Source organism: Microbacterium sp. 22179, from assembly GCF_052045715.1.
In the GTDB taxonomy this organism is placed as follows: domain Bacteria; phylum Actinomycetota; class Actinomycetes; order Actinomycetales; family Microbacteriaceae; genus Microbacterium; species Microbacterium galbinum.
This window is the reverse complement of sequence record NZ_JBQEPJ010000009.1, coordinates 57,672-113,448: the sequence shown is the minus strand read 5'-3', so window position 1 is coordinate 113,448 and position 55,777 is coordinate 57,672. Positions and strand designations below refer to the sequence as shown.

Annotated in this window: 58 protein-coding genes and 3 tRNA genes (2 of these 61 only partly in view); 41 read left to right on the top strand and 20 right to left on the bottom strand. The window is 68.9% G+C overall.

The genetic code is table 11. The features are described from left to right. Positions 1-1,380, top strand: the end of a protein-coding gene (gene rpoB, locus ACTJKK_RS16320) for a DNA-directed RNA polymerase subunit beta (protein WP_247623214.1). Its footprint begins 2,121 nt before the window's first position; 1,380 of the gene's 3,501 nt are visible here — the last part of the coding sequence; its start codon lies off the left edge, out of view; the stop codon is at positions 1,378-1,380. Between the two features lie 81 nt (positions 1,381-1,461). After that, positions 1,462-5,337, top strand: a complete 3,876-nt coding sequence (rpoC, locus tag ACTJKK_RS16315) for a DNA-directed RNA polymerase subunit beta' (protein WP_247623213.1) — start codon at positions 1,462-1,464, stop codon at positions 5,335-5,337. Positions 5,338-5,416: 79 nt separating this feature from the next. Here the strand turns inward: rpoC and ACTJKK_RS16310 are convergent, their stop codons facing one another. Continuing rightward, on the bottom strand, positions 5,417-6,013 hold the full coding sequence (locus ACTJKK_RS16310) for a hypothetical protein (RefSeq protein WP_440748737.1): 597 nt from the start codon (positions 6,011-6,013) through the stop codon (positions 5,417-5,419). A gap of 75 nt (positions 6,014-6,088) precedes the next feature. On the opposite strand from ACTJKK_RS16310, the gene ACTJKK_RS16305 reads away from it, so the two are divergent. Both ACTJKK_RS16305 and ACTJKK_RS16300 read left to right on the top strand, forming a co-directional pair. Then, on the top strand, positions 6,089-7,015 hold the full coding sequence (locus ACTJKK_RS16305; protein ID WP_440748736.1) for a carbohydrate kinase family protein: 927 nt from the start codon (positions 6,089-6,091) through the stop codon (positions 7,013-7,015). A gap of 86 nt (positions 7,016-7,101) precedes the next feature. Further along, positions 7,102-7,186 (top strand) — tRNA-Tyr (locus ACTJKK_RS16300). 54 nt (positions 7,187-7,240) lie between these two features. Here ACTJKK_RS16300 and ACTJKK_RS16295 read toward each other — a convergent pair. After that, a complete protein-coding gene (locus tag ACTJKK_RS16295) occupies positions 7,241-7,999 on the bottom strand; it encodes an SDR family NAD(P)-dependent oxidoreductase (RefSeq protein ID WP_440748735.1) in 759 nt (252 codons plus the stop codon). 49 nt (positions 8,000-8,048) lie between these two features. Between ACTJKK_RS16295 and ACTJKK_RS16290 the strand changes: the two genes are divergently transcribed. The 7 genes from ACTJKK_RS16290 to ACTJKK_RS16260 all read left to right on the top strand — a co-directional run bounded on the left by ACTJKK_RS16290 (position 8,049) and on the right by ACTJKK_RS16260 (position 12,898). Further along, positions 8,049-8,540, top strand: coding sequence for an FBP domain-containing protein (locus ACTJKK_RS16290; RefSeq protein WP_440748734.1), 492 nt, complete (start codon positions 8,049-8,051; stop codon positions 8,538-8,540). Between the two features lie 45 nt (positions 8,541-8,585). Then, positions 8,586-9,383: an enoyl-CoA hydratase/isomerase family protein gene (locus ACTJKK_RS16285; protein ID WP_440748733.1), complete on the top strand. Its 798-nt coding sequence runs from the start codon at positions 8,586-8,588 to the stop codon at positions 9,381-9,383. Between the two features lie 119 nt (positions 9,384-9,502). Then, on the top strand, positions 9,503-10,531 hold the full coding sequence (locus ACTJKK_RS16280; protein ID WP_247634026.1) for a hypothetical protein: 1,029 nt from the start codon (positions 9,503-9,505) through the stop codon (positions 10,529-10,531). Next, the gene (locus ACTJKK_RS16275) at positions 10,528-11,331 is read left to right on the top strand and encodes an inositol monophosphatase family protein (protein WP_440748732.1); all 804 of its coding nucleotides are present in this window, start codon (positions 10,528-10,530) and stop codon (positions 11,329-11,331) included. The genes ACTJKK_RS16280 and ACTJKK_RS16275 overlap by 4 nt, the downstream gene beginning before the upstream one ends. A gap of 201 nt (positions 11,332-11,532) precedes the next feature. Then, positions 11,533-12,648 (top strand): M23 family metallopeptidase, encoded by a 1,116-nt coding sequence (locus tag ACTJKK_RS16270; RefSeq protein WP_440748731.1) that lies wholly within the window; start codon positions 11,533-11,535, stop codon positions 12,646-12,648. Positions 12,649-12,716: 68 nt separating this feature from the next. Then, a tRNA-Thr gene (locus ACTJKK_RS16265) sits at positions 12,717-12,788 on the top strand. Between the two features lie 36 nt (positions 12,789-12,824). Then, positions 12,825-12,898, top strand: a tRNA-Met gene (locus ACTJKK_RS16260). Between the two features lie 40 nt (positions 12,899-12,938). On the opposite strand, the gene ACTJKK_RS16255 is transcribed toward ACTJKK_RS16260, so the two are convergent. The 6 genes from ACTJKK_RS16255 to ACTJKK_RS16230 all read right to left on the bottom strand — a co-directional run bounded on the left by ACTJKK_RS16255 (position 12,939) and on the right by ACTJKK_RS16230 (position 17,246). After that, positions 12,939-14,033, bottom strand: coding sequence for an FUSC family protein (locus tag ACTJKK_RS16255; RefSeq protein WP_336640863.1), 1,095 nt, complete (start codon positions 14,031-14,033; stop codon positions 12,939-12,941). Beyond that, entirely contained in the window at positions 14,033-14,239 is a 207-nt protein-coding gene (locus ACTJKK_RS16250) for a CDGSH iron-sulfur domain-containing protein (protein WP_247632770.1), read from the bottom strand. Before ACTJKK_RS16250 ends, ACTJKK_RS16255 begins: the two co-directional genes overlap by 1 nt. Continuing rightward, on the bottom strand, positions 14,236-15,273 hold the full coding sequence (locus ACTJKK_RS16245; RefSeq protein ID WP_440748730.1) for an iron-containing redox enzyme family protein: 1,038 nt from the start codon (positions 15,271-15,273) through the stop codon (positions 14,236-14,238). The genes ACTJKK_RS16250 and ACTJKK_RS16245 overlap by 4 nt, the downstream gene beginning before the upstream one ends. Positions 15,274-15,327: 54 nt before the next feature. Beyond that, on the bottom strand, positions 15,328-15,765 hold the full coding sequence (locus ACTJKK_RS16240) for an SRPBCC family protein (RefSeq protein ID WP_247623201.1): 438 nt from the start codon (positions 15,763-15,765) through the stop codon (positions 15,328-15,330). Positions 15,766-15,826: 61 nt separating this feature from the next. Next, positions 15,827-16,297, bottom strand: a complete 471-nt coding sequence (locus tag ACTJKK_RS16235) for a heme-degrading domain-containing protein (protein WP_440748729.1) — start codon at positions 16,295-16,297, stop codon at positions 15,827-15,829. A 94-nt stretch (positions 16,298-16,391) separates the two neighbouring features. Beyond that, on the bottom strand, positions 16,392-17,246 hold the full coding sequence (locus ACTJKK_RS16230) for an SDR family oxidoreductase (RefSeq protein ID WP_440748728.1): 855 nt from the start codon (positions 17,244-17,246) through the stop codon (positions 16,392-16,394). A gap of 94 nt (positions 17,247-17,340) precedes the next feature. Between ACTJKK_RS16230 and ACTJKK_RS16225 the strand changes: the two genes are divergently transcribed. The 3 genes from ACTJKK_RS16225 (at position 17,341) to truA (ending at position 20,286) form a co-directional block, all read left to right on the top strand. Beyond that, the gene (locus ACTJKK_RS16225; RefSeq protein ID WP_247623198.1) at positions 17,341-17,706 is read left to right on the top strand and encodes a winged helix-turn-helix transcriptional regulator; all 366 of its coding nucleotides are present in this window, start codon (positions 17,341-17,343) and stop codon (positions 17,704-17,706) included. Positions 17,707-17,821: 115 nt separating this feature from the next. Continuing rightward, entirely contained in the window at positions 17,822-19,363 is a 1,542-nt protein-coding gene (locus ACTJKK_RS16220) for an APC family permease (protein WP_402787605.1), read from the top strand. Positions 19,364-19,443: 80 nt separating this feature from the next. Then, on the top strand, positions 19,444-20,286 hold the full coding sequence (gene truA / locus ACTJKK_RS16215) for a tRNA pseudouridine(38-40) synthase TruA (protein ID WP_440748727.1): 843 nt from the start codon (positions 19,444-19,446) through the stop codon (positions 20,284-20,286). A 14-nt stretch (positions 20,287-20,300) separates the two neighbouring features. On the opposite strand, the gene ACTJKK_RS16210 is transcribed toward truA, so the two are convergent. From ACTJKK_RS16210 to ACTJKK_RS16190, 5 genes are read right to left on the bottom strand one after another with little or no spacing between them, the layout of a single operon-like run. Further along, on the bottom strand, positions 20,301-20,828 hold the full coding sequence (locus ACTJKK_RS16210; protein ID WP_440748726.1) for a hypothetical protein: 528 nt from the start codon (positions 20,826-20,828) through the stop codon (positions 20,301-20,303). Beyond that, positions 20,825-21,433, bottom strand: coding sequence for a hypothetical protein (locus ACTJKK_RS16205; RefSeq protein ID WP_440748725.1), 609 nt, complete (start codon positions 21,431-21,433; stop codon positions 20,825-20,827). The genes ACTJKK_RS16210 and ACTJKK_RS16205 overlap by 4 nt, the downstream gene beginning before the upstream one ends. Next, positions 21,417-21,977 carry a hypothetical protein gene (locus ACTJKK_RS16200; protein ID WP_440748724.1) on the bottom strand — a complete coding sequence of 187 codons (561 nt, stop codon included), beginning with the start codon at positions 21,975-21,977 and terminating at the stop codon, positions 21,417-21,419. The genes ACTJKK_RS16205 and ACTJKK_RS16200 overlap by 17 nt, the downstream gene beginning before the upstream one ends. Positions 21,978-21,986: 9 nt before the next feature. Beyond that, the gene (locus ACTJKK_RS16195) at positions 21,987-23,177 is read right to left on the bottom strand and encodes a hypothetical protein (protein ID WP_440748723.1); all 1,191 of its coding nucleotides are present in this window, start codon (positions 23,175-23,177) and stop codon (positions 21,987-21,989) included. Beyond that, a complete protein-coding gene (locus tag ACTJKK_RS16190; RefSeq protein ID WP_336640852.1) occupies positions 23,174-23,479 on the bottom strand; it encodes a hypothetical protein in 306 nt (101 codons plus the stop codon). The genes ACTJKK_RS16195 and ACTJKK_RS16190 overlap by 4 nt, the downstream gene beginning before the upstream one ends. A 167-nt stretch (positions 23,480-23,646) precedes the next feature. Between ACTJKK_RS16190 and ACTJKK_RS16185 the strand changes: the two genes are divergently transcribed. The 5 genes from ACTJKK_RS16185 to glmM all read left to right on the top strand — a co-directional run bounded on the left by ACTJKK_RS16185 (position 23,647) and on the right by glmM (position 27,615). After that, positions 23,647-24,315 (top strand): endonuclease/exonuclease/phosphatase family protein, encoded by a 669-nt coding sequence (locus ACTJKK_RS16185; protein WP_440748722.1) that lies wholly within the window; start codon positions 23,647-23,649, stop codon positions 24,313-24,315. Positions 24,316-24,347: 32 nt separating this feature from the next. Continuing rightward, positions 24,348-25,100, top strand: coding sequence for an MBL fold metallo-hydrolase (locus ACTJKK_RS16180; RefSeq protein ID WP_404597522.1), 753 nt, complete (start codon positions 24,348-24,350; stop codon positions 25,098-25,100). A gap of 181 nt (positions 25,101-25,281) precedes the next feature. Beyond that, complete coding sequence (rplM, locus tag ACTJKK_RS16175; protein WP_102194388.1) at positions 25,282-25,728, top strand: 50S ribosomal protein L13; 447 nt, start codon at positions 25,282-25,284, stop codon at positions 25,726-25,728. 27 nt (positions 25,729-25,755) lie between these two features. Beyond that, the gene (rpsI, locus tag ACTJKK_RS16170; protein WP_247623194.1) at positions 25,756-26,241 is read left to right on the top strand and encodes a 30S ribosomal protein S9; all 486 of its coding nucleotides are present in this window, start codon (positions 25,756-25,758) and stop codon (positions 26,239-26,241) included. 15 nt (positions 26,242-26,256) lie between these two features. Beyond that, positions 26,257-27,615 (top strand): phosphoglucosamine mutase, encoded by a 1,359-nt coding sequence (gene glmM / locus ACTJKK_RS16165; protein ID WP_440748721.1) that lies wholly within the window; start codon positions 26,257-26,259, stop codon positions 27,613-27,615. A 71-nt stretch (positions 27,616-27,686) separates the two neighbouring features. Here glmM and ACTJKK_RS16160 read toward each other — a convergent pair whose 3' ends face one another. Then, complete coding sequence (locus ACTJKK_RS16160) at positions 27,687-28,625, bottom strand: Ppx/GppA phosphatase family protein (protein WP_440748720.1); 939 nt, start codon at positions 28,623-28,625, stop codon at positions 27,687-27,689. 36 nt (positions 28,626-28,661) lie between these two features. On the opposite strand from ACTJKK_RS16160, the gene coaA reads away from it, so the two are divergent. From coaA to ACTJKK_RS16105, 11 genes are all read left to right on the top strand, one after another. Then, positions 28,662-29,606, top strand: coding sequence for a type I pantothenate kinase (gene coaA / locus ACTJKK_RS16155; protein ID WP_247623191.1), 945 nt, complete (start codon positions 28,662-28,664; stop codon positions 29,604-29,606). A 61-nt stretch (positions 29,607-29,667) separates the two neighbouring features. Beyond that, complete coding sequence (gene glmS / locus ACTJKK_RS16150; RefSeq protein WP_247632761.1) at positions 29,668-31,515, top strand: glutamine--fructose-6-phosphate transaminase (isomerizing); 1,848 nt, start codon at positions 29,668-29,670, stop codon at positions 31,513-31,515. A gap of 52 nt (positions 31,516-31,567) precedes the next feature. Further along, the gene (locus ACTJKK_RS16145) at positions 31,568-31,927 is read left to right on the top strand and encodes a holo-ACP synthase (RefSeq protein ID WP_440748719.1); all 360 of its coding nucleotides are present in this window, start codon (positions 31,568-31,570) and stop codon (positions 31,925-31,927) included. Beyond that, a complete protein-coding gene (gene alr / locus ACTJKK_RS16140) occupies positions 31,924-33,030 on the top strand; it encodes an alanine racemase (protein WP_440748718.1) in 1,107 nt (368 codons plus the stop codon). Before ACTJKK_RS16145 ends, alr begins: the two co-directional genes overlap by 4 nt. Then, positions 33,027-33,512, top strand: coding sequence for a tRNA (adenosine(37)-N6)-threonylcarbamoyltransferase complex ATPase subunit type 1 TsaE (gene tsaE / locus ACTJKK_RS16135; protein ID WP_247955714.1), 486 nt, complete (start codon positions 33,027-33,029; stop codon positions 33,510-33,512). Before alr ends, tsaE begins: the two co-directional genes overlap by 4 nt. A 66-nt stretch (positions 33,513-33,578) precedes the next feature. Next, positions 33,579-34,202 carry a tRNA (adenosine(37)-N6)-threonylcarbamoyltransferase complex dimerization subunit type 1 TsaB gene (tsaB, locus tag ACTJKK_RS16130; protein WP_440748717.1) on the top strand — a complete coding sequence of 208 codons (624 nt, stop codon included), beginning with the start codon at positions 33,579-33,581 and terminating at the stop codon, positions 34,200-34,202. Beyond that, positions 34,199-34,690, top strand: a complete 492-nt coding sequence (gene rimI / locus ACTJKK_RS16125; RefSeq protein ID WP_440748716.1) for a ribosomal protein S18-alanine N-acetyltransferase — start codon at positions 34,199-34,201, stop codon at positions 34,688-34,690. The genes tsaB and rimI overlap by 4 nt, the downstream gene beginning before the upstream one ends. After that, the gene (tsaD, locus tag ACTJKK_RS16120; protein WP_440748715.1) at positions 34,687-35,754 is read left to right on the top strand and encodes a tRNA (adenosine(37)-N6)-threonylcarbamoyltransferase complex transferase subunit TsaD; all 1,068 of its coding nucleotides are present in this window, start codon (positions 34,687-34,689) and stop codon (positions 35,752-35,754) included. Before rimI ends, tsaD begins: the two co-directional genes overlap by 4 nt. Next, entirely contained in the window at positions 35,751-36,245 is a 495-nt protein-coding gene (locus ACTJKK_RS16115) for a hypothetical protein (RefSeq protein ID WP_247632754.1), read from the top strand. Before tsaD ends, ACTJKK_RS16115 begins: the two co-directional genes overlap by 4 nt. Positions 36,246-36,251: 6 nt before the next feature. After that, positions 36,252-37,295 (top strand): hypothetical protein, encoded by a 1,044-nt coding sequence (locus ACTJKK_RS16110; RefSeq protein ID WP_440748714.1) that lies wholly within the window; start codon positions 36,252-36,254, stop codon positions 37,293-37,295. Between the two features lie 164 nt (positions 37,296-37,459). Beyond that, positions 37,460-38,410, top strand: a complete 951-nt coding sequence (locus tag ACTJKK_RS16105) for a hypothetical protein (RefSeq protein WP_440748713.1) — start codon at positions 37,460-37,462, stop codon at positions 38,408-38,410. Here the strand turns inward: ACTJKK_RS16105 and ACTJKK_RS16100 are convergent. Further along, entirely contained in the window at positions 38,388-39,611 is a 1,224-nt protein-coding gene (locus ACTJKK_RS16100; RefSeq protein WP_440748712.1) for a THUMP-like domain-containing protein, read from the bottom strand. The genes ACTJKK_RS16105 and ACTJKK_RS16100 overlap by 23 nt on opposite strands. Before the next feature lie 139 nt (positions 39,612-39,750). Between ACTJKK_RS16100 and groES the strand changes: the two genes are divergently transcribed. Next, complete coding sequence (gene groES, locus ACTJKK_RS16095; protein WP_017203655.1) at positions 39,751-40,047, top strand: co-chaperone GroES; 297 nt, start codon at positions 39,751-39,753, stop codon at positions 40,045-40,047. A 54-nt stretch (positions 40,048-40,101) separates the two neighbouring features. On the opposite strand, the gene ACTJKK_RS16090 is transcribed toward groES, so the two are convergent. Next, a complete protein-coding gene (locus ACTJKK_RS16090) occupies positions 40,102-41,487 on the bottom strand; it encodes a polysaccharide pyruvyl transferase family protein (protein WP_440748711.1) in 1,386 nt (461 codons plus the stop codon). A gap of 372 nt (positions 41,488-41,859) precedes the next feature. On the opposite strand from ACTJKK_RS16090, the gene rarD reads away from it, so the two are divergent. Further along, on the top strand, positions 41,860-42,795 hold the full coding sequence (gene rarD, locus ACTJKK_RS16085; protein WP_440748710.1) for an EamA family transporter RarD: 936 nt from the start codon (positions 41,860-41,862) through the stop codon (positions 42,793-42,795). Positions 42,796-42,927: 132 nt separating this feature from the next. Next, positions 42,928-44,184 carry an ABC transporter substrate-binding protein gene (locus ACTJKK_RS16080; protein ID WP_247632748.1) on the top strand — a complete coding sequence of 419 codons (1,257 nt, stop codon included), beginning with the start codon at positions 42,928-42,930 and terminating at the stop codon, positions 44,182-44,184. 152 nt (positions 44,185-44,336) lie between these two features. Here the strand turns inward: ACTJKK_RS16080 and ACTJKK_RS16075 are convergent, their stop codons facing one another. Genes ACTJKK_RS16075 through ACTJKK_RS16060 form a run of 4 tightly spaced genes read right to left on the bottom strand, consistent with a single transcriptional unit; the run spans position 44,337 to position 48,322 of the window. Beyond that, entirely contained in the window at positions 44,337-45,074 is a 738-nt protein-coding gene (locus tag ACTJKK_RS16075; protein WP_247623176.1) for an ABC transporter ATP-binding protein, read from the bottom strand. After that, positions 45,071-46,087 (bottom strand): ABC transporter ATP-binding protein, encoded by a 1,017-nt coding sequence (locus ACTJKK_RS16070; RefSeq protein WP_440748709.1) that lies wholly within the window; start codon positions 46,085-46,087, stop codon positions 45,071-45,073. The genes ACTJKK_RS16075 and ACTJKK_RS16070 overlap by 4 nt, the downstream gene beginning before the upstream one ends. Beyond that, positions 46,077-47,054 carry a branched-chain amino acid ABC transporter permease gene (locus ACTJKK_RS16065; protein WP_247623175.1) on the bottom strand — a complete coding sequence of 326 codons (978 nt, stop codon included), beginning with the start codon at positions 47,052-47,054 and terminating at the stop codon, positions 46,077-46,079. Before ACTJKK_RS16065 ends, ACTJKK_RS16070 begins: the two co-directional genes overlap by 11 nt. A gap of 5 nt (positions 47,055-47,059) precedes the next feature. Continuing rightward, positions 47,060-48,322, bottom strand: a complete 1,263-nt coding sequence (locus tag ACTJKK_RS16060) for a branched-chain amino acid ABC transporter permease (RefSeq protein WP_440748742.1) — start codon at positions 48,320-48,322, stop codon at positions 47,060-47,062. 366 nt (positions 48,323-48,688) lie between these two features. Between ACTJKK_RS16060 and guaB the strand changes: the two genes are divergently transcribed. The 8 genes from guaB to ACTJKK_RS16020 form a co-directional block, all read left to right on the top strand. Then, positions 48,689-50,191 carry an IMP dehydrogenase gene (gene guaB, locus ACTJKK_RS16055; protein WP_440748708.1) on the top strand — a complete coding sequence of 501 codons (1,503 nt, stop codon included), beginning with the start codon at positions 48,689-48,691 and terminating at the stop codon, positions 50,189-50,191. A 200-nt stretch (positions 50,192-50,391) separates the two neighbouring features. Then, positions 50,392-51,435: a response regulator gene (locus ACTJKK_RS16050; protein WP_440748707.1), complete on the top strand. Its 1,044-nt coding sequence runs from the start codon at positions 50,392-50,394 to the stop codon at positions 51,433-51,435. 1 nt (position 51,436) lies between these two features. Next, positions 51,437-52,423 (top strand): ATP-grasp domain-containing protein, encoded by a 987-nt coding sequence (locus tag ACTJKK_RS16045; RefSeq protein WP_440748706.1) that lies wholly within the window; start codon positions 51,437-51,439, stop codon positions 52,421-52,423. Next, complete coding sequence (locus ACTJKK_RS16040; protein ID WP_440748705.1) at positions 52,420-53,133, top strand: PHP domain-containing protein; 714 nt, start codon at positions 52,420-52,422, stop codon at positions 53,131-53,133. The genes ACTJKK_RS16045 and ACTJKK_RS16040 overlap by 4 nt, the downstream gene beginning before the upstream one ends. After that, positions 53,130-54,620, top strand: a complete 1,491-nt coding sequence (locus tag ACTJKK_RS16035; protein ID WP_404597510.1) for a glycosyltransferase family 2 protein — start codon at positions 53,130-53,132, stop codon at positions 54,618-54,620. Before ACTJKK_RS16040 ends, ACTJKK_RS16035 begins: the two co-directional genes overlap by 4 nt. After that, entirely contained in the window at positions 54,617-54,760 is a 144-nt protein-coding gene (locus ACTJKK_RS16030; protein ID WP_247632743.1) for a hypothetical protein, read from the top strand. Before ACTJKK_RS16035 ends, ACTJKK_RS16030 begins: the two co-directional genes overlap by 4 nt. Further along, a complete protein-coding gene (locus ACTJKK_RS16025) occupies positions 54,757-55,104 on the top strand; it encodes a response regulator (RefSeq protein WP_440748704.1) in 348 nt (115 codons plus the stop codon). The genes ACTJKK_RS16030 and ACTJKK_RS16025 overlap by 4 nt, the downstream gene beginning before the upstream one ends. Continuing rightward, a protein-coding gene (locus ACTJKK_RS16020) for a sensor histidine kinase (RefSeq protein ID WP_440748703.1) crosses the window boundary here: on the top strand, positions 55,101-55,777 show its 5' end (the start). 1,123 nt of this gene lie beyond the right edge of the window; the window shows 677 of its 1,800 coding nt (coding positions 1-677); its start codon is at positions 55,101-55,103; the stop codon falls past the right edge of the window. Before ACTJKK_RS16025 ends, ACTJKK_RS16020 begins: the two co-directional genes overlap by 4 nt.

The following is a 55,777-nucleotide window of genomic DNA, read 5'->3' as shown; positions in this document are numbered from 1 at the left end:
AAGAACCTCCTCGTCGCGTTCATGACGTGGGAGGGCTACAACTTCGAGGACGCGATCATCCTGAGCCAGGACCTGGTGAAGGACGACACCCTCTCCTCGATCCACATCGAGGAGTACGAGGTCGACGCGCGCGACACCAAGCTCGGCAAGGAGGAGATCACCCGTGACCTCCCCAACGTCAGCCCGGAGCTGCTCAAGGACCTCGACGAGCGCGGCATCATCCGCATCGGTGCCGAGGTTCGCCCCGGCGACATCCTCGTCGGCAAGGTCACGCCGAAGGGCGAGACCGAGCTGTCGGCCGAGGAGCGTCTGCTCCGCGCGATCTTCAACGAGAAGAGCCGCGAGGTCCGCGACACGTCGCTGAAGGTTCCCCACGGCGAGCAGGGCACGATCATCGCCGTCAAGGAGTTCAACGCCGAGGACGGCGACGACGAGCTCGGCTCGGGCGTCAACCGCCGCGTCGTGGTCTACATCGCCCAGAAGCGCAAGATCACCGAGGGTGACAAGCTCGCCGGCCGTCACGGCAACAAGGGTGTCATCGCGAAGATCCTCCCGATCGAGGACATGCCGTTCCTCGCGGACGGAACCCCGGTCGACATCGTCCTGAACCCGCTCGGCATCCCGGGCCGAATGAACTTCGGCCAGGTGCTGGAGACCCACCTCGGGTGGATCGCCAAGCAGGGCTGGAAGGTCGAGGGCACCCCGGAATGGGCCGTGCGTCTGCCGGAGCAGGCTTTCGAGGCCGCTCCCGGCACGAAGGTCGCGACCCCGGTGTTCGACGGCGCGTCGGAGGAGGAGATCTCCGGTCTCCTCGACTCGACGCTCCCGACGCGCGACGGCGTTCGCCTGATCGACTCGTCCGGAAAGACGCAGCTGTTCGACGGCCGCTCCGGTGAGCCGTTCCCGGCGCCGATCTCGGTGGGCTACATGTACATCCTGAAGCTGCACCACCTGGTCGACGACAAGATCCACGCACGTTCCACGGGTCCGTACTCGATGATCACCCAGCAGCCGCTCGGTGGTAAGGCGCAGTTCGGTGGACAGCGCTTCGGTGAGATGGAGGTGTGGGCCCTCGAGGCCTACGGCGCCGCGTACGCCCTCCAGGAGCTCCTCACGATCAAGTCCGACGACATCCTCGGCCGCGTCAAGGTCTACGAGGCGATCGTCAAGGGCGAGAACATCCAGGAGCCCGGCATCCCCGAGTCGTTCAAGGTGCTCATGAAGGAGATGCAGTCGCTCTGCCTGAACGTCGAGGTCCTCTCGGCCGACGGCACGCTGGTCAACCTCCGCGACACCGACGACGAGGCGTTCCGCGCCGCGGAAGAGCTCGGTATCAACATCTCCAGCCGCTTCGAGGCCGCCTCGATCGACGAGATCTAATCCTTCGGACGGGCCCGGGACGCAACTCCCGGGCCCCCCGAAGCAGACTTCTCAAAAAGAATTTCCGACACAGGAGAACTAGTGCTCGAGTCCACAACTTTCGATGAGCTTCGCATCGGCCTGGCGACCGCAGACCACATCCGCGCGTGGTCCTACGGCGAGGTCAAGAAGCCCGAAACCATCAACTACCGCACCCTGAAGCCCGAGAAGGACGGCCTCTTCGGAGAGCAGATCTTCGGACCGTCCCGCGACTGGGAGTGCGCCTGCGGAAAGTACAAGCGCGTCCGCTTCAAGGGAATCGTCTGCGAGCGCTGCGGCGTGGAGGTCACCAAGAGCTCCGTCCGTCGCGAGCGCATGGGTCACATCGAGCTCGCCGCTCCCGTCACCCACATCTGGTACTTCAAGGGTGTTCCCTCGCGTCTGGGCTACCTGCTCGACATGGCGCCGAAGGACCTCGAGAAGGTCATCTACTTCGCCGCGTACATGGTCATCTCGGTCGACGAGGATGCTCGTCACCGCGACCTGGGCACGCAGGAGAACAACGTCCGTCTCGAGCTGAAGACGCTCGGCGACCGCCGTGACTCCAAGATCGCCGAGCGCCTCGCTCGTCTCGAGGAGGAGCTCGCTGCTCTCGAGGCCGAGGGTGCCAAGGCCGACGCGAAGAAGAAGGTCAAGGACGCCGCCGAGAAGGAGATGTCGCTCATCCGCAAGGGTGCCGACGAGGCGATCGCCAAGCTCGAGCGCGTGTGGGAGGACTTCCGCACGCTCGAGGTCGGCGCACTGCGTCCCGAGGACGACGTCTTCCACGAGCTGCAGGACCGCTTCGGTCAGTACTTCGAGGCCTACATGGGTGCCGAGTCGATCCAGCGTCGTCTCGCCGCCTTCGACCTCCAGGCCGAGGCCGAGAACCTGCACCTGCAGATCGCCGAGGGCAAGGGCCAGCGCAAGATCCGCGCGATCAAGCGTCTCAAGGTCGTCAACTCGTTCCTCGAGACCGGTATGAGCCCGGCCGCGATGGTCCTCGACGTCGTCCCGGTCATCCCGCCGGAGCTGCGTCCGATGGTGCAGCTCGACGGTGGCCGCTTCGCGACCTCCGACCTGAACGACCTGTACCGCCGCGTGATCAACCGCAACAACCGTCTTCGTCGTCTGATCGACCTCGGTGCCCCCGAGATCATCGTCAACAACGAGAAGCGCATGCTGCAGGAGGCCGTCGACGCTCTGTTCGACAACGGTCGCCGTGGTCGTCCCGTCACCGGTACCGGCAACCGCGCCCTGAAGTCCCTCAGCGACATGCTGAAGGGTAAGCAGGGTCGTTTCCGCCAGAACCTGCTCGGAAAGCGCGTCGACTACTCGGGCCGTTCGGTCATCATCGTCGGACCGCAGCTCAAGCTGCACCAGTGCGGTCTGCCCAAGCAGATGGCTCTGGAGCTCTTCAAGCCGTTCGTCATCAAGCGCCTGATCGACCTGGGTCACTCGCAGAACATCAAGGCCGCGAAGCGCGCCGTCGAGCGCACCCGTCCCGAGGTCTGGGACGTGCTCGAGGAGATCATCCGCGAGCGTCCCGTGCTGCTCAACCGTGCGCCCACGCTGCACCGTCTCGGCATCCAGGCGTTCGAGCCGCAGCTCGTCGAGGGTAAGGCCATCCAGCTGCACCCGCTCGTCTGCGCGGCGTTCAACGCCGACTTCGACGGTGACCAGATGGCCGTGCACCTGCCGCTCTCGGTCGAGGCTCAGGCCGAGGCCCGCGTGCTGATGCTCGCGTCGAACAACATCCTGAAGCCGTCCGACGGCCGCCCGGTGACCCTGCCTTCGCAGGACATGATCATCGGTCTGCACCACCTGACCACGGTCAAGGAGGGTGCAGCCGGTGAGGGCCGTGCATTCGGTTCGGTCGGCGAGGCGATCCTGGCGAAGGACGAGGGAACCCTCGACCTGCAGGCCAAGATCCGCATCCGCATCCCGGGTCTGACGTTCCTCGAGGGCGAAGCGCCCGAGGGTTACGAGCGTCACGGTCTCGTGGACGCCTCGCTGGGTCAGGCGATCTTCAACGACGCGCTGCCGAAGGGCTACCCCTTCGTCCGCGAGCAGGCCGACAAGGGCAAGCTGTCGCAGATCGTCAACAAGCTGGCCGAGGAGTACCCGAAGGTCGAGACGGCTGCGTCGCTGGACCGCATCAAGGATGCCGGTTTCTACTGGGCCACGCGCTCCGGTGTGACCGTCGCCCTGAGCGACATCCTGACGCCGCCGAACAAGGCCGAGATCGTCGCGGGCTACGAGAAGCAGGCCGCGAAGGTCCAGTCCCAGTACGAGAAGGGCCTCACGACCGACGCCGAGCGTCGCCAGGAGCTCATCAAGATCTGGACCGAGGCGACCGACGAGGTGCAGGCCGCGATGAAGGCGCACTTCCCGGAGGACAACACCATCAACCGCATGGTGTCCTCGGGCGCCCGTGGTAACTGGCTGCAGATCCGCAACATCGCGGGTATGCGTGGTCTGGTGAACAACCCCAAGGGTGAGATCATCCCGCGTCCGATCATCTCCTCGTACCGCGAGGGTCTGTCGGTGGCGGAGTACTTCATCGCGACGCACGGTACCCGTAAGGGTCTGGCCGACACGGCTCTGCGTACCGCCGACTCGGGTTACCTGACCCGTCGTCTGGTGGACGTCTCGCAGGACGTCATCATCCGCGAAGAGGACTGCGGCACGTCGAAGGGCCTCGAGCTCCCGATCGCCGCTCCGAACTCGCAGGGTGAGCTCGTGCGCGATGCGAACGTCGAGAACTCGGTGTTCGCCCGTACGCTCGCCTCGGGTGTCGTCGACAGCAAGGGCGAGGTCCTCGCCGACGCCGGCGACGACGTGGGTGACGTGCTCATCGACAAGCTGGTCGCGGCGGGTGTCGAGACCATCAAGGTGCGCTCGGTCCTGACCTGCGACTCCGCCGTCGGTGTCTGCGCGCAGTGCTACGGCCGTTCGCTCGCGACGGGTAAGACCGTCGACATCGGCGAGGCCGTCGGCATCATCGCGGCCCAGTCGATCGGTGAGCCCGGTACCCAGCTGACGATGCGTACCTTCCACACCGGTGGTTCCGCGTCGGCAGACGACATCACGCAGGGTCTTCCCCGTGTGCAGGAGCTGTTCGAGGCTCGTACCCCCAAGGGTGCGTCGCCGATCGCCGAGGCCGATGGCCGCATCACGATCGACGAGACGGACAAGGCCAAGAAGGTCATCCTGACGCCCGACAACGGCGACGAGCCGGTCATCTACCCGGTTCTGCGTCGTGCGACGCTCCTGGTCGAGGACGGTCAGCACGTCACGGTCGGTCAGCCGATCCTGGTGGGCACGCTCGACCCCAAGGAGGTCATGCGTGTCATGGGCGCCCGCGAGGTGCAGCGTTACCTCGTCAACGGCGTCCAGGGCGTGTACCGCTCGCAGGGTGTGCCGATCCACGACAAGCACATCGAGGTCATCGTCCGCCAGATGCTCCGCAAGGTCACCGTCGTCGATCACGCCGACACGACCCTGCTGCCGGGTGAGATGGTCGACCTCAAGCGCTACCAGGCGATCAACCGCGAGGCCGTGGCCGAGGGCAAGCGCCCCGCGTCGGGCCGTTCGGAGCTGATGGGTATCACGAAGGCGTCGCTCGCGACGGAGTCGTGGCTGTCGGCCGCCTCCTTCCAGGAGACGACCCGCGTGCTCACCGAGGCTGCGATGCAGGGCAAGCGCGACCCGCTGGTCGGTCTCAAGGAGAACGTCATCATCGGAAAGCTCATCCCCGCCGGAACCGGTCTCTCGAAGTACCGCGACGTCACGGTCGAGGCCACGGAAGAGGCCAAGAGCGAGCGCTACCCGAACCGGATCTTCGCATCCGACGGTGCGTACGCCGACGGTGACTTCGGTTACGTCGACTTCGACGCGTTCTCGACGGACGACATCACGCCCGGTACGTACAACTGAGTGTGAGTGAGTGAACGAAGGCCCCGGGGTTCTCCCCGGGGCCTTCGTCCTACCCGCCGGCATCCGAGCGGGCGGATGCCTAGTCGAAGATGCTCGCGATGATGCTGGCCGTGTAGCCGGTGGGCGCGAGGTTGGAGTACTGGGTGTCGATGAGGATGTCGTCGCGCCAGAAGAGGGTGCGCCCGTCGGTCACTGGGTATTGCTCGTTCTGCCAGGTCTTCTCGCAGCGGGTACCGCCGTCGGGCGTGAAGCAGCTGAACCCCTCGGTGTCGGCGAGGTCGTTGAGCAGGTCGAGCGCGGGTCCGCGGTTCATGCGCTCGATCGTGGTGACGAGGCCGGTGGTGTCGGCACCGGGGTCGCGCCAGATGCAGGTGAGGGTACCGTTCGGGCCGACGCCCGACGGTCCGAACGCGGCGTCGTTGAGCGGCGTCTCGCCGAGCTGCGACAGCACGTCCTCCGAGAGGATCGCGCGGCAGTCGGTCGGCAGCGCCACGGCAGCGGCGGTGGGTGTCGGTGACGGAGTGGGAGAGGCGGATGCCGACTCGGTGGGCGATTCCGATTCCGAGGGCGACGGAGAGGCTGAGGAGCCCCCGTCGCCGTCGGAGGCGGCGCCGCAGCCCGTGAGGCCGGCGATGAGCAGGAGGGCCGCGACGGCGGCAACGGAGCGTGCCTTCATAGCCACACCGTACTCCTCGGTCATCCCGAGCCGTGCGAGCGGACGATGACGGCGGGGCGCGGTAATGTCGGGCGAGTGAGCACAGACACTTCTTCCCGATCCGCGGTCGTCATCGGAGACGCCCTGATCGACGAGATCCGCGACGAGGCGGGCATCCGCGAACTGGTGGGCGGGGCCGCGCTGAACGTGGCCGTGGGCCTGCGCAGGTTGGGGGTGCCGACGACGCTGATCGCCATGGTGGGCGACGATGCGGCCGGCGACCACATCCGCGAGTACCTCGACGACCACGGAGTCACGCTGATCGCCGAGTCGGCCCCGCACGGATCGTCGCGCGCGATCGTGCAGCGCTCCGCCGGTGGCGAGCCGGAGTACGTCTTCAACGAGGCGGCGCAGCGGCGCAGCATCCGCTATTCGGATGCCGCGCGGCGGGCGATCGTCGACTCGGATCTCGTGGCGATCAGCTGCTTCCCGTTCGATGTTCCGGCCGAGGTCGACGCGCTGGCGGATGCCGTCGGCGACGCGCGCCTCGCGATCGATCCCAACCCGCGCTCGGGCATGCTCAGCGACCGGGAGGAGTTCGTGCGCGGCTTCGAGCGCCTCGCCGCGGCGACCGAGATCGTCAAGGTGGGCGCCGATGACGCGACGCTGCTGTACGACGGCGACCTCGACGCGCTGCGCGTGCGTCTGCGCGGTCTCGGCGTGCGCGCGGTGCTGGCGACAGCGGGCTCGGAGGGCGCGGTGATCGAGACGGATGCCGCGACGATCTCCGCGCCGATCGCGACGCTGCCGGGGCCGATCGTCGACACGGTCGGCGCGGGCGATGCGACCCTCGCCGCCGTCGCTGCGGGGCTGGTCGGAGCGCGTCCTGAGGCGGCGGAGGAGTGGCAGGCGCTGCTGCGTCGGGCGATGGACATCGCGGCGGCCACGTGCCGCGCCGAGGGCGGTCTGCTGCGCACTCCCGAGTCGCTCGCGGAGTCGGCGCGCGGCGTGCAGGGCAGCTGACAGCTCGATTTCATCCACCGGCGTTCGGCGGGTACTATAAATACTCGTGCCCCCGGTTGGCTGTTCAAGTTGGACGGGTGCGCTCTGGCGAGTTACCCAAGCGGCCAAAGGGATCTGACTGTAAATCAGACTGCACTGCATTCGGGGGTTCGAATCCCTCACTCGCCACCAGAAAGGCCCCGCGATCGCGGGGCCTTCTTCGTTTCCGGTTCACCGTCGCGACGCTCACCGCAAGTACGAAGCCCCGTTGAGATCGAGTACCGCCCCCGACGCCCATTGCGCCTCGGGAGAGGTGAGATAGACGACCGCGGCGGCGACCTCCTCCGGCGTGCCGACGCGGCCGAACGGACTCTGGGCGCGCACGAAATCACCTTCGGCGCCGGCGAGCTTCGACTGTTGCCGTTCGGTTCCGACGAAGCCGGGGGAGACGGTCGCGACGGCGATGCCGTGCGGAGCCAGCGCGACGGCCAGCGACTGGCCGAGCGCGTGCAGTCCCGCCTTCGCCGCCCCGTATGCGGGGAAGTCGGGCTCGCCGCGGTCGGCGCCGCGTGAACCGATGTTCACGATCGATCCGCCGGCACCCGCGCGGATCAGCGCGTTGGCGACGAGATAGGAGACGTTCGCGGCGGCGCGGAGGTCGACATCGAGCATCCGCGTCCATGCCTCCTGCCAGGTGGCGTAGTCCACGGCATCCACCCGATGGAAGGTCGCCGGGCTCGGCGCGATCGCCGCATTGTTCACGAGCACGTCGATGACCCCGAGCGCCGCGATCGCCTCATCGACGATGGCCGCGGCATCCGTCGGATCCGAGAGATCGCCGCCCACCAGGTGATGGCCGTCGCCGTGCAGCAGGGCGAGCGTCTCGGCGGCGGAGTCCCGGTCGCTGCCGTAGTGCACCGCGACGCGATCGCCGCGAGCACTCAGCGCGATCGCGGTGGCCCGGCCGATGCCGCGGGATGCTCCGGTGACGAGTGCGTGTGCCATCCCGCCACTCTACGAGCCGTTCCCACCCGCGACTTCCTAGACTGGGACGATGCGAGCGCTCACCGAAGCAGACGTCCGGGCATCGTTCGTCAATGCGGATGCCGACGAACTCCGGGTCATAGAGATGCCGCACGACTTCGTGCTGGTCGACTGGGACTACCTCGACTTCTTCGCGTGGCGCGATCCGGGCGCCGGGCGCCGCGGGTACGTGCTGATCCCGCACGACGGCGAGATCGTCGGCATCGTGCTGCGCGCCTCCGACCCGGGGCGCGGCCGATCGGGCATGTGCGACATCTGCCGCACCATGCAGCCGGGCAACCAGGTCACGCTGTTCTCGGCGCGGCGGGCAGGGGAAGCGGGGCAGCGGGGCGACTCGTTCGGCACCTACATCTGCGCCGACCTCTCGTGCCACGAGAACGTGCGGCTCGCGCACCCGCTCGCGCCGAACGAGGTCCTGGCTGACGGGCAGGTCGACTTCCGCCTCGACGGCACCCGCCGCCGCATGGAGGCGTTCGTCTCGCGGGTGTGGCAGTACGCCTGACCGCGATTACGCTGGACGCAACGTCCTGTGCTCGAAGGAGAAGCCATGAGCGATGCCATCCTGTTCTCGGTCGATGAGGGGATGGCTCGGCTCACGCTGAACCGCCCGGCTCGGCTCAACGCCTTCAACGCCGATCTCGCGCACGCGTGGCGCGACGCCACGGGCGAGGCGACGTCGCGTTCCGATGTGAAGGCGATCCTGATCGATGCGGCGGGGCCCGCATTCTGCGCCGGCGGTGACGTGATCGACATGGCGACCACGATGGGGTCGGGCGATGAGATCACGGCTCTGGCACAGGTCATCAACACCGGCATCCGCTCGCTGACGGAATCGTCGGTGCCGGTCGTCGCCGCCGCGCACGGCACGACCGCGGGCGGAGGGCTCGGGATCCTGCTCAGCAGCGACTACGCGGTGGTCGGCTCGCGATCGCGGCTCGGCAGCCTCTACGCGAACATCGGCCTCACACCCGACCTGTCGGTCTCGGCGCAGCTCGCCCGAGCGGTCGGGCAACGTCGAGCGCTGCAGCTGGTGCTGCAGGATCGCCTGCTCACCGCAGACGAAGCGGTGGAGTGGGGCCTCGCGGCCGAGACGGTGACGGGCGAGGACTCGGCGGCCGAGGCCGCCCTCGTGCGGTCTCGCGGCGAGGAGATCGCCCGCTTCTGGCTCGCCGGTGCCGCGGATGCCTACGGGCAGGCGAAGCACCTGGTGCGCGCGCAACCCGAGCGCACCTTCGCCGAGCAGCTGACCGCGGAGGCGCTCTCGATCGGCGCCGCGATGCAGACGCCCGACGCGCAGGCGCGGATCGCCGCGTTCGCCGCCGCGTCCGCGAAGAAGGCCGACTGACCCGGACTGCACCGACGTCGGCTTTCGGATGCTTGTGCACATCCGGGGAGTCGGGGCAGTGCCCGCCCCTGCTCGCATGGCAGGATGAGGGGCAACGCCGCTAGAGGGGGAGGGTCGTCATGTCCCAGCCGGAGACCGTGACCGAAGAGAAGAAGAACATGTCGCTCCTGATCAGGGGAGCGATCTGGATCGCCATCGGGGCTCTGATCGCCGCAGCGCTCGTCTGCGTCGTGTGGGTGCTGATCGGTGACCAGGACGGCCTGATCGGCCGGGCATTCCTGACGATCCTGCTGTTCGCCGGATTCGCGGGCATCGCAATACTCGAGGCGGGACTCGCGCCCAAGCGCCCCGACTGGCTGGCGCTCACCAGCATGGTCACCTGGATCATCGCGCTGATCGTCGGTGCCTTCAAGATCTGGCTGCCCGAAGACGACTACTACTTCAACGGAGCGGCGCGGTTCTTCCAGCTGCTCCTCGTGGTCGGCATCCTGCAGCTCGCGCTCCTGCACGTGCGCCTCTTCACCCCGGCAGCGCAGCGCCACCCCACCACGTTCAACCGGGTGATCTATATCATCACGGTCGTCTTCCTCGGTGGCCTCGTGGCGATGCTCGTGTTCTACCTGACCTTCCCCGACTCGTTCGAGTACGTCGAGCTCTACTGGCGCATCGTCGTCGCGCTGACGATCCTCGCCGCCGTCGGAACGACGCTCGTTCCTCTGCTCAACGCGCTCTTCGCTCCGAAGAAGCCCGCGCAGCAGGCGCCTCCGGCCAGCGCGTTCCTCTCGTGGCCGACCTTCGCCGACGGTGTGACCCCTCTGCCCGCCCTTCCCGACGGCAGCCCCGACTGGAACGCCTATTACACCGGACAGCCCACGGCCTACGTGCCGCAGGCTGCGCTCCCGGCGACGTCGTTCCCGGTGGCTCCCGAGCCGCAGGCTCCCACGGTTCCCGGAGTTCCTCCGGTGCCGACCGCTCCCGCCGAACCCGGATTCGCGTACCCGAGCGCGCCCCCGCAGCCCGCTCCTCCGCAGGCAGCGCCGCCGCAGCCCGCGCCCCCTCAGCCCGCGCCCCCGCAGTCAGCGCCCTCGGCTCCGCACACGCAGGAAGCCTTCCCGCCGCCGCCTCCCGCCCCGCGTCCTCCGCAGTGAGCGGCGAGATCGAGGTCGAGCTCGCTGAGCTCGCGCAGGAGATCGCACGCGAGGCCGGCGAACTCGCGCAGCGCCGACGGCGTGAGGGGGTCACCCTCGCGGCGACCAAGACCACGCTGGCCGACATCGTCACCGAGGCCGACCGCGAGGTCGAGGCCCTGATCCGCACCCGGCTCGACGCGGCGCGGCCGGGTGACGGGTTCCTCGGCGAGGAGTCCGAGGCGGCGCAGGGCGAGACCGGCATCACGTGGGTCGTCGACCCGATCGACGGCACCGTGAACTACGCCACCGGCATCCCCGCCTACAACGTCAGCATCGCCGCCGTGCGCGGAACGGCAGACCCGGCGAGCTGGGAGCATCTCGCCGGAGTCGTGTTCGCACCCGCGCTGAGTGAGCTGTTCTCCGCCGCGCGCGGGCACGGGGCCTGGCTGGGCGACCAACGACTGGCGGTCACCGACGAGACACCCGCAGGCGCGCTGCTGGCGACGGGCTTCGGATACGACCCGGCCACGCACGATGGCGACATCGAGACGGTGAGGCGCGTGATGCCGATCGCGAGGGACCTGCGGCGGATGGGAGCGGCGGCGCTCGACCTCGCCTATGTCGCCGCCGGACGCCTCGACGGATACTTCGAGCGCGGTCTGAAGCCCTGGGATTTCGCGGCCGGGGCACTGCTCGTCCGCGAGGCCGGAGGTGAGGTCTCCCGCTTCGACGTCGACACCGCGCGCCCCCTCATCGTCGCCGGGGGGAGCGCCGTCCACCGGCGCCTGATCGAACGGATCAGCGTGAAAGATGAATGACTCATGGCTTTCCCAGCCGAGGCGAGGTAGTGTTTACGCGATCGTTATTTCCGCCGCCCGAAGGCGGAACATGAGTAAGCGCCCCCGAGCTTGACGTACGACCCCGAGAGAATCGTTTTGCCCTTCGAGAATCCCCAGGCTGAATCTGCGCCCACGCGCCGCTCCAGCCGACTCCGCACTCAGGCCCACGAGGCCACCGCGGTGGGAGAGACGGCGACAGCCTCTGCATCCCCCGCGGCCACCGAGACCTCCGCGCCGCTGTCCCGTCGCGCCGCCCGCATGCTGGCGGCCGAGGCCATCGCCGCCGACGAGTCCGTCGAGAAGATCGCCGCACCCGACGAGGTCGTCTCCGAGCTCGGCGAATCGACGCCGAAGCCGGCCAAGGTCCCCCTCGTCGTGAGCGACGAGCCGATCATCATCGACGGCCCCGCCATCCCCGCGCCGACCGAGAACCTCATCGACGCGTTCGAGCAGGCTTCGCAGGCGTTCAAGGGGTCGGCGTTCCACCGCGCGACCGCCTCGGTGCCCGTCGAGAAGTCGTCGATCGAAGAGATCGTGCACCTCGCCCCGCGCCGCTCCGGCCGCATCCGCAAGGTCGTCACCGTCGGGGCCTCCCTCGGTGTCATGAGCCTCGCCGGCCTCCTCGCGGTGTCGATGACCCTCCCCGCCGAGGCCCTCGCCGCCGTGCAGGGCACCTCGGCCGCCTCCGCGTCGCTCGTCGCCCCGGCGGCCGCCGATGAGAAGTCCGCGGCATCCGACGAGATCCAGGCCTTCGTCACGTCCTCCGACGTGCAGAACGAAGCGCTCGACCGCGGCGACGACTTCAGCACGATCTCCCTCGTCGAGGTCGCCGCCGAACAGGGCATCAACTACTCCAACGAGGTCTTCACCAACGACCCCGAGGCCGCCATCCAGTGGCCGTTCCTCGTCGGCGTCGGCATGAGCTACGGCTACGGCATGCGCAGCGGCCGCCTGCACGAGGGCATCGACTTCGTGCCCGGTAACGGCGCGCCCGTCCAGGCCATCGCCGACGGCACGGTGCGCCTCGCGACCGAGCAGGGCGGCGCCTACGGCGTCACCGTGTACATCGATCACGTCATCGACGGCGAGGTCATCACGAGCCACTACGCGCACATGCAGTACGGCTCGCTGCAGGTGAAGACGGGCGACAAGGTCACCGTCGGAACCGTGATCGGCAAGACCGGCAACACCGGCCGTTCGTACGGTGCGCACATGCACTTCGAGCTCATCGTCAACGGATCGACCATCGATCCGCTGCCGTGGCTCAAGGCGAACGCCGGTCGCTACGAGTATTGACCGGCTCGATTTCATGAGGACGCCACAGTGATGGTATTCTCGTGTGGTTGCCCCGCGAGGGGCAGCACGCCCCGATAGCTCAGTGGCAGAGCACTTCCATGGTAAGGAAGGGGTCGTCAGTTCAATCCTGACTCGGGGCTCGCAGCATTCGTCTCTGCAGAACGCGGATGCGTCGCGGCAGGGTAGCTCAGCTGGTCAGAGCGCACGACTCATAATCGTGAGGTCGCGGGTTCAAGCCCCGCTCCTGCTACAGGAATTCACCCCGGTCCTCGGACCGGGGTTTTCTGTTGCTACGCGACTTCCGCCGACGGAGAGTCGACGGGAGGGCGGCTGAGGATCAGGATGCGCCGCAGGTGCATCGCCGCCAAGACCCCCGGGCCGATCGACTGCCGCACCTGCATCGTGCGGTCGTCGACGGTCTCGAGCAGCAGGCGCACGGCACGTGTCGCCGAGCCGCGGACGCGATGCGCCTCGGCCGACGTCGGATCCTCGAGGGCGATCACCTCGGCGACCGCATGGCAGGCGGCGGTCAGCGGAGCGGGGAGTTCGAGATCGAGGTCGATCGCCGCGGGGCGATCCCAGATCGTGTCCGCGAGCGAGTCCGCGATGTCCCTGATGTGCTGCGAGATCCGCTCCAACGCCTCCAGCTGTCGGTGCGCATCGTCGGTCTCCCCGCGTCGACCCCACGCGCGGGGATTGCCTCGGCGACTCTCGTCCGCCTCGACGAGAGCGAAGCGCAGCGAACGTGCCGTCTCCGCGAGCGAGGTCGCGTCGTCGGCCCACTGCTCCTTCTCGGGCGGCCATGAATCCGACACCGCCTCACCGATATCGTGCAGGTGCGTCGCGAGTCGCTCGCGGAAGAGACGCAGGCTTGCCGTCGCCTCGGCGGTGAGCGGTGCCGGCGCGATCGCCAGATTCACGACGAGCCCCACGACGACCCCGACCGACATCTGGGTGAGGTATCCCAGGGAGTAGTCGTCGGCATTCTGCCCGCCGATGATCAGCACGAAGAGGGCGGCCATGGGCACGTACTCGCGCCCCACCCCGAACCACCCCGTGCCCGAGAGGAGCACCCCGAGCCCGACGACGATCGGGATGGACCACCACGTCGGACCCACCGTGAGCACGATGATCGAGGCCAGCCCGATGCCGGCGGCGAGTCCGAGCAGGGTCTGGAGCCCGGACTTCACCGACCCCATCAACGTCGGGTACATGCTCACCAGCGCGCCGAGGGGCGCGTAGTACGGGTACTCGTCGGTGACGCCCGGCATGTATCGCGCGATGAACCACGCGATCCCGACGGCCAGGGCCGTCTTCGCGACCAGCAGAAGTCGTGCGGGACGCGTCGCCGCCTGCAGCGCCGAACGGAAGGGCGGGCGGCGCATCAATCCTCGGTGCGGAAGCCCGCGGGTTTGTGCGTGCCGTCGCAGAACGGCTTGATGGCCGAGAGACCGCAGCGGCAGAGCGCGACGGTGCGCCGGCGCTGCTCGATGGCGTTGCCGTCCGCGTCGCGGAGGTCGATCGCGCCGCGCACCAACAGCGGCCCGTCGGGATACGCGGTGATCGTCGGATGCTCGTCGTGCACGCTCATACGTCCCCCCGCTCTCGGAGCGAGGACTCGTCGCGCGACCAGGCCTTGAGGATGTGCTCCCCGACCCAGCCGTCGACGGCGAGGCAGGCGGCGGCTCCGAACATGATGTCCGGCAGCAGATCCGGTCGGTCCTCGGCGAGTCCACCGGCGAGATCGCGTGCGGCGATCTGCTCGTGCACGGCATCCGCCTCGACGTGCTCGTCAAAGTAGTCGGTGACGTCCTCGCCGTAGCCGAGTCGGCGCAGGCCGTCGGCATAGAGCTTGTTCGGGATCGACGACGTCATCTCGAAGGCCGCCAGATGACCGACGATCGCACCGACCAGTCGACGGTTCAAGCCGAACATCGACATCATGTTGTGCGATGCGAGAGTGATCGCCGGCACATCGTCGACGTAGGCGCCGTACGTGTCGTCGAGATCTGCACCGCGCATCGCGGCGGCGAAGATCTCCGCGTGCACGCGCTCGGGGCGCCCACCGCCGTACTCGTCGGACTGGATCTCGACGAGCGCCGCCTTCGCGCGGCCGGTGAGCCGCGGGATCGCCCACGAGTGGGGATCGGCTTCGCGCAGCGTGTAGACGGAACGCTGCAAGAAGAACTCGCGGGCCTGCTCAGGGGTCGCCTTGCGGGCGAGGTAGCGCGAGAGGCTGGGTCCGTCGTCGTCCGCGGCGAGCGTGAACAGCGCGCGCCCGACGGCATCGACGGTGGGCTCCGGCATCTCCGGAATCGGAACGACCTCGCGCAGGCGCTGCTCGAAGGCGGCCTCCAGCACACCACGGACCGCGATCAGCTCGGGATCCCACTCCAGGCGAGGATCCAGTCCGGGGAGCGAACCGTACGCGGAGGCGTAGAGCAGGAAGAGCGCCAGCTGCACGTCGTCGTCGTGCAGGAGATCGGATGCCTCGGCCACCGCGGCCTGCGCGTTCCGCACGGTCACGGCATCCGTTTCACCGGTCAGGCGCTTCCGCACCGCATCGCCGAGTGGGCCGCGTGCAGAGGGGAGCGGGGCGGGGGACGTGAGGAGGGGGGAGGTCATGTGCTTCTCCGATCAGTGAGGCGGATGCAGTGTGCTGCGCTGGCGACCGAAGGGTCAGCGAGCGCGGCCCTCGGCGAGGTACGCCAGTCGGTTCAGGGTCTCCGCGTTGCGGAAGCGAAGGAGCGGCGTGGTGATCAGGCTCGGGAGCAGTGTCGCGGGCCCTTTCACCGGCTCCTCATCGATGCGCACCATGGCGCCGCCGTCCCACGCGCGGACCCTCAGGGTCACCCGAGCCTCTCCGATCGGCCAGCCCTTCGCACGGATGACCATTCGATTCGGGGGTGACCACTCCTCGACGACGGTGGTGTCGTCGAGGAGGGCGGGCCAGACGCCGACCGAGTGATGCAGCTGGGATCCCTCGGCGGGCCAGGTCTCATCGACCTCGCGCATCCGCGAGGCGCCGACGACCCAGGCCGGGTACAGCCATCCGTTCTCGAGCACCTCGAAGACATCCGCCGGGGTGCAACGGAGCGTGCGCACGTTCTTCGCCATGCGACCACCATCGCGCGTCGAGCGCCCCGGGCCCAGGGGGTTGACGCGGCGGAGGATCGTCTCAGCGCGAGAGGTGCGCGCGCAGCGCCTCCACGACCAGAGCATGGTCGGCGTGCATCTCGAGGCCGCTCACACCGATCGCGCCCGCGAGCGTTCCGCCGATCCGGATCGGGAACCCGCCGCCCGCCGCCGCGTACAGCGCGGGGTCGAGACGGGATGAGCGTTCGAAGTCCTCGCCCCGGGAGAGGAAGTCGTAGTGCACGCCCAGAGAGGAGCGGCCGAAGTGCTCGACGACGCGGAACTTCCGCTCCAGCCAGGCGTCGTTGAGGGCGCTCGTGTCCGGCGCGGCCATGTGGAAGGCGCGCTGGCCGCCGAGGACGACCGACACGACGATCGGCAGTGCGTCGGCGACGGCGCGTGCGCGCAGCCAGGCCCCCACCTCCCAGGCATCCGTCACGGTGAAACGATCGACGTCCAACTCCCGCTCCTCGGCGGTGATCGCGTCGAGGGCGGCCTGTGCATCGATGCTCATACTCGTGAGACTAGCGGCCCGCCCGCGCCGGGCGCAGAAAAGCCCGGAATCCGCGAGGGACACCGGGCTTTCTGCGGCGGGAACGTCGTCGAGGTCACGCCAGCGGGCGGAGACCCTCCACCAGAGGAGTGGTCGGGCGGCCGATCAGACGCGCGAGCGTGCCGTCGGTGTCGGCCAGTGCGCCGTCGCGGATGCCGGCGTCGAGCGCGGTGACGAAGCCGACGGTTCCGGCGTCGAGACCCGCGGACTCGAGAGCGGCGGCGTGCTCCTCGGCGGTCAGCGCCCGGTACTCGACGGGGCTGCCGATGACCTCGGCGATCGCGGCGGCGAGCTCGTCGTAGGTCCATGCGACGTCGCCGCCGAGCTCGTACGCCTGGCCGAGGTGGCCGTCTTCGAGCAGCACGACCGCTGCGGCATCCGCGAAGTCCTTGCGGCTCGCCGAGGCCACGCGGCCATCGCCGACGCTGGCCGCCACGACGCCGGTCTCGCGGGCCTGCGCGATGTTGCCTGCGTAGTTCTCGGTGTACCAGTTGTTCCGCAGGATCACGGCGGGGATGCCGGACGCGGCGATGAGCTCCTCGGTCGCCTTGTGCTCGGGGGCGAGCACGAGATCGCTCGTCGGGGCCTTCGGAGCACTCGTGTAGACGAGCTTGCCGACTCCGGCCGCCTTCGCCGCGTCGACGACGGCCTGGTGCTGCGCGGTGCGGCGACCGACCTCGGAACCCGAGATCAGGAGCACCGAGTCGACGCCCTCGAGCGCCGCCGCGATCGTGTCGGGCCGGTCGTAGTCGACGACTGCGGTGCGCACGCCGCGAGCGGCGATGTCGGATGCCTTGGTGAGGTCGCGCACGCCCGCGATGATCGACGACGGCTCCGCGCCGCGCTCGAGGAGGCTGTCGATGACGAGGCGGCCGAGCTGTCCGGTGGCGCCGGTGACGAGAATGGTCATGAGGGTCCTTTCGTGGGAATGACACCTTCGACAACCCCTCGCTGGTTCAAAACCTTCCGGCTTGCGGGTACCCACTTTGAAGTAAGGTACCTACATGACGGTGAGTTATGCGCAGATCCGGGAGAGCACGCCGCTCGTCTTCGAGCAGGGGTGCAGCACCCGCGTGATCCTCGACCACGTGATGAGCAAGTGGGGCGTTCTCGTTCTCTCGTCGTTGTCGGACGGAACGTTGCGCTGGGGAGAGCTGCGCCGCGAGGTCGACGGCATCAGCGAGAAGATGCTCGCCTCCACGCTGCGCACGCTCGCCGACGACGGCCTCGTGCACCGCGAGTCGTTCCCGACGGTGCCCCCGCATGTCGAATACAGCCTGACCCCGCTCGGGCGCGACCTCATGGAGCGGATGCTGCCGCTGATGGCCTGGATCGCCGACCATGCCGACGGGATGCTCGGACGAAACTGAACTGCGGATTTCACTGAACTGCGGATTTCGTCGCGTGCGTACCCATTCGCGGATGGAATCAGTCGTTCGGAGAAAGTCATTGACGCGATAACCGCAATGGCCCTACTGTCTGACCATGGCAGCTACGACGCCCATCCACCTTGAACGGCCCGACGGCAAGGGGTTGGCGGCAGGCACACTCGGGCTCTGGGGTTCGACCGTCATCGGTCTCGCCTCCACCGCGCCCGTGTACTCGCTCGTCGCCACGCTCGGCTTCGTGGTCCTCGCGGTCGGCGCGCAGGCGCCCATCGCCTTCATCATCGCCTTCGTGCCGATGCTCCTCATCGCGTTCGCGTATCGAGAGCTCAACAACGCCGTGCCCGACTGCGGCACGACGTTCACCTGGGGCACCAAGGCGTTCGGCCCGTGGGTGGGCTGGATGGGCGGCTGGGGCGTCGCCGTCGCGGGCATGGTCGTGCTCGCCAATCTCGCGCAGATCGCCTCCGTCTACTTCTGGTCGTTGATCGGGCAGGACCTCGCCAACAACGACTGGCGCGTGGTCGTCGTGGCCGTCGTCTTCATCGCCGCGATGACGTGGGTGAGCTGGCGCGGGGTCGAGATCGGCGAGCGCATCCAGAACATCCTGCTCGGCATCCAATACCTCGCCCTCGGCATCTTCATCGTCACTGCTCTCTGGCAGTTCTTCGCGGGAACGGCGCCGAACCCGACGCCCTTCGACATGGAGTGGCTGAACCCGTTCGCCTTCACCGACTGGTCGGGTTTCACGGAGGCCATCCTGCTCGCCCTCTTCATCTACTGGGGCTGGGACACCTGCCTCGCCCTGAACGAGGAGACCAAGGACCCGAAGCGCATCCCGGGACGCGCGGCTCTGCTCACCACCGTCATCCTGCTCTTCACCTACGTCGCGGTCACCATCGCGGCCATGATGTACGCGGGCCTCGGCGAGACCGGCACGGGACTCGGCAACGAGGCCAACGCCGACGACTTCTTCCTCGCCATCAAGGACGGGCTGCTCGGACCGTTCGGGTGGGTTCTCGTGGTGTCGGTGATCATCTCGGCGATCTCCTCGACGCAGACCACGATCCTCCCGACCGCGCGCGGCACCCTCGCCATGGGCGTCTACCGTGCGCTTCCCGCGAAGTTCAAGGACGTGCACCCGAAGTACAAGACGCCGTCGTTCTCGACGATCGTCATGGGCGTGGTCGCCTCGGTCTACTACATCGGCATGACGCTCATCAGCGACAACATCCTGCAGGACTCGATCCTGTCGCTCGGCCTCGCCATCGCGTTCTACTACGCGATCACCGGCTTCGCCTGCGTCTGGTACTTCCGTCGCGACATCTTCCGCTCGCCGCGCGAGTTCTTCTTCAAGGGCCTCTTCCCCCTGCTGGGCGGACTGATGCTCACCGGAGCGTTCGTGCAGTCGGCGATCGACATGTGGGACGTCGACTACGGCTACACCGTACTGTTCGGCATTGGCGGCACCTTCGTGATCGGCATCGGATCGCTGGCGTTCGGCCTCGTGCTGATGTTCGTCTGGTACCTCTTCCCGCGGTCGAAGCGGTTCTTCCGCGGCGAGAGCCTGAACCGCGACACCCAGGTGATGGTGCCGGATGAGCCGGCGACGACCATCCGTTCGATCGACGGCGGCATCTGACCCTTCCCGGATCGCGATGACGGCCCCGGCATCCGCGGATGCTCCGGGGCCGTCGTCGTCGGTGTCCTAGGCTTGTCGACGTGCGCATCCGGCTCGACATCGCCTATGACGGAACCCACTTCCGCGGGTGGGCCCGACAGCCGACGCTGCGCACCGTGCAGGGCACCCTCGAAGAGGCGCTGGCGCGGATCGTCGGTTCGGACGTGCGGCTGGTCGTCGCGGGACGAACGGATGCCGGAGTGCACGCCTCCGGCCAGGTCGCGCACGTCGACCTCGACGACGCGCAGTGGGCGCGCATCGAGTCCCGGCACGGACGCGCCGCCATCGACCCGGCCGCCTCGATCGCCGGACGCATGCGCGGAGTGCTCGGCGCGTACTCCGACGTGGCGGTGCACCGTACCTCGATCGCGCCCGAGGGATTCGACGCGCGGTTCTCGGCGGTCTGGCGCCGCTACCGTTACCGGCTCGCCGACGAGGTCGCGGGGTTCGATCCGCTGCGCCGCCTCGACACCACGAGCGTGCGGGGCCGACTCGACGCATCGGCGATGGATGCCGCGGCGCAGACCCTCATCGGCCTGCACGACTTCGCCGCCTACTGCAAACCGCGCGACGAGGCCACGACCATCCGTACGCTTCTCGACTACCGGTGGACCCGCGACGCCGAGGGAGTGCTGGTCGCCGAGGTCAAGGCCGATGCGTTCTGCCACAGCATGGTGCGCGCGCTGGTCGGCGCCTGCGTGGCCGTGGGGGAGGGGCGACTGGACGTCGGCGACCTCGTGGTGCTGCGCGACGCGCTCACCCGCACGAGTGAGTTCAAGGTGCTGGCCGCTCGGGGGCTGATCCTCACCGAGGTCGGCTATCCGGCCGACGATCTGCTCGCCGCGCGCGCCGAGCAGACGCGGGCGCGACGCGACAGCGAGTGACGGCGTCCGGCGGCTCAGTCGCCGGACGGAAGGCCCTCGGAGCCCGGGGGCGTGCCCCCGACGAGCGCGATCACGTCGTCGAGGACGAGACCGAGAACGGGGGCCGCATCGATCGCGTCCGCGACGAGCGTGCGGCCACCGTCCTGTCGCTGCGCACGCAGCAGCATCGCGACGGGGACGTGCTCGCGGGGCGCGACGAGGGAGAGCGCAGCTCGCCCTTCGGGGAAGACGACGTCGCGCTGGGGCACGGTGTGGGCGAAGGGTGAATCGGGAACCGGCCCGTCGCCCTCGATCACGCTGAGATCGACGATCGCTCCCGTTGCCTCGGCTCCGAGCACGTGCCACACGCGGCCGACCGTGCCCGCCGCGATAGGTGCGCGGGCGATCGTCGCGGCCATGGCGGTGCGCGCGTCGTCACCGTCGATGAATCCGGGAAGAGTGTCGGCGGCGATCCGTGTGAGCGCGGCGGCGAGTGCGGGAGCCTCGGCTTCGTCCACGCCGAATGGAGTCGGCAGCCACCCCTCGGGAAGGCCGTCGCTCATTCGAACCTCCAGACCAGCGTCGAGGCGACGGCGTCGGCGAGAGCGGTGAAGCCGTCGAGAGCCGGCCCGGCCTCGGCGATCCCGGGGTGCACGATCGATGCCATGACGAGGATGCCGCGCTCCGGAGTAGCACCGGGGAAGGGGCGGACGTAACAGATCTCACGGGCGAACACGCCCTCGGTCGCGCCCCGGCCCTCTCGCTCGGTCTCCCAGCGGTAGACCGAGGATCCATCGCCGGCATCCAGCGTCTCGACTGCTGCGCCGTTGGCGCGCCGCTGTACGTCATCGGCGAAGGCGCCCTGCGCGATCCAGGGCACCGTGACGATGCTCATGGGCGTGCCGCCCTCGACGGGCGGGACGACGGGCATGTAGATCTCGATCGCCCCGCGCTGGCGCAGGCTCTCCCACTGCTGATGAACGGCGGCTCGCGCCTGCCCGAACAGCTCGGGGCGATGCACTTCGAGGAACCGAGCGCGCAGCAGGCTCACGAGTTCGTCGCGGCCCGAGTCGTCGGCGACGAAGCGCCCCCAGTCGGGCGGCACGAGCAACGTGTAGCCGCGCGGGGTCGGAACGGCGCGACCCAGCAGCTCATCCCTGAGCGACATGACGTTCCGCTCTTCTCCGGCGTCGTTCGGCTCGCAGCCGCTTCATGCGCGCGGAGGCGATGATGCCCGACGCGATCAGCACGATGGTGAAGGGGGCGACGATCCAGTGCCAGCCGATCGGGTACCCGTCGGCCCCCGGCGTCCAGAAAACTCCGGTGGGATCCTTCTCGAAAGCCGCGATGAAGATCGTCATGGACCCCGCCAGGAGCGGCACGAGGGTCATGTACGCGATGTCGTCGGCGATCTCGAGACCGCCGAGCAGAAGGTATGCGGAGGCGCACCCGATAGCGATCAGGCCGGTGGTGATCGTCAGCCACGCGGGAACACTGAGTACCGGCCAGGGCAGCAGTGACTCGGAGAGACGCGATGGCTCGTTGGAATAGTAGATGCGCCCGCCGTTGAAGATGTATCGAGCTGCTACGGGCACGATCCACTGCGCCAATGTCACGATCGTGGCGAGGACGGCGATGAGCCGGAGAACGCCCAAGCGGAGAGGCAGCCCGCCACGGTTGAGCCCGAAGACGGGCATCGTCGAGAACGGCATGTCGTCAGTCTACGGGCGCCCGAACGAGTAGTAGAACGGGTTCGCCGGGCTACTGTAGGCGCCGCCGAGGACGCCCGCGATCCAGCTGCCCACCGAGGTCGCTCCCGCGCCGCCGATCTTGGGTACCGCGGTGACGACGGCATCCGCCCAGGCATCAGCGATGGTGGCGCTGCGCGGGCCGGACCTCGCAGTCCAATCGGCGAGGGCGTTGCCCCATCGGTTGAGGGCGGCCCATTCGGACCCACGAGCAAGAGTGGAGAAGGGGTTCACGAAGCCACCGAGGCCCGGCATCGATGAGGTGCGCACGCCGCTCGCGAACACCGGGAGTCGTGACGCGCTCTGGGACGCGCTGAGCAGGGATTCCCCACCGTTCGCGGCTGTGGCCAAGCGGATCGACCGGGATGCGAGCCCGCCGATGCCGGCGGTGACGAGTCCGAACGTGCTCCAGATCACATCGGAGAGCGACGCCTTGCCGTTCGCATAGAGGTAGATGGTGCCGGTGAGGTGGATCGCCGAGAGCGCCAACGTGGCCGCGAGGAGGATCGTGGACCAGGGGCTCGAGACGACGAAAAGGGCGACGACCGCGATCGCGATGATCGCGTAGCCGATGTACTCGAGCGCGGTGGCGATCGCGCCCCAGAACCCATCGTCGTTGTCGGCGGCGTCCATCGCGTCGGCCACGCCATCGGCGGCCGTGTCGAAGGCCTCCTCCCACGCCGCGAAAGCGCTGTCGTATGCGCGCCAGAGGTCTTCCCGCGCCTCGGATGCCGAATCCACGGCGTTCGCCGCATCGCGCAGGTCCTCGGAGTGCTGTTCGGCGTCGGTGGTCGGCGACCACATCGCCTCCTGCTGATCCGCGACGGCCGTGTTGTACGACGTCTCCGCGGCCTCGAGAGCCGCGTGATTGGTCGTGTACCAGAGGCGAGCCGTCTCGAGGGCGGTCGCGTACGGAGCGAGAGCCGTGCCCGTCCCCTCGTAGCGCACACCGGCCTGACGCAGGTCGGACTCGATGTTCTCGGCGTCCTCCCTGAGCTTCTCGGTGCCCTGGCTGATCTGCGAGGCGGCGATATCGCGCAGGATGTCCGCCGTGCGCTTCATCGCGGCGCCCAGAGTCTTGTACTGCTCGGCGGTCGAGGCGATCGTCTCGGGCGTGCCATCGAACTGGCGCAGTTCGTTGCCGGTGAAGGGGGAGCTGCTCACGAGCCGTCCTCCTGCCCCTCGATCTGCGCAGAGGCCTCGGCCTCCCACTCGTCCCAGCCTTCGATGATGCCGTCGAGCCGCTTGTAGACGTTCTCGACCGACTCCGTGAGTTCGTCGCGGTTCCCCGACCAGTTCGACTCGAACCAGCCCACCCGATCGCGCAGTTTCGACTTCCCCTGGGGCGTGCCGATGGCCTGCTCCAGGGTGTCGTTGATCGAGCCGGCGTTCTCGAAGTCGTCCTTCGCGGTCTTCAGGGTGTCTCGGGCGTCGCGCAGTCGTTCACGGTCGAGCAGTACGTCCACGGATGTTCCTTCGGAAGAGTCGAGTGGTGATCGGCGGTGCTCTCAACCTAACAACGCCCGTTCGGCACCGTCGATGGGGAGGTCTCCCCATCTCCCCTTAACAGAACCGCGCGACCGAGACAACCCGGAGCCGACCCATAGCGGCCGGGGGTAGCGTGGCAACGATCATGAAGGTCATCTCGTACAACCTCCGCAAGCACCGGGCCGCCAGCGAGCTCGTGGCGCTCGTCGGCGAGCACGATCCCGACGTCCTGTGTCTGCAGGAGTGCGACGTGCAGCACTTGCCCGAGAGCATCGGCGGCCTCGTGCTCGCCGATGCGACGCAGGGCAACCGGTTGGGCCTGGCCCTCTACTACCGTTCGAGCACTTTCCGGTTGCGCGAGATCCGGGCGATCGGGCTCAAGAAGTCGCTGCACGACCGCATGCTCAAGCCCGCACACGAGCGCATCCTCGCCGCGCGATTGGTCGACATCGACGAGGGGCGCGAGATCATCGTAGGGTCCTTCCACGCGGCTCCGCTCACGGCGCTGAACTCACTGCGACGGCATCAGATCCGAGCGGCGCTGACGTCGCTGGCGGCGCTCGGCGAGGGGCTGCCGCAGCTCATGGTCGGGGACTACAACTATCCGGTGTTCAAGGAGAATCTCGGCCAGGCCGTGCGGGACCACGGGTACGCCCTGACCCTCAGCGACGATCACACCTACACGCGCTATCGCGTGTTCCGGGGTCACTACGACTTCGCGACGTCGACGGGTTTCGAGATCGAGCGGATCACGACCCTGCCGCAGGGCACCAGCGATCATCGTCCGATCCTCGTCTCGGCGCATCCGGACTGACGCCGCAGACCCGGATGCCGCAGACTCGAAGCATGACGACGATTCCCGCAGTCCTGGTCGGCGGGCCGACGCTGTACTTCACGTACGGCGGTTACGGCTTCCTGACCGATCCGACGTTCGACGAGCCCGGCGTGTACGAGGGAGGATCACGCCTGCGCAAGCTGACGGGTCCGGCCGTGCGTCCCTCCGCGCTCGGCCCGATCGACGTGGTGCTGCTGTCGCACGACGAGCACGCCGACAACCTCGACAACGCGGGCCGTGCACTGCTGCCCGAGGTGCCGCTGGTGCTGGGCACGGCGGAGTCGGCGACGCGGATCCCGCAGGTCGCGGGGCTCGTACCGTGGCAGGAGCATCGGATCGGCGATGTCACCGTGACGGCGGTGCCTGCGCTCCACGGACCCGAGGGGGCGGAGGCCGTGGTCGGGTTCGTCACGGGTTTCGTGCTCGAGGCGCCCGGCGAGCCCACCGTCTACGTCTCGGGCGACAACGCCTCGGTCGATCTCGTGCGCCGTATCGGCGAGCGGTTCCCGGCGATCGCGATCGCGGTGCTGTTCACGGGCGCCGCGAACGTCGGCGCCTTCGGCGACACCGATCTCACGCTGAACGCGCGGACGGCGCTCGAGGCGGCGGGCGTGCTGGCGGATGCCGTCATCGTGCCCGTGCACGCGGAGGGATGGCTCCACTTCTCGGAGACCCTCGAGCGGCTGGTCGGGATCTTCGAGCACGCCGAGCAGGGGCACCGGCTGCGTGTGCTGACGCCGGGGGAGCGGTCCGACCTCGCGTGAGCCCGGTTTGAGGGACCGCGCCGGGTAGCGTATGCTGTCTCTTTGGTGCCCGTGTCGCTCGTCGGCGGGGTGCATCATCCGAACGTGAGCCCTCCACTGGCGTGTTCCTCCCTCTCGGGAAGAACCACCCCGGAGTGGGATTCACGAACTTCTCCGTTCGACACAAGAAAGCAGCACTATCGTGACGCGCACTTACACCCCGAAGGCCGGCGAGGTCCAGCGTGACTGGGTCGTCATCGACGCCACCGACGTCGTTCTCGGCCGTCTCGCCTCGCACGCGGCAACGCTCCTGCGTGGCAAGCACAAGCCCACCTTCGCCAACCACATCGACTCCGGTGACTTCGTCATCATCGTGAACGCAGAGAAGGTCGCGCTCACGGGTCAGAAGCTCCAGAAGAAGCTGGCCTACCGCCACTCGGGTTACCCGGGCGGCCTCAAGTCGGTCACCTACGCCGAGCTCCTCGAGAAGAACCCGGTCCGCGCCGTGGAGAAGGCCATCCGTGGCATGCTCCCGAAGAACAGCCTCGGCCGGCAGCAGCTGTCCAAGCTCAAGGTGTACGTCGGTGCAGAGCACCCGCACGCCGCGCAGCAGCCCCAGCCGTACACCCTCGACCAGGTCGCCCAGTAAGCGCCGTACAGACTTAAGGACATACTCGTGGCTGACATCCAGGACACCACCGAAACCCCCCAGAGCTTCTCGACCTCGACCCCCGAGACCGACGCAGTCGAGGCGGCTCCCCGCCCCGTGCTCAGCGTTCCGGGCGCCGCAGTCGGTCGTCGCAAGCAGGCCATCGCCCGCGTGCGTCTGATCCCCGGCTCGGGCACGATCACGGTCAACGGCCGTTCGATCGAGGACTACTTCCCGAACAAGCTGCACCAGCAGCTCATCAACGACCCGTTCACGGTCCTCAACCTCGCCGGCGGCTACGACGTCATCGCGCGCATCTCCGGTGGTGGCCCCTCGGGCCAGGCCGGTGCGCTGCGTCTCGGCATCGCCCGTGCCCTCAACGGCATCGACGAGGAGAACAACCGCCCGACCCTGAAGAAGGCCGGCTTCCTCTCGCGCGACGCTCGCGTCAAGGAGCGCAAGAAGGCTGGACTCAAGAAGGCCCGCAAGGCGCCTCAGTACTCGAAGCGTTAAGGTCCACTGCTTCCGATGCCGATCTTTGGCACGGACGGTGTGCGGGGGCTTGCCAATGGCATCCTCACCGCCGACCTCGCGCTCACCCTGGCCCAGGCGACTGCTGTCGTCCTGGGCCAGGGCCGTACTGCGGAGGCACGCAAAGCCGAAGGCAAGCGTCTGACCGCAGTCGTGGCTCGCGACCCCCGGGTCTCGGGACACTTCCTGACCGCGGCGGTCGCCGCCGGTCTCGCCTCCTCGGGCGTCGACGTGCTCGAGGCCGGCGTCATCCCGACCCCCGCGCTGGCGTTCCTCGTCGCCGACCGTGACGCCGACTTCGGTGTCATGATCTCCGCGTCGCACAACGCGGCGCCCGACAACGGGATCAAGATCTTCGCGCGCGGCGGTGTCAAGCTGCCCGACGTCGTCGAGCAGCGCATCGAGGCCGCCATGTCCGGCGAGATGCTGCGCCCCACCGGCGAGGGCGTCGGTCGGATCGACCGGTTCTCGGATGCCGAGGACCGGTACGTCGTGCACCTCCTGGGGTCGCTGCCGAATCGGCTCGAGGGCATCAAGGTCGTGCTCGACTGCGCCCACGGCGCCGCCTCCGGCGTCTCGCCCGAGACCTTCCGCGACGCGGGAGCCGATGTCATCGTCATCGGTGCCGAACCCGACGGTCTCAACATCAACGACGGCGTCGGCTCGACGCACCTCGACAACCTCGCGGAGGCGGTCGTACGTCTCGGCGCCGACATCGGCATCGCGCACGACGGCGATGCCGACCGCTGCCTCGCCGTGGACGCCGCGGGCAACGTCATCGACGGCGACCAGATCATGGCGATCCTCGCGGTGTCGATGAAGGAGCGCGGTCATCTCACCGACGACACGCTCGTCGCCACCGTGATGAGCAACCTCGGCCTGCACGTCGCCATGCGCGAGCACGGCATCACGGTGCGTCAGACCGCGGTGGGCGACCGCTACGTGCTCGAAGACATGAACGCCGGCGGCTTCGCCCTTGGCGGCGAGCAGTCCGGTCACGTGATCATGAGCGAGTTCGCCACCACCGGCGACGGCCTGCTCACCGGTCTGCACCTGGTCGCCGAGATGGCGCGCCAGGGCAAGACGATCGCCGAGCTCGCGGCCGTGATGACCGTCTACCCGCAGGTGCTCATCAACGTGCGCGGTGTCGACAAGGACCGTGTCGATGACGACGAGGTCGTCCAGGACGCCGTCCGCGCGGTCGCGACCGAGCTGGGCGACACCGGGCGTGTGCTGCTGCGCAAGTCCGGCACCGAGCCGCTCGTGCGCGTCATGGTCGAGGCCGCCGACGCGGAATCCGCGCAGGCCTACGCCGACCGCCTCGCCGATATCGTGCGCGAGCGCCTCGCGCTCTGAGGATCCCGGCTCTTCACTGAGCGCAGTCCCCGTCCTGAGCAGCCGCTCGCGCCCTTGCGGCCGACGCGAGCTCAGGTCGGGGACTGACCCAGCTGCTCGATGTAGCGCAGGAGCACTCCCTCGCGGAGCGCCCACGGCGAGACCTCGAGCTCATCGACCTTCAGCACGGTCATCGCCGTGTGCAGCGAGACCGCGGCGGCGACGATCTGGAACGTGCGATCCGGTGTGATTCCCGGCAGCTCCTGCCGGGCCGACGCGGGCAGGCGCGCGAGGCGCGGGATCCAGGATCCCAGCGACGCGCGGGGGAGCAGCATCCGCTCGGATCCCGACCACCCGGGAACCGGGTACCCGACGAGGCGCGCCAGGGAGCGGATGGCCTTCGACGATCCGACCACGTGGTCGGGGCGGGGGAGGTCCGCGAAGCGCGGCAGCACCTGATCGAGGGTGTCGCGGGCGTGTGCGCGCAGAAGCTCGACGTCGTCCTCTCCGGGTGGATCGTTCGGCAGGAACTGCACGGTCATGCGCCCGGCGCCCAGCGGAACGGATGCTGCGGCATCCGGGAGCTCCTCGCCGCCGGCAGCGATCTCGAGCGAACCGCCGCCGATGTCGAGGAGCAGGATCTGACCCGCCGACCATCCGAACCAGCGCCGCACCGCGAGGAACGTCAGCTCGGCCTCGGTCTCGCCGTCGAGCACCTGCAGCGGCTGCCCGAGAGCGGCTTCGATCCGTGCGATCACGTCCGCACCGTTTGCTGCGTCGCGCACGGCGCTGGTCGCGGTGGCGAGCAACGCGTCGACGCGCTCCTCCTCGGCGACCCGGCGGGCCTGCGCGACCGCCCGCTCCAGCGCGAGGACCCCCTCTTCGGAGATCGCGCCGTCGGGCAGCAGATACCGCATCAGGCGCAGCACCGAGCGATCACTCGTCGTCGCGAGCGGACGCCCGCCCGGCCGCACGTCGGCGGCGAGCATGTGGACGGTGTTGGAACCGATGTCGAGGACTCCGAGGCGCACGCGTAGAGACTACCGTCGCCCCGATACGATGGTCGGGTGACCACCGTCGACCCCACGCAGCCGCTCTCGCCGTACCGAGAGATCGGGCGGGCGGAATGGGCGCGACTGGCCGCCGACCTCGATCAGCCGCTCAGCGAGACCGAGGTCGTGGAGATCCGCGGCATCGGCGATCGTCTGAGCCTCGACGAGGTGCGCGAGGTCTACCTGCCCCTCAGCCGCCTGCTCAGCCTGTATGCGACGTCGACCAAGCGCCTCGGCGCGGCGACCAGCTCGTTCCTCCAGGAGGAGGACTCGACGACCCCGTTCGTGGTGGGTGTGGCCGGCTCGGTCGCGGTCGGGAAGTCGACGATCGCCCGTCTCCTGCGCGAGCTGATGAGCCGGTGGCCCGGCACGCCGCGCGTCGAGCTGGTGACGACCGACGGTTTCCTCTACCCGAACGCCGAGCTCGAGCGTCGCGGTCTGATGGAGCGCAAGGGCTTCCCGGAGTCCTACGACCGGCGTTCGCTCATCGAGTTCCTCACTGAGGTCAAGAGCGGGGCGCCCGAAGTGCGCGCGCCCTTCTACTCGCACATGCGCTACGACATCGTCCCCGACGCGCACGTGGTGGTGCGTCGCCCCGACGTCGTCATCGTTGAGGGGCTGAACGTGCTCCAGCCGCCGGCGGCGCCGAACGACGTCGCGGTCAGCGATCTCTTCGACTTCTCGATCTTCGTCGACGCCGACAGCGACCACATCGCGAACTGGTACGTCGAGCGCTTCCTCGCCCTGCGCGAGGGTGCGTTCAGCAATCCTTCGTCGTACTTCAACGTCTTCGCGCACCTCACCGATGAGGAGGCGATCACGACGGCCCTCGGGTACTGGAACGAGATCAACATGCCCAACCTCGTCGAGAACGTGATGCCGACCAAGCATCGCGCCCGCCTGGTGCTGAACAAGGGCGCGGATCACTCGGTCGAGAGCGTGCTCCTGCGCAAGCTCTGACCCGCCGGGCGGGCTCGATTGTTCGGACGGCTCGCAAAAAAACGCGCCTATTCTTGACGGCATGTGTGGAATCGTCGGATACGTGGGCCCGCGCCCCAGCCAGGACATCCTTCTCGCCGGTCTCGCCCGCCTCGAGTACCGCGGATACGACTCCGCGGGCGTCGCGGTCATCGACGGCGACGGAGCGCTCGGCATGCGCAAGAAGGCGGGCAAGCTCAGCGCTCTGCGCGACTCGCTCTCCGACGCCCCGCTGCCCGACGGCACGACCGGTATCGGTCACACCCGCTGGGCCACGCACGGCGGCCCGACCGACGTCAACGCGCACCCGCATCTCGCCGACGACGACAAGCTCGCGCTGATCCACAACGGCATCATCGAGAACTTCGCCTCGCTCCGCGATGAGCTGGTGGCCGCCGGCGTCGCGTTCCGCAGCGAGACCGACACCGAAGTGGCCGCAGCCCTGCTCGGCCGCGAGTACGCGCAGAACGGCGGTGACCTGCAGCTCGCGTTCCGCAGCGTCGTCAACCGCCTCGAGGGTGCGTTCACCCTGCTGGCCGTGCACCAGGACCACCCGGGGCTCGTCGTGGGCGCCCGCCGCAACTCCCCGCTCGTGATCGGCCTCGGCGAGGGCGAGAACTTCCTCGGTTCCGATGTGGCCGCCTTCGTCGAGCACACCCGCCACGCCCTCGCGATCGGGCAGGACCAGATCGTGTCGATCACGCCCGACGCCGTCACCGTCGTCGACTTCGCCGGCACCCCGGTCGAACCCGAGCCGTTCGAGGTCTCGTGGGATGCCGCCGCCGCCGAGAAGGGCGGATGGGCGAGCTTCATGGCCAAGGAGGTCTCCGAGCAGCCCGAGGCCGTCGCCAACACGATCCGCGGGCGCATCCATGACGGCCAGGTCGTGATCCCCGAGCTCGACGGACTCGACGACCTCTTCCTCGGTATCAACCGCGTCATCATCACCGCGTGCGGCACCGCCTCGTACGCGGCGCTCGTCGGCAAGTACGCGATCGAGCAGTGGGCCCGTGTCGCCGTCGACGTCGAGCTCGCCCACGAGTTCCGCTACCGCGACCCGGTGATCGGCGCCGACACCCTCGTCGTCTCCATCAGCCAGTCGGGCGAGACGATGGACACGCTCATGGCGGTCAAGTACGCCCGCGAGCGCGGCGCACGCACGCTGTCGATCTGCAACACGCAGGGCGCGACGATCCCGCGCGAATCGGATGCCGTCGTCTACACGCACGCCGGCCCCGAGGTCGCGGTCGCTTCGACCAAGGCCTTCTCGGCGCAGATCACCGCCCTCCTCCTGCTCGGCCTGCACATGGGACGCGTGCGCGGCTCGGTCGCCGACGCATCGACCGACGTCGACGAGCTCAGCGCCCTGCCCGACAAGATCGCCCGGGTGCTCGCCGATGAGAACGAGCACGTCTCCCAGCTCGCCGGTTGGATGGCCGACACCCGCTCGGTGCTCTTCCTCGGCCGCCACGTGGGTTACCCGATCGCGCTCGAGGGCGCGCTCAAGCTCAAGGAGATCTCGTACATCCACGCCGAGGGCTTCGCCGCCGGCGAGCTCAAGCACGGTCCGATCGCGCTCATCGAGCCCGGGCAGCCGGTGTTCGTGCTCGTGCCCTCGCCCCGTCACTCGGCGCTCGTGCACTCGAAGGTCGTCTCGAACATCCAGGAGATCCGCGCCCGCGGAGCCCGGGTCATCGTGATCGCCGAAGAGGGAGACGCGGCCGTGCTGCCCTTCGCCGACGAGGTCATCCGCATCCCGCTCGCCGGCGCCATGTTCGAACCGCTGCTCGCGGTCGTCCCGCTGCAGATCTTCGCGATGGCGCTCGCGACGGCGAAGGGGCTCGACGTCGACCAGCCGCGCAACCTCGCGAAGTCCGTCACCGTCGAATGAGCCGGGTTCGCGGTGCACGGGTCCGACCGTGCGCCGCGAGTAGGCTGGAACCGTGATCATCGGGACCGGCATCGACCTCGTCGACATCCCGCGATTCGAGCGGACCCTCGAGCGCACCCCTCGTCTCCTGGAGCGTCTCTTCGCGCCCGCGGAGCGGAGCCTCCGGCTTCCGTCGCTCGCTGCCCGGTACGCCGCGAAAGAGGCGCTGATCAAGGCGCTCGGCGGCTCGGACGGCGTGCACTGGACCGAGATCGAGATCGCGTCGGAGGAATCGGGTCGGCCGTACTTCGTGCTGGCGGGATCGACGGCCGACGTGATCGTCGAGCGCGGGATCGCGACCCTGCACCTCACGATGAGCCATGACGCGGGACTCGCGACCGCATTCGTCGTCGCCGAGGGAGGCCACCTGTGACCGTTCCGTTCCGAGAGGCCTCCGTCGATATCGATGCGATCGCCGACAACGTCCGCCACTTCCGTCGTCTGACCGGTGCGGAGGTCATCGCCGTCGTGAAGGCCAACGCCTACGGTCACGGAGCGGCCGCTGCCGCCGTGGCTGCGCTGGCCGGCGGCGCGACGAGGCTCGGCGTCGCCGAGATCCCCGAGGCGCTCGAGCTACGCCGGCAGGGGATCACCGCCCCGATCCTCGCCTGGCTGCACGCGCCCGGCGAGCGTTTCGACCGTGCGGCGGCCGAGAACATCGAGCTCGGCATCTCCTCGTTCGATCAGCTGGAGGCCGCCGCGGCGGTCGCGAGCGTCGATCGTCCCGTCGCCGTGCATCTGAAGTTCGAGACCGGTCTGTCGCGCAACGGCATCGCCCCGGCGGACTGGGCGCGGGTCCTCGCCGAGGCCGCCCGGCACGAACGCATCGGACGTCTGCGGGTGGTGGGACTCTTCAGCCATCTCTCCAACACGTCCCTCGACGACGATCGCGCAGCTCTGGCGAAGTTCGAGGAGGGGGTCGAGGTTGCGGCATCCTTCGGCATCCATCCCGAGATCCAGCACATCGCCGCCACGGCCGCCGCGATCGACCGGCCCGAGATGCGGCTCGATGCGGTGCGCATCGGCGTCGGCATCTACGGGCTCTCGCCGTTCGACGACCGCACCTCCGCCGAGCTGGGCCTGCGTCCGGCGATGACGCTCCGCGGAGCCGTCGCCGCCGTGCGCCGGGTGCCCGCCGGCACCGGCGTCTCGTACGGCTACGACCATCGCACCGACCGCGACACGACTCTCGCGCTCGTGCCGCTCGGATACGCCGACGGCGTGCCCCGGCACGCGTCGGGTCGGCTGCCGGTCTCGATCGGCGGACAGCGCTTCACCAACGTCGGCCGCATCGCCATGGACCAGTTCGTCGTCGACGTGGGAGACACCCCGGTCTCGATCGGCGATGAGGTCGTGCTGTTCGGCGACCCCACGTTGGGTGTGCCCTCGGCCGCCGACTGGGCGGATGCCGCCGACACGATCAACTACGAGATCGTCACCCGCATCGGAGCGCGCGTTCCGCGGAGGACGACATGAGCGTCGATCCCGCCTTCCTCGGGCGCCGTGAGGTCGCCTCCTCCGACGACATGGAGCGCCTGGGCTTCCTGATCGGCGAGCAGCTCGAAGCCGGCGACCTGCTGATCCTCACAGGTCCCCTCGGTGCCGGGAAGACGACCTTCACGCGCGGCCTGGCCGAGGGGCTCGGTGTACGGGGGCCGGTGCAGAGCCCGACGTTCGTGATCGCACGCACGCATCCGTCGCTGGTCGGCCGGGCGCCGCTGGTGCACGTCGATGCGTACCGGCTCGGCTCCGGAGCGGAGCTCGACGACCTCGACCTCGACCTCGCGCGATCGGTCGTCGTGGTCGAGTGGGGACGCGGCATGGCGGAGGACCTCGCCGATGCCTGGTGGGACATCGAGCTCGAGCGTCCCGTCGGCGATGACGGCGGCGAGATCGATCCGGCCGAGCTCGACGCCGATGCGCCGCGCTACTTCACCATGACGCGCATCGAGGCCTGAGTCCCCTCGCTCCCGGCGCGACAGCCCGGCCGACGGGTACCCGTGAACGGCGACTACCCTGGAGAGGTGATTCTCGCCGTCGACACCTCCCTGGGCAGCGCCGTCGCGCTGATCGATCCCGACGGCGCGCGCCGCGCCGAGGCGGGCACGAGCGACCCGCTCGGGCACGCCGAGGTGATCGGCGACCTGCTCGTCGAGGCGCTGGCCGCATCGGGCGGCGACGACGTCTCGCACGTCGTCGCGGGCATGGGCCCCGGCCCCTTCACCGGACTCCGCATCGGGATCGCCGCCGCCCGGGCTTTCGCGCTCGGTCGTGGCATCCCCGTGCTCCCCGTCCCCAGCCATCACGCGGCGGCGCTCACGGCGATCGAGACGGATGCCGTCACCGGACCGTTCGCGATCGTCACCGACGCGCGACGACGCGAGGTCGCGATCACGGTCTTCGACGGCGTCGATGCCGACGGGCTTCCACGAATGCTCGTCGACACCGTGCTCGTTCCGGCCGTCGACGCGGACGCGCACCTCGACGGCATCCGCCGGATCGACGTCGCCGCGCTGTCGGCCGTCGACCTCGCTCGCGTCGGCGCCCGCGCTCACGCCGCCGGTCGCGAACTCGCAGGCGCCGAGCCCCTCTACCTCCGCCAGCCCGACGTGAAGCAGCCGGCCGCCCCGAAGCGGGTGGGGCTGTGACCCTGCGCGATGCGACCGCCGCCGACCTCGACGCGATCATGGGGATCGAGCGGCGTTCGTTCCCGACCGACGCGTGGAGCGCCGAGGCGATGGCCGCCGAACTCGTCAGCGAGCACGGGCGCTACCTCGTCGACGACGAAGAGGGCTCGGTCATCGGCTACGGCGGTGTGCGCGCGCTGCGCGGCAGTGCGGATGCCGACATCCAGACCATCGCGTTCGACGCCGACCATCGCGGGGCGGGGCGGGGACGGGCTCTGCTGCGCGCCCTGCTCGATGTCGCGCGCGAGCGCGGGGCGTGCGAGGTGTTCCTCGAGGTGCGAGCCGACAACCCGTCTGCGGAGGGGTTGTACCTCTCAGAGGGTTTCGAGGAGATCGGACGACGCCCTCACTACTATCAGCCGGATGATGTGGATGCGATCGTGATGCGGCTCGTGCTGCGCAGGTCGCCCGGGAACGACTCCGACACGGGGAGCGAGGTGAGCGCATGAGCGAACCGCTGGTGCTGGGGATCGAGACGAGCTGCGACGAAACGGGCATCGGGATCGTGCGCGGACGCACTCTGCTGTCGAACACGATCGCCTCGAGCATGGACGAGCACGCCCGCTACGGGGGAGTGGTGCCCGAGGTCGCCGCCCGCGCGCACCTCGAGGCCCTGCAGCCGTCGATCGACGCGGCCCTGGCCGAGGCGGGCGTGGGTCTCGCCGACCTCGACGCCGTCGCCGTCACGAGCGGGCCCGGTCTCGCCGGCGCGCTCATGGTCGGTGTCGGGGCGGCCAAGGGCCTCGCGGTCTCGCTCGACAAACCGCTCTACGCGGTCAACCACCTCGTCGGGCACATCGCCGCCGACATCCTCACGGCCGATTCCGAACCTCTCGAGTACCCGACGATCGCGCTTCTCGTCTCGGGCGGGCACACCTCGCTCCTGCACGTTCGCGACCTCACGACCGACGTCGAACTCCTCGGGGAGACGATGGACGACGCGGCGGGAGAGGCGTTCGACAAGGTCGCTCGTCTGCTCTCGCTTCCGTACCCCGGAGGGCCCGAGATCGATCGGGCGGCCGTCGACGGAGACCCGAACGCGATCCGCTTCCCGCGCGGGCTGTCCCGCGCCTCCGACCTGGCGAAGCACCGCTACGACTTCTCGTTCTCGGGGCTGAAGACGGCGGTCGCGCGCTGGGTCGAGAAATGCGAGGCCGACGGCGTCGAGGTGCCGGTGGCCGATGTCGCGGCGAGTTTCCGCGAGGCGGTCGTCGATGTGCTCGTCACGAAGGCGCTCGCCGCCTGCGCGGACCTCGGCGTTCCCCGACTGCTGCTCGGCGGGGGCGTGATCGCCAATCGCCGCCTGCGCGACGTCGCCCTCGAGCGCGCAGCCGCGGCGGGCGTGACGGTACGCATCCCGCCGCTCTCGCTCTGCACCGACAACGGGGCCATGATCGCGGCGCTCGCCGCCGAGCTGATCTCCTCCGGCAGGCAGCCGTCCACGCTCGCCTTCGGCGCCGACTCGACGCTTCCCGTGACGGAGATCCAGGTCGCCGAGGCGGTCACCGTATGACTGACTCCACGGAGCCGACGCCCGCACCGGGGACGCCCACGCCTTCACCGACTCCGCGCATCGACCGGCCGAGCGGCGAGGTCGAGAGCCCGGCAGGTTCCGCACGACTGCCCGGAGCGCGTCGCGACGGATACACGCGGCTGCCGACCGGCCCCGTGGGCATCGAGCCCGTGGTCGTGAGCGGTCCGGATGCGGACGACCCGACGGGCCGCACCGCGTGGGCGCCCGCCGAGACCGAGATGGTCGTCGACGACGCCCGCCTCGCGCCCTGGGCGCTGCTCGCAGCGATCGTCGCCCTCGGTGCCTCGTTCTTCGTCGGCTGGGGTTTGCCGGTGGGGGTGGTCGCGATCATCGCGTCGATCATGTCGTTGCGCCGACCGGTCGAGAGTCGGGGGATGGGGCGCTGGGCGCTCGTGCTCGGGCTGACCGCGACGGTGTACAGCCTGGGCTGGCTCGTCTGGGCCGGCATGCAGTTCGAGAGACTGGGCTGACGCCGGATGCTCGACGCCGAGGAAGCCGTCGAACTGCGTGCCTTGCAGGCGCGCGCGTACGGGCGCGAGGGCGGGTTGACCGCCGCTGAGATGGAACGTCTCGTGGAACTCGGTTCCCGTCGTGACCGGGACCCGCGTGTCGAGCATCCCTCCGGTCCGGAGCCGGTCACGCCCGGCGGCGAGGTCGCCTCATCGGAGATCGACGCGCACCCGCACGACCAGGAGAGCGCGGAGATTCCGTCCATCGACCGGCCCCGTAGGTCGGCGATACGACGGGCGATCACGATCGCGGTCGCGATCGTCGTGGTGTTCGGGATCGGCGCGGTCGCCGGCTGGCTGCTCACGCGGCCGGCCGAACACGTCATCGTGATCAGCGAGGCGCAGCAGCAGTGGCAGCAGCGCCTCGTCGACGGCGGCGAGTACGATGCCGGTTCGATCCGAGTCATGGCGGTCGAGGCCGACGTGGTCGTGTGGGCCGCGACGAAGGGTGACGGGGCCTCCACGTGCCTCGTGTTCAGCGATGGTGAGGTGTACCGACCCACGTGCAACGGCACGGATGCGGTGCGCTCCTCGGGGATGGATGCGGTGCTGACCGTCGACGTCGACGACGAGCTCAAGCGCCAGGTGTCGGCGCAGCTGTTCCTGACTCTCGACGGACGCCCGGCGGTCATCGCGAACAGCTTCATGTACAGCGAGCCGGACGACTTCGGTACTTTCTACGACGCGGAAGAGACGAGGATCGCCGAGAACCTCGTAGCGCTCGGGTTCGAGCGGACGAGTCTCTGGATCACCGGGTACGACCGTGAGACTCCCATCTGGGCCGCCACGCGTACGGCAACCGGTGAAACATGCGTGATCTACGACGGCTCCGACGAGTCTCCGCTGTCGTTGTGCGATCCGATCCCGGCGGAGGAGACGGGCCCGCGGTCCCTGGTCTTCGAACGGCCCGACGAGGAGACCGGGGGCACGACCCGCATCTCGTACGCCTACGGGGCGGGGCCGTCGTATCTCGAGATCACCCGCGATCCCGCGCCGGGAAGCGTGGGATGAGCGCCGACGAGGAACTGCGCCGTCTGCAGCGCAAAGCGTACGGACGAGCGGGGGGACTCACGTCAGAAGACGCTCGCCGCCTGCGCGACCTGGAGCAGGCGCACGCTGCGATCGTCCGTGAGGTCTCGCTTCCGATCCCTGCCGCGAGGGAGACGATCCCAGGCATGACGTCGCCCGCCCCGGCCCCGGCACCCGATGGGCGGGCCGAGAGCGAACCGGCTCTCGAGGAGTTGCTCGGACCCGGACCGGAAGAAGCCGATGCTGCGGCGAAGGATTCCGCGGACGCACGAGAACCGGAGGCGGCTCGGGGGACGCGCGCGGTGCTGCGTCGGCACTGGCGGTTCGTGACGGTCTCCGCAGTGCTGCTGCTCGCACTGGGGATCGGTATCGGCTGGGCCGTCTTCGCGCCGCCGTCCGATGCGATCGCGCTGACCGCGGAGCAGCAGGAGCGGCGTGCTCTTCTCGAAGACGAATCCGACTTCGATCCCGGCACGCTGCGTGCGGTCGGGCAGGACGACGATTCCGGTGCGATCGTCTGGCTGGGCACCAAGGGCGAGGGGGATCTGACCTGTGCCGTCGTCGATGTCGACGACGCGACGCAATCCCAGTGCCAGCGCACGTCCGATTTCCAGAACGTCGGAATCAACGTCGCGGTCATGCGCCCCGGCGAGACCGTCGACGAGGTGACCGCCGTCTTCACGACGATCAATGCGTACATCGTGGTCGCCACCGACGGGGATCCGATCGCATCGATCCAGCAGTGGGACTCGTCGTCATCGATCCTCGCGCAGTTCGTCGGCGACGAGCGCACGCGGGCCGAGGAACTCGTCGCGCAGGGCTTCGAGATGAACCTGAGCGTCGTCGGCTACTTCCGAGACGAGCCGGTCTGGATGGCGAATCGATACGGCGAGACGGTCGAGCCCGAGGCCTGCCTGATCGTCGATGCCGCACAGCTCGATGCGGTCTGCCTGCCCTCCACGACGGCGATCGAGGTCGGCCTGTCCACTTTCGTGTCGGACGACGGATCGGGTTCCGGGCCCGGCTCGTCGCTCACTCTCGCCTTCACCGCGAGCCAGACGCCGTACCTGACGATCACCGAGGCCAGAGCGGGCTGACCTCCTCGGCGGCGGACACCCGGTCGGCGAGGATCGCGCGGCGCTGGTCTCCGACCCGCACCAGGATCAGCGTGGCCGAGGCGGCACCGCGCAGCGTGAGCTTCTTGCGGAACTGCGCCGGGTCGATATCGACTCCCCGCTTCTTGATCTCCAGCGTGCCGATGTCGTTCGCCTTGAGCACGGCATTGATCGCCTTCGGGTTCGCGGCCATCGTCTCGCGCACCCGGAAGGACTGCACGAACGGGCTGGTGAGCGCGGCATCCGAGGTCAGATAGGCGATCTTCTCGTCGAGCATGCCGGCATCGAGGCTGCGGGCGACGTCGCCGATCAGACGAGCCCGGATGACCGCTCCGTCGGGTTCGTGCAGGAAGGCGCCGAGCGGGCGCACCTCGGCGTCGACGGCGTCGGCGCCGGCGGTGAGTTCGTGCGAGCGCTCGCCGCGGATCACGAGCGCGGCGCGGCGCACGCCGGCCCGGGCCAGAGCCCCGGTCCAGAGCACGAGCTCGACCACGCTGCCGTCGGCGCTGACCCACTGGGCCTCGGCATCGGCAGGCAGCGCATCGCGATCGTGCGCGGGGCCGAGCTTGATCCCGGTCGGCACGCGGGACGCGAGCGCGAATGCCCAGTCCAGCGAGGGGGAATAGTCGTCGGGCGAGACGCGACGGGTCTCGCTGTGCCCGGCCGTGCGCCGGGCGGGGTCCATCCACACCGCGTCGCGCCCGTCGAGGTCGGCGCTCTCGGCGGTGCCGTGCTGCACGGTCGCGCTCTCACCGAACGGGGCGAGGTTGTACGCCGCGATCGCCGCGGTCACCGGGTCGGCGTCGACCGCGAGCACATCGAGACCGGCTCCGGCGAAGGCGAGGGCATCGCCGCCGATCCCGGAGCCGAGGTCGGCAATGCGGGTCAGCCCGGCGCTGCGCATGCGCTGGGCGTGACGGGCGGCGACGCCGAGACGTGTGGCCTGCTCGAGGCCCGCGCGGGTGAACAGCATCCGCTCGGCGAACGGTCCGAACTTCGCTCCCGCCTTCGCACGCAGGTGCGCCTGGCCGACCACGGCCGAGACGAGTTCGGGGGAGTGTCCGTCGGCCCGCAACCGCGACACCGCGCGCGCGACCTCGTCCGTCGACTCGACGCTGCCGAGCGCATCCAGCAACTCCAGCCCGACGGGGGTCAGCAGCGCTTGCAGCTCAGACATCTCCACCCGCACAGCCTACGCGGGCGGCGGGGCTGGCACTCGCGTTGCATGAGTGCCAGCGAAGCGCCTACACTGGCGTTAGCACTCTCGGGTTGAGAGTGCGAACAAGTCTTTCGTGTCAGCGTCAAGAAAGAAGAGGTAGACCGTGTCGGTTTCCATCAAGCCGCTCGAGGACCGCATCGTCATCAAGCAGGTCGAGGCCGAGCAGACCACCGCGAGTGGCCTGGTCATCCCCGACACCGCCAAGGAGAAGCCCCAGGAGGGCGAGGTCGTGGCGGTCGGCCCCGGTCGCATCGACGACAACGGCAACCGCGTTCCGCTCGACGTCGCCGTCGGCGACCGCGTGCTCTACAGCAAGTACGGCGGCACCGAGGTCAAGTTCGGTGCGGACGAGTTCCTCGTCCTGTCGGCTCGCGACGTCCTGGCGGTCGTCGTCCGCTGATTCAGCGTTCCCGAGAAGGGGCCCGGATGCTTCGGCATCCGGGCCCCTTCTTCGTCAGCGCGCGGCGGAGTCGTCGCGCCCGCGCCGTCGGAGCGACGACGGTCGGGGAAGTCGCAGCGCACGCGCCACGGAGGTGAGGCGCGATCCGATCTTCCACGACGTGCTCGTCTCGATCTCGTGCAGCCGTGAACGCAGGCTCTCGAGCTCGGTTTCCGCTTTCTTCAGTCGAGCGTGTGATTCGGCGAGTTCTTTCTCGACGGCCTGCCGGGCCCGACGCTGCTCATCCCTGTCGCCGGCGAGTCGGAGGGCCTCGGCTGCGCGCTCCTTGCCGAAGCGCACCGCCTCGGCATGCTCGCGCTCGAGTCGCATCGCTGCGATCTGGAGCTGGGCGACCTCGTCGATGCGGATGGCGAGAGCGTCGCTCTCCGGCGCGTCGTCCGCTTCGGTGAAGACCGCCAGGGCGTCGACCACGCTCCTCCGCGCGGAGTCCGCGAGGGCGGCGGCATGCGCGGCATCCGGCTCGTGTTCGAGTGCTGCGGTCACGGCAGCAGGGAGGCCGGAGGGCTCGATGCCGAACGGGAAGTCCGCGTCCCAGGTTTCGGCGTAGACGTCGACCTTCGGCTTGGCGATGCTGAGGCGCTTCGTGCCGTAGGCGCACGCGAGGATGCGGCCGTGCAACGAGCTGCCGATCCAGAGGGAGGCCGTGGCGATCTCGCGCACGCGGTCGTCGATCGAGCGTGCGTCGCTGAGGGCGATGTCCCAGTCCGGGCGCTGGGCCGAGACCCGGTCGATGAGTTCCCGGTAGAGCTCGATCGAATCGTGCGCGGGCGCCGATCCGGCGACGAAGAGCCGGATGGGGCGATCCCCGAGTTCCGAGCACGCGACGATGGCGTCGGTCCAGGCCTCGATGCCGTGGGTGCGGATGTGTCCTTCCGACAGCTGAAGGAGCACGGAGCTGTCGCGGGGCGCATCGATCGGCAGGACCGACGCGATCGTGTGGACGAGGTCGGGCGCGAGACGGTGCGGGATGCCGAGGCGCTCGAGCAGTTCGGCGGACTTCGGATCGCGGACCGAGATGTAGCGCGCTTCGCGCAGGGCGCTCGTGGCGACGGCGGCACGCCAGGGAGTCAGGCCGCCGATGCCCGAGACTCCGACGGAGTTGAGCACCAGGCGCGCCCCGCGGTTGCGGGGGAACGCGCTCGGTCGCGGCACGTACGGCGACTCCATCCGTGCGCTCATCACCTCGTCGAGGAGCGCGTCCTGCTCGGCCGCGTCGAGCGACGAGAACCGCGTCCACTCGGCGTCGTCGACGGCGGTCCGGTAGACGTACTCGCGCTGCGTGGAGCCGACCTCGCCACCGACGGTCCAGATGCCCGTGGCGGGCTTCTCGGTGAGGGTCGGGCCGGTCGCGGTGATCCGCCGCCCGAGGAGCGCGGACATGTCGACGGCGATCGGCGCGGTGTACTCGACATCGACGATGCCGCGCGCGAAGTGATCGGCGACGACGAGGAAGAGCAGATCGCCGAGGTTGTCGCGTTCGTAGGCGCCGCACGCGACGACCGGGGGAGCGTGTGCGGGGGCACGGCACGTCCTTCGGGAGACCGCCGCCGTCGGGTGCGGAGGCAGGGCTGTCCGCGAGGGGAATCGCGGAATCGCGAGGGCTCAGGCGATGCCGATCAGTATACCGATCGGCCAGTTTGGACCCCGGGAGGGAGGCGCAGCATCCGCCACGCGGCATCCGATTCCTGCCGAAATCATCCGGCGGGCCACGCAACCGCCAGTGGATGCGCACCGCGGGCATAGTGTTGTGCGGTGAGTTCCGTCCCCCGCGCTTCGTCGAGCCAGACCTCCGGAGTCGCCTACGCGGGCGGTGCTTATCTGCTGTGGGGCGTGCTGCCGCTGTACTTCCTGCTTCTCGTGCCCACGGGGCCCTGGGAGGTCGTCGCCTGGCGGGTGCTGCTGTCGTTCGTCTTCTGCCTCCTGCTCCTCACCGTCATGCGGGGCTGGACGGCGTTCCTGGCGATCATCCGGCGGCCGAAGCTCCTCGGCTGGACGGCGCTCGCGGGCCTGCTCATCTACGTCAACTGGCAGGTGTTCCTCATCGGCACCCTGACGGGCAACGTGGTGGAGACGAGCCTCGGGTACTTCATCAACCCGATCACGACGGTGCTCCTGGGCGTGTTCGTGCTGCGCGAGCGGATCCGCCGGCTCCAGTGGGCGGCGATCGCGATCGCCTCGGTCGCCGTGGTCGTGATCATCGTGGCCCACGGCGAGTTCCCGTGGATCGCCCTCTCGCTGACGGCGTCCTTCGGTCTGTACGGACTCATCAAGAAGCAGATCGGACCGGCGGTGGATGCCGTCAGCGGTCTGACCCTCGAGTCCTTCTGGTTGATCCCGATCGCCGTCGTGCAGCTCATCCTGGTGGCTCAGACCCCGGCGGGCCTCACGATGGGCGTGAACGGCGGATGGCACGCAGTGCTCTTGGCCTGCGCCGGGATCGCGACGGCCGTGCCCCTGCTTCTGTTCGCCGCCGGTGCGCGCCGGATCGATCTCACCGTCATCGGGATGATCCAGTTCATCACCCCGGTGATGCAGTTCGTCATCGGCGTCGTCTTCCTCCACGAGCCCATGCCGGCCGAGCGCTGGGCCGGTTTCGTGATCGTCTGGATCGCGATCGTCGTGTTCGTGATCGACCTGCTGCTCGCCGCGCGACGAGGGCCAAGGACCGCTCCCACGCCCATCGTCTGAAACCGGTATTCCACCGCGTAGCGGATCGTTAACGCACCGAAACACTTGCGACCCCTGCGGAGCGCTTCTGCGCCCTAGGGTTAGAGCACTCGACTGTGGTCACGTCCACTCTCAGTTACGCAAGGGAGCATTATGAAGGCACTGAAGGGTTCGCGCACCGCGAAGATCTTCGCAGGCATTGCGCTTGTCAGCGCGTCTGCCCTCGTCATCGCGGGTTGCAGCAGCACTCCGTCCGATGACTCGTCCGACGGCGGCGCGCCCGCCACCGATCTCACCCTCAAGCTCGGCTCGCTGCTGCCGAAGACGGGGTCGCTGGCATTCCTGGGACCGCCCATGGAGTCCGGTGTCGGACTCGCGGTCGAGGAGGTCAACGCGGCGGAGGCCGGCATCACCATCGACCTCACCGCCGAGGACGAGGGCGACACCGACACCAAGGCGTACGAGACGTCGATCGAGAAGCTGCGCAACGCTGACGTCAGTGCGATCGTCGGTGCGGCCGCCTCCGGTGTCTCGAAGCTGGTGCTCGACGGAAACGTGAGCGCGGGGATCCTCCAGATCTCGGCGTCGAACACGTCCCCCGACTTCACCGCCTGGGAGGACGACGGACTCTACTTCCGCACCGCTCCCAGCGACCTGCTTCAGGGCGAGGTGCTCGGCAACCTGATCGCCGAGGACGGCGCCAAGACGCTCGGCATCATCTACCAGAACGACGCCTACGGCACCGGCCTGAACGACGCGCTCACCACGACGTTCGAGGGCACCGGCGGCGAGGTCGTCGAGTCGGTCTCGTTCAACGTCGGCGACGCGCAGTTCGATGCGCAGGTCGAGTCGATCAAGGCGCAGAACCCGGACGCCGTCGCGATCGTGTCGTTCGAGCAGTTCAAGACCATCGCGCCGCTGCTGGTGAACGCCGGCATCTCGGCCGACAAGTTCTACATGGTCGACGGCAACCTGTCCGACTACGGCGACGAGATCTCGGTCTCGCTCGAGGGCGCGCAGGGCACGAAGGCGGGCCCCGCACTCGAGGACGACTTCACGGATCGCCTGCAGGCGTCGTGGACGGCTGCCGGCAACCCCGAGGTGAAGGACTTCACCTACGCGGCCGAGGCCTACGACGCCGTGATCCTGGTGGCGCTCGCGTCGCTCGCGGCCGGTTCGACCGAGGGCGCCGACATCGCGGCCAAGATGCAGGAGGTCTCGGGCGGTTCGGGCGACGGTGAGAAGTGCACCAGCTTCGCCGAGTGCGCCGAGATCATCAACGACGGCGGCACGGCCGACTACGACGGCTACTCCGGCGACGTGACGTTCGACGAGAACGGCGACCCGCAGGGCGCCACCATCGGCATCTACAAGTACGTCGCGGGCAACACCATCGAGCGCACCAACTGATCGCATCGATGAGTTGATCGACCGATCACTCGGAAGGCCCCGGATGCTCGCATCCGGGGCCTTCCTCGTACGGGCAGGTAGCCATGACTGCACCGCCGTGCGGCATGCGAAAGGGGCGGGATGCCGAAGCATCCCGCCCCTCGTCGCAGCGCTCAGGCGACGTCGTCGGCGAGCGTCCCGAGGTACAGTCCGATGACCTTGGGGTCGCTCAACAGCTCGCGCCCGGTGCCTTCGTACGCGTCCTTGCCCTGGTCGAGCACGTAACCGCGGTCGCAGATCTGCAGGCAGCGGCGAGCGTTCTGCTCGACCATGATCGTCGTCACACCCGCCTTGTTGATGTCCGAGACGCGGATGAACGCGTCGTCCTGACGCACGGGGGAGAGGCCGGCCGAGGGCTCGTCGAGCAGCAGCACCGACGGGTCCATCATGAGCGCCCGCGACATCGCGACCATCTGCCGCTCACCGCCCGAGAGCGACCCGGCGCGCTGCTTGAGACGCTTACCCAGCTCGGCGAAGATGCCGGTGACGAACTCGAGGCGCTCCGCGTAGATCTTGGGGTTCTGGTAGAGCCCCATCTGCAGGTTCTCCTCGATCGACAGCGAGGGGAAGACGTTGTTCGTCTGCGGCACGAAGGCCACCCCGCGCTTGACGAGCTTGTCGGCCTTGAGGCCCACGATGCTCTCGCCGTTCAGCGTGATCTCTCCACCGCGCACGTTGACGAGGCCGAACATCGCCTTGAGCAGCGTCGATTTGCCGGCGCCGTTCGGGCCGATGATGCCGATCAGCTCGCCCTGACGCGCGACGAGATTCGCCCCGTTGAGGATGTTCACGCCGGGAAGGTAGCCCGCGTGGACGTCCGTGAGTTCGACGACCACCTTGTCTTCGCTCATGCGTTGTCCTTCGTATCGGAGTCGACGGGATCCGTCGCCTCGAGCTCTGCCTCTGCCTCGGCCTCGATCTGTTCGCGGATGCGCGCAGCCTCGGCGTCGGCGACGACCGGAATGCGACCGGTGACGGCACCGAGGTCGACGTCCTGGTGGGCGCCGAGGTACGCGTCGATGACCGCGGGGTCGTCCATCACCTGGTCGGGCGGACCTTCGGCCACGACGCGGCCCTCGGCCATGACGACGACCCAGTCGGCGATGTGGCGCACCATGTGCATGTCGTGCTCGACGAAGAGCACGGTCATGCCCTGCTCCTTGAGGTCGAGGATGTGGTCGAGCAGCGACTGGGTGAGGGCCGGGTTCACGCCGGCCATCGGCTCGTCGAGCATCACCAGCGTCGGGTCGCTCATGAGCGCCCGGGCCATCTCGAGGAGCTTGCGCTGACCGCCCGAGAGCGCGGCGGCGAAGTCCTTCTCCTTGGCATCGAGCTTGAAGCGCGCGAGCAGCTCACGCGCCTTGCCCTCGATCTCGGTGTCCTGCGCGCGCCAGAGGAAGGGGAACAGGCTCGACCAGAAGCCCTCTCCGCGCTGCCCGGTGGCCCCGAGCTTCATGTTCTCGAGGACCGTGAGCAGCGACAGCGACTTCGTGAGCTGGAACGTGCGCACCTGACCCATGCGGGCCACCTTGAACGACGGGATGCCCGACAGGTTCTTGCCGTCGAACGACCAGGTGCCGCTGTTGGGCCTGTCGAAGCCGCAGAGCAGGTTGAAGAGGGTGGTCTTGCCGGCGCCGTTCGGTCCGATGAGCGCCGTGATGGCGCCGCGGGGGATCTCGAGGTGCTCGACGTCGACCGCGGTCATGCCGCCGAATCGCCGCTGCACCGCGTCGACGACGAGGATCGGGTCGACCTTGGCGACGCCGGGCTTGACCTCGCCCTTCGTCAGACCGGTGGTCTTCGGACGCTTGATGCTTCCCGTCGCCGGCGCGGCGGCCGGCTCGGGGGTCAGTTCACTTGACAAAGGTCATCTCCCTCTTGTCTCCGAGGATGCCCTGCGGGCGGAAGATCACGAGCAGCATGAGTGCGACGCCGACGACGATGTAGACGACGGTCGCCGCCTGCTTGTCGGTCATCGGCAGCAGGCCGGCATTCGCCAGCTGCGGCAGGAGGCTCGCGAGGAACGCGTTGACCACCCAGAACAGGACCGCTCCGAGCGTCGGGCCGAACACGGTGGCCGCGCCGCCGAGCAGGAGGATCGTCCAGAGGAAGAACGTCAGCGACGTCGAGTAGCTGCCGGGGACGACCGCCGACGGGAGGACGAAGACGATTCCGCCTGCCGCGCCGAGCACACCGCCGACGACCAGCGCCTGCATCTTGTAGGCGAAGACGTTCTTGCCGAGCGAACGCACGGCGTCCTCGTCCTCGCGGATGCCCTTGAGCACGCGCCCCCAGGGGCTGCGCATCAGCGCCCAGACGAGGAGCACGGCGAGGGCGAGCACGATGAGCCCGAACACGCGGTTCCACAGGTCGTTGGCCGTGTACGTCCACGGGCCGAACCCGTAGGTTCCCGGGGGGAACGGGTTCGCATCGCGGAAGCCGCCGTTGTACTGCGCGAGGCCGTCGGCGGAGTTCGTGAACTCGTCGAAGACCTGCGTGGTGAAGAGCAGGCGCACGATCTCGCCGGCCGCGATCGTCGCGATGGCCAGGTAGTCGGCGCGCAGACGCAGGGTCGGGATGCCGAGGAGCACGGCGAAGAGCGCGCCACCGAGCAGGCCGATGAGCATGCCCACGAACCACGGCAGCCCGAACGAGAGCACGGAGATCGCGTAGCCGTAGCCGCCGATGGCCATGAAGGCCGCCATGCCGAAGTTGAGCAGTCCGGCGTAGCCGAAGTGCACGGCGAGGCCCGTGGCGGCCAGCGCGTATGCCAGCGTGATGGGGCTGAAGAGGTACGCGGCCGTGTTGGTGAAGATGGATCCGAAGTCCATGATGATCAGCCCAACCTTTCCTTGCGGCCGAGCAGGCCCTGCGGTCTGACGAGAAGGATCACGATGAGGATGACCAGCGCGCTCGCGTACTTCAGGTCGGAGGGGATCCAGAGGGTCGATACTTCGACGGCCATACCCACGATGAGCGAGCCGACGAGCGCGCCGAAGGCGGTGCCGAGACCGCCGAGCGTGATCGCGGCGAAGATGAGCAGCAGCATCTGCATGCCCATGTTCCAGGTCACTCCGGGGCGGAAGTAGCCCCAGAGCACGCCCGAGATCGCGGCGAGCGTTCCGGCGAGGATCCAGACGTACCGGACGACCCGGTCGACATCGATGCCGGATGCGGCGGCGAGCTGCGGGTTGTCGGAGATCGCCCGCGTGGCCTTGCCGACCCGAGTGCGAGTGAGGAAGAACGCCACCCCGATGATCACGACGATGCTGACGCCCATCGCGATCATGTCGATGTACGACAAGGAGATGGGTCCGAGCCGGATGGGCTCCGGGCTCGCGCCCGGGAGCTGATAGGTGCCGCCACCGATCATGTACTGGAAGAGGTAGCGGAGCGCGAGCGAGAGGCCGATGCTGACGATCATCAGCTGCACGATTCCCAGCCCGCGACGGCGTAGCGGCCGCCAGATGCCGGCATCCATCGCCCAGCCCAGCAGCGCGCCGCCGATCACGGCGGCCGCGATGCCGATCCAGGGCGGAAGCATCCACATCGAGGTCGTCACGACGGCGACGAGACCGCCCCAGGTGACCATCTCGGCGTGTGCGAAGTTCGACAGTCGCGTCGTGCCGTAGATGAGCGCGGCGCCCATCGACGCGAGTGCGAGGAGCAGGCCGAAGTTCAGGCCGCCCACGAGGCGCGAGGCCAGCTGGTCGATGAAGCTGACGGTGACGCGCTCGCCCTCGCCGAGGAAGAGGTTGAGGATCTTGGTTCCGGTGAGACCGAACTCCACCTCGAACGACGCCGTCGTGCCGGAGATCGGCTGCGTGCCCTCGGGAAGGAGCGACGCGTCGACGATCACACCGTCGGGGAGCGTCTCCTCGTTCACCGTGATCGTGTACGTCTCCTTCTCGGGCACGTACAGGCGCCACTTGCCCTCGGCATCCGTCTCGGTCTCACCCTCGAAGCCGCTGCCGGAGACCGAGAGCTCGACGCCCTCGACCGGCTCGTCGTCGAAGGTGATGACCCCGCCGAAGTAGAAGTCGGTGACCTCTTGACCGTCGTCTGTCGTCTCTGCCGAGGCGGCGAGCGGCGGCTGCATGAGGATCGCGCCGAGTGCGAGCAGCACTCCGATGAACGCGACCAGCCACGGCTTCTTCCGGTGGACGGCGATTGTTGTGGATCCCACGCAACCTCCAGGGTGAGTGCACCTTCGCACAGACTTCGACCGTCTCGGGTTGGACGACGCACTTGACTGTAGTGGGCGATCTGCGTTTCGCCTACACCTTTAATCTGATCGAAATGAGAGCGGTACCAATACACCGGTGGGCCGATCGCGGTCGTCACGGTACCCGGCCCCGGGAATGTTCTCGGCCGCTCTCCGCTTAGAATCTTCATACGGTTTCCCGGCCGGATCCGGCCGGCCCCACGAACTCGGCGTCGCGCGACACGCGCAGGAGGAGCATCCATGGAACAGCACGATCCCTTCGGTTTCGTCGGACTGACGTACGACGACGTGCTGCTGCTTCCCGGGCACACGGATGTCATCCCCAGCGAGGCCGACACCTCCTCGCGAGTGACGCGTCGCATCTCGGTCGCCACTCCTCTTCTCTCCAGCGCGATGGACACCGTCACCGAGGCGCGCATGGCGATCGCGATGGCGCGTGAGGGCGGCATCGGCATCCTGCACCGCAACCTGTCGATCGCCGACCAGGCGTCGCAGGTCGATCGCGTCAAGCGCAGCGAGTCGGGCATGATCACCGACCCGATCACCACGACCCCCGACGCGACCGTCGAAGAGGTCGACGCGCTGTGCGCCCAGTACCGCATCTCGGGCCTGCCCGTCGTCGACGGCGACGGCCGTCTGGTCGGCATCATCACGAACCGCGACATGCGGTTCGTCTCGGGCTTCGAGCGCCAGTCGACCCTCGTGAAGGACGTCATGACGTCGGAGGGGCTCGTCACCGCATCCGTCGGCGTGGCCGCCGGCGAGGTCATCGCCCTCTTCGCGAAGCACCGCGTCGAGAAGCTCCCCCTCATCGACGCCGACGGCAAGCTCGCCGGACTCATCACGATCAAGGACTTCGACAAGAGCGAGAAGTACCCCCTCGCCACTAAGGACGACCAGGGTCGCCTGCGCGTCGGTGCGGCGATCGGCTTCTTCGGCGACGCGTGGGAGCGCGCTGAGGCGCTGCGCGACGCCGGTGTCGACGTGCTCGTCGTCGACACCGCCAACGGCCAGTCGCAGGGTGTCATCGATCTCGTCAAGCGCCTCAAGGCCGACGAGTCCTTCGCGCATATCGACATCATCGGCGGCAACGTCGCGACCCGCGAGGGTGCACAGGCGCTCATCGACGCGGGAGTCGACGCGGTCAAGGTCGGCGTCGGCCCCGGCTCCATCTGCACCACCCGCGTCGTCGCCGGCGTCGGTGTGCCGCAGGTGACCGCCGTGTACGAAGCCTCCCTCGCCGCCCGCCCCGCGGGCGTGCCGGTGATCGCCGACGGCGGGCTGCAGTACTCGGGTGACATCGCCAAGGCGCTCGTCGCCGGCGCGGATGCCGTGATGCTCGGATCGCTCCTCGCCGGCACGGACGAGTCTCCGGGCGAGATCGTGTTCCAGTCCGGGAAGCAGTTCAAGCAGTACCGCGGCATGGGTTCGCTCGGTGCCATGCAGACGCGTGGCAAGCAGACCTCCTACTCCAAGGACCGCTACTTCCAGGCCGACGTCCCCAGCGACGACAAGCTCATCCCCGAGGGCATCGAGGGCCAGGTCCCGTACCGCGGACCGCTCGGCGCCGTCGCGTACCAGCTCGTCGGCGGACTTCGTCAGTCGATGTTCTACGTCGGCGCCCGCACGATCGAAGAGCTCAAGACTCGCGGAAAGTTCGTGCGCATCACCTCGGCCGGGCTCAAGGAGTCGCACCCGCACGACGTGCAGATCGTCGTGGAGGCGCCCAACTACAAGAAGTGATCCGCTAGCGCGGATGAGGGGAGGGGCGGATGCCGCGGCATCCGTCCCTCTTTCTCTGCGTGGCGTCGCGCGCCGTCAGCCGGAAGGCGTGTGCCACAATCGTGAGGAACCTGCTCGCCCTTTCCCGCGTGCTTCCGGTGGCGAACGCATCGGTGGTATACCGCCCCCAACGGTCGGGAATCTCCCCAAGGAGAGCCGAATTGTCCGTAGATGCCATCCGCGTCCTCGTCGTCGATGACGACCAGGACGTCTCCCTGCTCGTGAAGACGGTGCTCGAGCGACGGGCCGGGTGCGTGGTCGACCTCGCCCCCGACGGGCTCGTCGCGGTCGAGAAGGTCGCCGAGATCCGCCCCGACGTCGTCATCACCGACATCGAGATGCCCGGACTGAACGGACTCGAGCTCCTGGCGGAGTTGCGTCGCAAGGTGCCGGCGGTGCCCGTCGTCGTCATGACCGCCCACGTCTCGGTCGAGTACGCGGTCTCGGCGCTCCGCGCCCAGGCCGACGAGTTCCTCACCAAGCCGCTCGACAACGCGCGTCTCGTGGAGGTCGTGCGCAACCTCGCCGAGGAGGGCCGTCGCCGTCGCGAGGAAGGCCGCCGCAAGGAGATCGTGCTCGCGGTCGGAGCCCATCCCGACGACGTCGAGATCGGCGTCGGGGGAGTGCTCGCCGCGCACGCCGCCGCGGGCGACGAGATCACCATCCTCACCCTGTCGCGAGGCGCGCGCGGGGGCGATGCCAACAGCCGTCAGAACGAATCGCTGGCCGCCGCCGAGCTGATCGGCGCCCGCCTGTTCCTCAAGGATCTGGTCGACACGGAGATCTCCGGTGGCGGGTCGACCGTGCGCCTGATCGAAGAGGTCGTCGAGCAGATCCAGCCCACGATCGTCTACACGCACTCCGCGCACGACCGTCATCAGGATCACCGCGCCGTGAACGGGGCGACCACGGTCGCCACCCGCCGCGTCGGCACGGTCGCCTGCTACCAGAGCCCCTCGTCGACGATCGACTTCCGGCCCACGCGTTTCGTGCGCATCGACGGCTTCGTCGACCAGAAGCTTCGCCTGCTCGACTGCTTCGGATCGCAGACCGCGAGCCGCGCCTACCTCGAGCCCGAGTTCGTGCGGGCGACCGCTCGGTACTGGTCGCGCTTCGGCGGCGGCGTGGCCGTCGAGCCGCTCGAGATCGTCCGCGAGACGGCGGCCTTCGTCGGCGCCCATGAACTCACGCGACAGGAGGGCTGACATGGCCCGCGTCCTCGTGACCGGAGCCGGCGGACCCGCCGGCGTCGCCGTCATCCGCTCGCTGCTGCGCCGACCGGAGCTGACGGTCTTCGCGGCCGACATGGACGGCTGGGCGGCAGGTCTCTACCTCGTGCCCGCCGAGCAGCGGCGTCTGGTGCCGCCGGGCAAGGCCGACGACTTCGTGCCGGCTCTCGCGCGGATGGTGGTCGACGACCGCCTCGACCTCGTGATCTCGACCGTCGACGTCGAACTCATCACGCTCGCCCGCCGACGCGAGGAACTCGCCCCCGCCGTCCTCGCCGCGCCCTCGGCCGACACGCTCGACACCGCGCTCGACAAGCTGCTCCTCGCCGAGCGGTGCGCCCCCACCGGACGCGCACCGCGCACGGTGCTGGCCGGTCCCGACGCGCTCGCGATCGAGTGGGAGTTCCCCGTCTTCGCCAAGCCCCGCCAGGGTGCGGGGAGCCGCGGCATCCGCCTGGTGCCCGATCGGGCGGCGCTCGACGCGCTCCCGCTCGACGAGGGACTGATCGTGCAGGACTTCCTGCCCGGTGAGGAGTACTCGGTCGACGTCATCGCCGATGCCGCGGGGAGGGTCGTCGCCGCGGTGCCGCGCACCCGCGCGCGTGTCGACTCCGGCGTCGCGATCGCCGGACGCACCGTGCACGATCCCGAGCTCGAGGAGACCGCCGCCGAGATCGCCCGGGCGATCGGGCTGGTGGGCGTCGCCAACGTGCAGCTCCGCCGCGACCGCACCGGAGCCGCCGTGCTGCTCGAGGTCAACCCGCGATTCCCCGGCGCGCTGCCGCTCACGATCGCGGCGGGCGTCGACATCCCCTCGCTCGTGGTCGACCTGTTCCTGGGAGCGGAACTGCCCGAGCGCCTTCCGTTCCGGGAGCTCGCCTCGGTGCGCTTCCTCGAGGACATCGTGGTCGAGATCGATGACGTGCTCGTGTCGGAGCACGCCGGTCATCAGGAGGAAGCGTGAGCATCGGCCTCCTCCGAGGCGATCACCACGTCCACTCCACCTTCTCCGACGACGCCGTCTCGACGCCCGAGGAGAACGTCGCGGCCGCCGTCGTCGCGGGCCTCGAGACCCTCCGCATCGTCGACCACGTGCGCCGCGACACCACCTGGGTGCCCGAGTACGTCTCGGCGATCGCTGCCCTCCGCGTGCCCGAGGGGCTGACCGTGCTCACGGGGGTCGAGGCCAAGATCCTCGACACCGCGGGCACCCTCGACATCCCCGAACTGCCAGCGGGGATCGATCGCATCCTGATCGCCGACCACCAGTTCCCCGGGGTCGACGGGCCCCTCGGCCCGACCGCCGTGCGCGAGCGCATCGCCGACGGGTGGGCGACGACGGACGTGCTCGACGACTTCGTCGCCGGAGTCATCGCCGCGATGGAACGCCACCCGGGCAACCAGCTCGCCCACTGCTTCTCGCTGCTGCCGAAGATCGGTCTCGCCGAGAGCCACCTGGGCGAGGAGCGCCTCACGGCGTGGGCGCAGGCCGCCGCCCGAACGGGCACGCTCGTCGAGGTCAACGAGAAGTGGGGATGCCCCGAGCCCGCGTCGCTGGCCGCGCTCCGCGCCGCCGGTGCGGAGCTGGTGGCCTCCACCGACAGCCATGATGCCCGCGACGTGGGCCGGTACGCGCGCGTGCGCGATCTGCTCGGAGCGGAGGCGCTGCCGTGATCGACCAGCTCGAATGGTGGCAGACGGCGATCGTCATCGTGCTCATCCTCTGCATCCTCGTCGGCACTCTGCCCGTCATCAACACGGGGCTGCAGTTCCTCTCGCTGCCGATGCACGCGTTCCGCAACCACTACGGGAAGGCGGCCCCGCATCACCCGAACGTCGCGGTGATCATCCCCGCGTGGAACGAGGGGCTCGTGATCGGGCCCGCGATCGAACGGCTGCTGCAGCTGCAGTACCCGGAGGAGCGGCTCCGGATCTTCGTCGTGGACGACGCGTCCACCGACGACACCCCCGACATCGTGCGGGCCAAGGCGGCGCAGCACCCGGGACGCGTGGAGCACCTGCGGCGCGAGGTCGGCGGCCAGGGCAAGGCCCACACGCTGAATCACGGACTCGACATCGCCCTCGCCGACCCGTGGACCGAAGCCGTGCTGATCATGGACGCCGACGTCATCTTCGCCCGCGACGCGCTGCGCAAGCTCACCCGGCACCTCGCCGACGAGAAGGTCGGCGCGGTGACCGCGTACATCGCCGAGGGCAGCCGCGATCGCAACTACCTCACCCGGTTCATCGGGGTCGAGTACATCATCGGCCAGCTCTCCGCCCGACGCACCCAGAACGTGCTCGGGGCGATCGCGTGCCTCGCGGGCGGGGCGCAGCTCCATTCGCGAGCGAACCTCGAGGCGATCGGCGGACGGATCCCGACCGGCACCCTCGCCGAAGACACCATGACCACCTTCGAGGGCCAGCTGAAGGGGCGGCGGGCGGTGTTCGAGCCGTACGCGGTCGTGCTGGCCGAGGAGCCGCGCACGATCGACGCGCTCTGGAAGCAGCGTCTGCGGTGGGCGCGCGGCAACGTGCAGTTGACGTCGATCTACAAGCACCTGTGGTTCCGACCGAGCCCCGATCACCAGCTGGGCAGCTTCTCGTTCGGGCTCGCATGGTTCACGATCCTGCTGCTGCCGGCCTTCATGCTGGTCGCGGCGACCGCGCTCGTGATCCTGCTGATCTTCCACAGCGACATCGCGGAGTTCGTCTTCCGGTTCATGTGGATCGCGGCCGCGTGCATCTATCTGTTCTCGATGCTCTATTCCGTGCAACTCGACGGGCGCATCGGTCGGCACTCCTGGCGCGAGGCCATCATGTTCCCGGGCCTCGGCGCGCTCATCCTCATGGCCATCGCGCTGTTCCCCTGGGCGTTCGAAGACGCCGTGCTCGCCCTCGGCGGGTCGCTGAACGACGACACCCTCTTCGTCTGGGCCCTCGTCTTCTACCTCTGGGGCCCGATCTCGATGCTGGGCGTCTGGCTCGCCCGGGCCGTCGAGAAGCTGCCGGGCGGGCGGTTCTTCGCCGGCCTCCTGCTCTACATCTGCGGATACGGCTCGTTGCTGTGCGCCATCACCGTGGATTCCTATATCAAGGAGTGGCGTCGCGCCGACGCCTCTTGGATCAAGACCGAGAAGGTCGGACGGGTCGACTCATGACCGAGATGCCCACACCCCAGGCCGAGGCCGAGGAGATCGAGCAGGACGCACGCTCCGAGAAGCGGCTGGTCTGGCAGGCTCTCGCCGCCATCGCCGTCGTCGTGGTGGTCGTCGTCGTCCGCGAGATGTTCCTCCGATGAGCGCACGCCCGTTGGCCCTCGTGGTAGAGGACGACCTCGACCAGATGTCGCTGCTGCGTCGTCATCTCGACCGCGAGGGCTTCGACGTGTTCTCCGCCGGTGACGCCGAGTCGGCGATCTCGGCCTTCCCGCACATCGACCCCTCGCTCGCGGTGCTCGATCTGCTGCTCCCGGGGATCTCCGGCACCGAGTGCGCGCGCCTGGTGCGGGAGACGTTCCCGCGGTGCTTCCTCGTGATCAGCTCCGTGCTCGACGTGACGTCGTACCCGACGGCGGATGCCGCGCTCCCCAAGCCCGTGCGCGGGGCAGCCCTGCGCCGGGCCGTCGCGGGAGTCGAGCGATGAATCGTTACGAGTCCTTGGGCACGGCGGCCGCCCCCGCTCCTGTGCAGCGCGGGTGGCAGCGGTACTTCGACGACCCCACACCGCTCATGAAGCAGGGCCCCACAGCCATCGCCGTCGGCGTCGCAGGGCTGCTCGTGATCGCGGTGCCCGGTATCCAGGCCACGAATCCGGCGGCGGCGATCGTCGGTATCGCTCTGGTGGGGCTCGTCACCGCACTCGCCGCGATACTCGCGGCACGGGGCGTCCACGACGGCTGGATCGTGCTCCTCATCCCCGCCGTGGACATCCTGGCCATCGGAGTGCTGCGTGTCGGCACAGGGGGAACCGCCTCGCTGTTCTCGTCGTTCGTCCTGCTCCCGGTGATCTGGCTCGCCGCCTCACCGGGGTTGCGTCCGGTCTTCCTGATCGGGGTCCTGACGTCGATCGCTTTCCTGATGCCGATCGCGCTCGACTCGGCAGCCGGCGAGCTCGCCTGGCTCCGCGGCGTGATCAGCCCCCTCGTCTTCGCGGTGGCCGGGGCGATCGTCAACGAGCTCTCACGCCTCCAGCGTCTGCGCACCGCCCAAGCGGAGGCGCTCGTCGTCGAGCGCACGGCGGCGCTCTCGGCCAACCTCTCGATGGTCCAGCAGCTCCAGGCCAGCGAGAAGCAGTACCAGTTCCTCCTGGAGTCGTT

What these genes read in the sequence shown, in the direction of transcription:
- ACTJKK_RS16310 (WP_440748737.1), bottom strand. Translation starts at nt 6,013, where the DNA reads ATGAAGGCACGCTCCGTTGCCGCCGTCGCGGCCCTCCTGCTCATCGCC.
- ACTJKK_RS16295 (WP_440748735.1), bottom strand. Translation starts at nt 7,999, where the DNA reads ATGGCACACGCACTCGTCACCGGAGCATCCCGCGGCATCGGCCGGGCC.
- ACTJKK_RS16290 (WP_440748734.1), top strand. Translation starts at nt 8,049, where the DNA reads ATGCGAGCGCTCACCGAAGCAGACGTCCGGGCATCGTTCGTCAATGCG.
- ACTJKK_RS16285 (WP_440748733.1), top strand. Translation starts at nt 8,586, where the DNA reads ATGAGCGATGCCATCCTGTTCTCGGTCGATGAGGGGATGGCTCGGCTC.
- ACTJKK_RS16280 (WP_247634026.1), top strand. Translation starts at nt 9,503, where the DNA reads ATGTCCCAGCCGGAGACCGTGACCGAAGAGAAGAAGAACATGTCGCTC.
- ACTJKK_RS16255 (WP_336640863.1), bottom strand. Translation starts at nt 14,033, where the DNA reads ATGCGCCGCCCGCCCTTCCGTTCGGCGCTGCAGGCGGCGACGCGTCCC.
- ACTJKK_RS16250 (WP_247632770.1), bottom strand. Translation starts at nt 14,239, where the DNA reads ATGAGCGTGCACGACGAGCATCCGACGATCACCGCGTATCCCGACGGG.
- ACTJKK_RS16245 (WP_440748730.1), bottom strand. Translation starts at nt 15,273, where the DNA reads ATGACCTCCCCCCTCCTCACGTCCCCCGCCCCGCTCCCCTCTGCACGC.
- ACTJKK_RS16240 (WP_247623201.1), bottom strand. Translation starts at nt 15,765, where the DNA reads ATGGCGAAGAACGTGCGCACGCTCCGTTGCACCCCGGCGGATGTCTTC.
- ACTJKK_RS16235 (WP_440748729.1), bottom strand. Translation starts at nt 16,297, where the DNA reads ATGAGCATCGATGCACAGGCCGCCCTCGACGCGATCACCGCCGAGGAG.
- ACTJKK_RS16230 (WP_440748728.1), bottom strand. Translation starts at nt 17,246, where the DNA reads ATGACCATTCTCGTCACCGGCGCCACCGGACAGCTCGGCCGCCTCGTC.
- ACTJKK_RS16225 (WP_247623198.1), top strand. Translation starts at nt 17,341, where the DNA reads ATGACGGTGAGTTATGCGCAGATCCGGGAGAGCACGCCGCTCGTCTTC.
- ACTJKK_RS16220 (WP_402787605.1), top strand. Translation starts at nt 17,822, where the DNA reads ATGGCAGCTACGACGCCCATCCACCTTGAACGGCCCGACGGCAAGGGG.
- ACTJKK_RS16210 (WP_440748726.1), bottom strand. Translation starts at nt 20,828, where the DNA reads ATGAGCGACGGCCTTCCCGAGGGGTGGCTGCCGACTCCATTCGGCGTG.
- ACTJKK_RS16205 (WP_440748725.1), bottom strand. Translation starts at nt 21,433, where the DNA reads ATGTCGCTCAGGGATGAGCTGCTGGGTCGCGCCGTTCCGACCCCGCGC.
- ACTJKK_RS16200 (WP_440748724.1), bottom strand. Translation starts at nt 21,977, where the DNA reads ATGCCGTTCTCGACGATGCCCGTCTTCGGGCTCAACCGTGGCGGGCTG.
- ACTJKK_RS16185 (WP_440748722.1), top strand. Translation starts at nt 23,647, where the DNA reads ATGAAGGTCATCTCGTACAACCTCCGCAAGCACCGGGCCGCCAGCGAG.
- ACTJKK_RS16180 (WP_404597522.1), top strand. Translation starts at nt 24,348, where the DNA reads ATGACGACGATTCCCGCAGTCCTGGTCGGCGGGCCGACGCTGTACTTC.
- glmM (WP_440748721.1), top strand. Translation starts at nt 26,257, where the DNA reads ATGCCGATCTTTGGCACGGACGGTGTGCGGGGGCTTGCCAATGGCATC.
- glmS (WP_247632761.1), top strand. Translation starts at nt 29,668, where the DNA reads ATGTGTGGAATCGTCGGATACGTGGGCCCGCGCCCCAGCCAGGACATC.
- tsaE (WP_247955714.1), top strand. Translation starts at nt 33,027, where the DNA reads ATGAGCGTCGATCCCGCCTTCCTCGGGCGCCGTGAGGTCGCCTCCTCC.
- tsaD (WP_440748715.1), top strand. Translation starts at nt 34,687, where the DNA reads ATGAGCGAACCGCTGGTGCTGGGGATCGAGACGAGCTGCGACGAAACG.
- ACTJKK_RS16115 (WP_247632754.1), top strand. Translation starts at nt 35,751, where the DNA reads ATGACTGACTCCACGGAGCCGACGCCCGCACCGGGGACGCCCACGCCT.
- ACTJKK_RS16110 (WP_440748714.1), top strand. Translation starts at nt 36,252, where the DNA reads ATGCTCGACGCCGAGGAAGCCGTCGAACTGCGTGCCTTGCAGGCGCGC.
- ACTJKK_RS16105 (WP_440748713.1), top strand. Translation starts at nt 37,460, where the DNA reads ATGACGTCGCCCGCCCCGGCCCCGGCACCCGATGGGCGGGCCGAGAGC.
- ACTJKK_RS16090 (WP_440748711.1), bottom strand. Translation starts at nt 41,487, where the DNA reads ATGTCCGCGCTCCTCGGGCGGCGGATCACCGCGACCGGCCCGACCCTC.
- ACTJKK_RS16080 (WP_247632748.1), top strand. Translation starts at nt 42,928, where the DNA reads ATGAAGGCACTGAAGGGTTCGCGCACCGCGAAGATCTTCGCAGGCATT.
- ACTJKK_RS16075 (WP_247623176.1), bottom strand. Translation starts at nt 45,074, where the DNA reads ATGAGCGAAGACAAGGTGGTCGTCGAACTCACGGACGTCCACGCGGGC.
- ACTJKK_RS16065 (WP_247623175.1), bottom strand. Translation starts at nt 47,054, where the DNA reads ATGGACTTCGGATCCATCTTCACCAACACGGCCGCGTACCTCTTCAGC.
- ACTJKK_RS16060 (WP_440748742.1), bottom strand. Translation starts at nt 48,322, where the DNA reads ATGCAGCCGCCGCTCGCCGCCTCGGCAGAGACGACAGACGACGGTCAA.
- guaB (WP_440748708.1), top strand. Translation starts at nt 48,689, where the DNA reads ATGGAACAGCACGATCCCTTCGGTTTCGTCGGACTGACGTACGACGAC.
- ACTJKK_RS16045 (WP_440748706.1), top strand. Translation starts at nt 51,437, where the DNA reads ATGGCCCGCGTCCTCGTGACCGGAGCCGGCGGACCCGCCGGCGTCGCC.
- ACTJKK_RS16030 (WP_247632743.1), top strand. Translation starts at nt 54,617, where the DNA reads ATGACCGAGATGCCCACACCCCAGGCCGAGGCCGAGGAGATCGAGCAG.
- ACTJKK_RS16025 (WP_440748704.1), top strand. Translation starts at nt 54,757, where the DNA reads ATGAGCGCACGCCCGTTGGCCCTCGTGGTAGAGGACGACCTCGACCAG.